Here is a 43,162-nt window from a genome sequence, read left to right as displayed (position 1 = left end):
CTTGTTGTTTCGGTCATAAGGGCGTTTCTTTCGATATCGTCTCATGACCTCAACACACAAGAAATCTGACAGGCTCCCAATCGAATCCGAGGCGTTGTGCACGTCGCGCGAACCGGGCACTCGACGCCTCTCGATACCTATCGCGAGCGCATCATGTGTGAATGCGCTCCTTCAAAGAACGGCTTTGAGGACGTCCGCTGCCCGGTTCGCGTCTGCCTGCGAGTCAACGGCCACGTACGCGACGAATTGCGTACCGATCACCGCCGCTGAGAAGCCACGGAGGTTGATCCCCGCTTCGGCTAGGTCCTCGGTCATTGCAACGGCAAGCCCCGGCTGATTGCTGCCCTGGACTCGAACACAGTGCTGCTTCCGCGCGATATTGAACCCTGCCACGGCCGCCGCCACCATTTCCCGATCTCCCTGCAGCGGTGTGACAAACACGAGGCATTCGCCAGGCCTGTCTGGACTGCGCCGTGCAATGATGAATTGCAGGTCGGCCCCGACATCGCGCAGGGTCGTCAAGATCGCGGCCAGGCCGCCGGGCTTGTCCGGAATGCTCGCCACCCAGACTTCCACTTGTTCCACGAGCAGTTCCATTGTCGCTTCTCCTAGCCCTTCTCGTTCGGTGCAAGCGGCCGCTTCCCGTATCGGCTGGTCATCAGCCGTGGCGCACCATCCATTGAATGGGTGCTCAGCGAGAAGCCGTCTTCTTGGAGCAAACGGTGGACGTGTCTCGATGCCATCGCTTTAGCGGTAGACCAGCACGGGGATCCTGCTATGGGTCAGCACCTTCAGCGAAGCGTCAGTGGCAAGTGCACCACATGATGATGCACCAGAACTGGATGCAGCCGCGCCAACCTTGAGGACTACCGAGGGCGATTACGCTTGCATTTCTGCAAAAGACCGGCCCAGTCGACGACGTCGGTCAGTCTCAAGGCTACTGATTCGAAGTCAGGACCAGCGAACATATGCGTTCGCCTGTCCCCTTCATGCAAATGATAGTGCTCCTCAGATGAAGAGAGTTGATGAAAGACAATACCTGCCTCAACTCGGACTGGTCCACGCCAATCGAGGCGTAGCTCTCATGCGCCACTCATCGGTAAGGTCGGTCACAAACCTGACTCAGATGACGTTTAGCGGGATTTTTAAATAGCGAACGCCATTCGCATCGGGCGGCGGCAACTCCCCGGCTCGGATATTGACTTGCACCGACGGCAGAAGCAGCGTGGGCATCGCCAGCGTCGCATCGCGCGCCTGGCGCATGGCCACGAACTGTTCCTCGCTCACGCCGTCATGCACGTGGATATTGCCTTCGCGCTGAGCGCGCACCGTCGTTTCCCATGCAGGCCCGCGCCCCTCGGGCGGATAGTCGTGACACATGAAGAGCCGTGTATTACTCGGCAGATCCAGCAGCTTGCGGATGGAGCGATACAACTCGTGCGCGTCGCCGCCCGGGAAATCGCAGCGAGCCGTGCCGACGTCCGGCATGAACAGCGTATCGCCGACAAAGACCGCATCACCAATCTGGTAAGCCATGTCGGCGGGTGTATGTCCTGGCACATGAATCGCCCTGCCGGTCAGGCCGCCGACGGCAAACGTCGCTCCGTCGTCGAACAGGTGGTCGAACTGCGACCCGTCGAGCCGGAACTTCGATTCCAGATTGAAGAGTTTCTTGAACACCCCCTGTACACGGCGAATGTTCTGGCCTATTGCTATCTGGCCACCCAGGCGGCGCTTCAGGTATGGCGCGGCAGACATGTGGTCGGCGTGCGCATGCGTCTCGAGAATCCACTCGACACGCAGTTCGTGCGCGCGCACAAACGCAATGACCTTATCAGCACTTGCCGTAGATGTCCGCCCCGCCTTGGGGTCGTAGTCCAGCACTGAGTCGATGATGGCGCACTCGGAGCGCCCCTCCTGAAAGACCACGTACGTCACGGTCCAGGTCGCAGGGTCGAAGAACGGCTGGATAGTCGGGTGCACGCTCGCCTCCTTGGATGCAGTGCATTCTATTCACATACATTCTATTGTTTCATATAATATTAACAAGCAAAATGTAACCGACCTATGGACCAACCCCACTCCGCCATCGACCTCGCCAGCATGCAAGTTGCAGCGGCGCAGGCCTGCGCCCTGCTCAAGGTGCTTGCCAATCCGGATCGCCTGCTGCTGATGTGCCGCCTGTCCCAAGGCGAGCTGTCTGTCGGTGAGCTGGAGGAACAGCTCGGCATCCGGCAGCCGACGTTGTCTCAACAGCTCGGTGTGCTGCGCGAGAACAGCCTGGTGGCGACGCGCCGTGACGGCAAGAGCATCTTCTATTCGGTGGCGAGCCCCCAGGCGCTTGCCGTCATGGCGGTCCTTTATGAACAGTTCTGTGCCAACCAGGAGGCGACATGCTGATTGACCTCGCTAACTTCACGCCCGGCCTGTCACTGGTCGGCGGGCTCATCATCGGTGTGGCAGCCGCCGTGCTGCTGCTGTTCAACGGCCGCATTGCCGGCATCAGTGGCATCTTCGGCGGCCTGCTCAGCCTGCCTCGAAAGGACATGGCCTGGCGCCTGACCTTCCTCGCTGGCCTGGTTGGCGCTCCTGTGATTGCGAGCCTGCTCGGCAAGCCGGCCATTGCGGATATTCAGGCAAGCTGGGGCGAAATCCTGGCCGCCGGCTTCCTGGTCGGCCTTGGCACCCGCTACGCCAGCGGCTGCACCAGCGGCCATGGTGTGTGCGGCATCTCGCGCGGCTCCATCCGCTCGCTGGTCGCCACCCTCACCTTCATGGTGGCGGGATTCCTGACTGTTTTCGTGCAACGGCACCTGATTGGAGGGTGATATGACCGCCATGACTGCACTCCTCGCAGGCTTGCTATTTGGCATTGGCCTGATGGCCTCCGGTATGGCCAACCCTGCCAAGGTGCTGGGCTTTCTTGACCTTGCAGGAACCTGGGACCCGTCCCTCGCTTTTGTGATGGCCGGTGCCATTGCCATTGGCTCGCTCGCCTTCCTCATCGCCAAACACCGCAAGCGCTCCTTCCTGGGGCTGCCTCTGCAACTGCCGGCCAGCACGACCGTAACGCTGCGGCTGGTCCTGGGCAGCGCCGCCTTCGGCGTCGGCTGGGGTCTGGCCGGCTTCTGCCCTGGCCCCGCGCTGGTTGCCCTGGGCGCTGGCTATCCGAAGGCTATTGGCTTTGTGGCAGCAATGGTTGCTGGCATGCTCGTGTTCGAGGTCGCGGAGCGCGCCAAATCAAGCATGCAACGGGCGTAGGCACGCCAGCACTGGCAGCGACGTGCCGTTGGATTGAGGCGTGGCAGAGGAACAAACAATCCGCCGCAGGGCTGGCGCCGACGGGCAAAGTGGCGCGTTGCCCGGTTCCTCCTGACTTGCCGCCCTCATAGTCAAATTCTAGGTATTCCGCCCCGGATGTGTTCCTGGCCAACCGTTTCCTGGCACACCGGAGCATTGCTGATGAGGGCATCAGCAAATGGTCTGCGCAGATTGCTCCGGCGCGCAGACCAGCACATCGATGGGACTGAACGCCCGGTACACCCATCGCTTCGTTGATCCCAATCAACTCAAATCCCTGACCGCCGCATACCTTGGACTAGGAACTGTCATGTTTTCTTAGGAGAATCTCCCATGTCCACCAACCATCGCCTCTCCACCCTTATCACTGCGGCCGTCGTGCTCGCTTGGGCGCCAGCAGCTTTCCCGGCGTCACCGGCTACCGGCACGGAGCATGAGCAGCACCATCCTGAAAAACAACAAAATATGCCTCCGGTCGTAGCCCCCGGAGTTTCCAGCGATGCAAGGCTGGACGCCCAGGTTGCCCACCTGCGTGCCATCAGAGAGCGGCTTGCGCGGGCCAAGACGCCGGAAGAGCGCCAGGCCCTCTTGGCTGAACGCCATCAGGTCATGCAAGATGCAATGGCCATCATGCAAAAGGACATGATGAAAATGGGCGGCCCTGCTCGTATGGCTCCTGGCAAAAGAGTCGCCAAGGGAAACGCCCCATCAAATCAAATGCAAATGTGCCAAGACATGGCGGGTAGTCACATGGCGTTCATGCAGGAAATGATGCAGACGATGGCCAACGACCAAGGCATGGGTCCGGGCATGGGTCCGGGCATGGGTCCGGGAATGGGTCCGGGCATGGGCCCGGGCATGGGTAGAACGATGGCGCCAGGCGGATGATTGGTCTAGCCGTAAGGCTTGGCCCTCGCGCGGACCGATCCCGTTGGACCGGCGACCTGCCAGCCCCTTGCCGTCCGGCCGTGCGCGCTTGCGACAGCAGTCCCGCTGCAGCGGCAGAACGGAGTGAGCGTCTGCGAAGCTTTCAGCGTAGCGTCGCCCGGCGCCGAAGCGTGTGGATATGCCCGAAGTGAGGATCACATCATGGACAAGCCGGTCTTTGATTACGCGGCCCGTTGGCAGCGCGCGGCGGCTTTGATGGAGCAGCAGGACGTCGACGCGCTGCTGCTGATGAAACCTGCAAATCTTGCATATTTCACTGGCGACGGTCGACCTTGCGCGCTGGCGCTGCTGACTCGCACGCTGCATTGTGTTGTTGCCGTGCCGGCTTGTGATCTAGCCAGCATTCGTCGCACTTCCGTCGCAACCGAGCTTCGCTCTTTCCAGAGCGAAGTCGAGATGTTCCACGGCTTCCGCGATGTATTAAAGGAACTCGACCTTACACAGGCAACGATTGCCATCGAGAAGAACTTTTTCGACGCCGCCTTATATGATGTCTTTGTTGCCCACATCCTACCGAAAGCCCATGTTGTATCCGCTACACCAATTGTTTCGCAACTCCGCATGTTGAAGGACGTGGCCGAAATGGCAAGCATAAAGGCTGCCGCTAAAGTAGCAGACTCGGGGATGGATGCGGTTTCGCGTGCGCTGCGGCCGGGGATTCGGGAAATCGAGATCGCCGGTGAAGCAGAATTCGCCATGCGAAAGGCTGGCGCCGAGGGATGGGCATCGGTAACGTATGTCGCCTCCGGCTGGAGAGCGGCGATGGCTCACGGTCCTGCATCCCGGAAAACCATCGCACCCGGAGAAGTCGTTCAGGTCCACCTCGCTCCAATTGTGGACGGATACACTGCAGACTTATGCAGGACGTTTCTTGTCGAGCCGATAGCTACTGACGCGGCGAAGGCATTGAGAGCCTACGTTATGGCGCAGGAGCGTGGAATTGCCGCGGCAGTCCCCGGGGCGGATCTGATGGGCATTGACGGTGCGATGGCTGCCTCGCTCGAACACGAAGGTTATGGGGACAAGTTCCTACGCCCTGTGTTCCATGGTATCGGGATCGAACATGAAGAGGCTCCCATCCCGGGCGGTCATGCAGTTGTCCATGGCGAGCAAAAAGTCGATCATGTGATGGCGGGTATGGTACTCGGCGTCGGAAACTGCGGCATCTATCGCGAAGACTACGGTGTACGGGTCGAGGACACGATTTGGGTAAGCGAAGAAGGTCCGGTTCCCCTGACATGCTATCCGAAGCTCATTCACTGAAGGCTACGGAATGCTGCGTTCGATCACGCGCTGGCCGTCCGCCAGGTTGTTCGATGGATAGCGGATCAACTGGAGGCCCTCGGGCAGGGGATCAAGCAATTCGGCCTCCTCCGCATTCCTGTGACCGATTCGCACTTCGCGCCGTGCCGCGCGGCCATTCACGACCGAGAACACGCACCATGACGCCGTGTCGCACCGGAAGATCGAACTGACCGGGATTTTGAGCGCATTCTCTGCCCGCCATAGGCGGATCCTGGCGATCACCCGAAAGCCATCTCCCAGCTGCGCAGGCGGTTCGATCACGTCAATAATCACATTGGTCCGTTTTTCCTCGATGCCGAGGACCGATATCTTGGTGAAGGCATGCGGCTCGACCCGCCGCACGATACCGCGGACCTGCGAGTCGCCGCCCCAGCCGTCAATATGCACGGGCATCCCCGCTTGCACCTTCACCGCTTCGGTGGACAGCAGTTCCGCCACGATCTCCAGGTCGTGCGGATCGCCGAGCGTCAGCAACGGCGTGCCTGCGCTCACGATCCGTTCACTGCGTTCGGGCAGTTCCAGCACCGCCCCTGCGACAGGGGCCGTCACCGCGACCATGGACGAGGACCCGCCCTTGAGCTCGCGCAATGCCAGCATGCCGGCCTCGGCCACCCGGACCTCCTCCAGTGCTGCGCTGGCCCGTGCCTGCGCCGCTGCCAGTTCATTGCCCGCGGTAATGCCAAGATTGGCGGCCTGCTCGCCCGCTTGCGCCGACAGGAAGCGCTCGCGCACCAGGCGGTCGATCCGCTGCCGCTCGCGCTGGGCTTGCGCATAGTCCTCGGCAGCGTGTCGGACCCGTTCCAGCGCCTCCCGATGCATTGCCCGCGCGGCGGCCACCCTGGCCCGCACCTCCTCCTGCTCCCGCGCACTCAGCGGCAATGGCGCCAGTTCGGCGAGGACCTGTCCGGCCTCGACCAGGTCGCCTTCGCGCAGTCCGATGCGCATCAGCCTGCCGCTGACCGGCGCCGTCACGACAAAGCGCTCCTTGCTTCGGGTCTCGCCCTCCTCGCTGGTCGTGACCTCGAGCGGGCCGCGCACGGCCTGCACCGTGTCAACCACCAACGGCGCAGGCATCAGCAGGTAGGCGGATTCGGCGATCAGCCCGATGGCGGCGAGGACGATGGCGGCCGTACCGCCCGACAGGCGCATGGCGTGCTACTCCCGCGTCTTCAGCACAGCGACCAAGTCAAGGTGCTGGAGGCGCCGCAAGGCAAGCAGGCCTGCCACGAGCGCGGCGCACGCTGCGGGCACCATGGCGAAGATGAGCGTGGTCCGCTCCAGCACAAGCGGAATCCGGAAGGCATCCCGATCGAACACCGGCACCAGCAGTGCGCAAAGGCCATAGCCTACGGCGATGCCGAACGGCAATGCCGCGGCCGTCAGCAGCGCCTGTTCGCCAATCAGGATGGTTGCGACTTCGCCCAGCGAGAAGCCCAGGACTCGCAGGCTCGCCAGCTCGTTGCCGCGCTCGGAGAGCGCAATGCGGATATTGTTGTAGACCACGCCGGCGACGATGACCGAGGCAAACCCCGCCAGGACCAGGCTCGAAATGACGAAGGTACGATCCAGCGTATTGCCGATGCTTTCCAGCACCGCACTGCGCACGATGACGGAGCTGATCGCCGGCAGGCGCTTCAGCCTCCTGTACAGCGGCTCCGCCATCCGCGTGTCGATGCGCAGATGGACGCCACTGATGGCGGGGCTTTCGCCGAGATGCCGCGACAATGCCTGGCGCTCCACATAGGCGCCAAGGCCTAGCAGGTCGTCAACGGTCGCTGTCACCGGCAGGGTGAAAACGTTGCGCCGGCCCTCCAGCAACGCCACCTCGACCCGGTCGCCGACTTGCAGGTGCAAGGCCGCTGCCAGCCTGGCGGAGATGACCACTCCATCCGCGCTGACCTGCTGGCGCCCCATGGTATGGCCGACCACCTCGTGCAGGTCCGAATCGGCGTCAAGGCCCGTGAGTTCCACCCGCTTCGCGCGGTGGCCGTGGCGTAGCCAGACCGGGGCAACCCGAAAGCTTTCAGCTCGCAGGATGCCGGGCAGCTGCACCACGTCGAAGACGGCGGCGGCGGGTTGTGGGTCGGTGAAGATCAGCGTCACGTCGTCGTGCTGTGCCCGGCCGAACTGCAATGCGAGAATCTGGTTCACCCCGTCCAGCCCGAACCTACCGACCACCATCAACCCGACGGCCAGGGCGATCCCCATCATCGAAAGCGCGGCCTTGCCCGGCCGCCGGGCAAGGTTGCGGAGGATCAGGCGCAACGGGATCGGCATCGCGCGCAGCAGGCCGATGCGATCCAGCAGGCCCGCGCGGAAACCCTCGGGCAGCTCTGGTCGCATGGCTTCGGCGGGCGGCAACCTGGTCGCGCGCCACACCGAGGCGCCGGCCCCAACCGTCGCCGCCGCTGTGCTCGCCAGCACGGCCAGCACCAGCGCGCGCGGGCTGAGCTCGGCCTGCAGTTGCGGAAAGTGGAAGTACTGGCGATACAGAGCCACCATCAGCTGCGCCAAATAGAAGCCTCCCGGTATCCCGGCTGCGATGCCGACCCCGACGGTGACAAGTCCGAACCGCAGGTACTGAAGGGCGACAGTGCGACCTGCATAACCGAACGCCTTGAGCAAGCCGATCTCGGCGCGCTGGACGGTTACGAGTCGGCTCAGCAGCGCGTACAGGAGGAATGAGGACACCGCGAGAAACATCGCCGGCACGTACGTGGCGGTGATGCCGATCTCGGCGAGCTCGTCGGTCAGGAACCGATGGGACAGCTGGTCCTCCCTGCCGTAGGCCCCGAGGCTGCCGTAGCGCGCCAGCAGGCGGTCGAGCGGGCCGATGACCTGGCGCGCATCCGCGCCTACGTCGAGCGTTAGCGCCACATCGTTGAACGCGCCCTCCATGCCGAACGCTGATGCAATCGCATCCCGACCCATCCACAGCACGCCGAAGCGGCGGTTATCCGGGAACACCATGCCCGGGCCGACTTCATAGACATATTCGGGGGATATTCCGATGCCGACCACTTCCAACTGTCGTTCGCGCCCGTTAAGGATGGCTGTGACGCGGGAGCCCACCTCCAGACCGTTCGCGGCAGCAAATGCGGCGCTGGCCACGACCTCGCCCTCCCGGGCGGGGCTCGGATAGTTTCCGTACAACAGGAAGAGCGCGTTTGCCACTGGCACGCCGGTGGCCGGCAAGGAAACCAGCCGCAGGGTGGCGGGCTCGCTGAAGCCTGGCACATCGCCGGTCACGTCGCGCACGATCCGCGTCTCAACGCCCCTGACGCCTGACAGGGCACGAATCTGGTCGGCGACACCTCCCGGCGCACGCTTGACATTGGCGAACACATCAGCAAATCGGTGGCTGGCGTAGTAGCGCTCCTGCGCGATCGCCAGTGACTGCCAGGCGCCTTGCATCCCGACCAGGACGGCGATGCCGCAGGCAACCACCAGCGCGGCGGCGATCACCTGCCCGCGCAGCCGCCATAGGTCGCGCCCCAGCATTTTCGTTCGGACGCTTACCATGACAGCTCCGAGGGGCTGGCGCGCGTGGCATGGCGCTCGATGCCGGTGATGCTCCCGCTGCTGATATGAACAACGCGGTCGGCCATCGCCGAGATCGCTGCATTGTGCGTGATGACCACGGTAATAGCGCCCAGCTCGCGGTTCACCCGTTCCAGCACCTCAAGCACCAGCTTTCCCGTGCTGTAGTCGAGCGCGCCGGTTGGCTCGTCGCACAGCAGGATGTCCGGGCGCTTGGCCACAGCGCGCGCGATGGCCACGCGCTGTTGTTCGCCGCCGGAGAGTTGCGCCGGAAAGTGATCCTTGCGCTGCACCAAACCCACCATGCCGAGCGCACGCAGCGGCTCCAACGGGTGCAGGGCGATCTCCGTGACCAGGGCGACGTTTTCCAGCGCGGTGAGACTGGGGATCAGGTTATAGAACTGGAAGACAAAGCCAATGTGCTCACGCCGGTAGCGAGTCAGGCCCGTGTCATCTGCCTCGGTAAGGTCGTGATCGCGATACACCACCGTCCCGGTACTGGGCCGATCCAGGCCGCCGAGGATATTCAGCAGCGTCGACTTCCCGCTCCCCGAGGCACCCAGCAGCACCACGAATTCGCCACCGAACAGGTCGAGGTCGATGCCAGCCAGTGCGCGGACCTGGATCTCGCCCATGTCGTAGGTCTTACTGACGTTCCGCAGCCGAAACAGCGGCTCGCGGCCGTTCGCGGTGCCGTTGCCACTGCCTGTCGGGATGACGGCGTTCATCCGCGCCTACGCTGGCATGGCCTTCGGCTTGATCAGCACCACCGGGCACGGCGCATGCGCGATCACGCGGCTCGCAACCGAGCCCATGATGGCGTCCAGGAACGCCCCGCGTCCATGCGTGCCCATGATGATGGCCTCGGCGTCGACCGACTGGGCGTATGCCACGATGCGCTCAGGGGCGAACCCTACCAAGCCGTGCCAGGCCGTTTGCACCCCAGCTGCCTGCAGGATATCAATTTCGGATTTCATGACCCTGGCGTTCTCGTCGGCATGCCAGGCCTCGATGTCTTGCTTGTTGATGTAGGACTTGACCTCACGCACACGTCCTCCCTGAACAGTTTCCGACTCGCCACGAATTGCGCAGCCGCATCGCTAAAGGCCGATCCGTCGGTCGCCAGGACAATATTCATGCATCGCACCCTCCGCATTACATGCGAAAACGTCATGGGTATGAATCCCTATTCGGCCTCTTACATGACGCGCTCACGCTTTAACCATTCCGTTCGAGCGCGACCGCCGAGGATTTGCCGGATGCGAGTTTCGCCGGACAACAGGAAACCGGAGATCTCGCGCATATGGCATACCACCGCCTACCCGAAGTTGCCCTTCCATTGGTCGAAATGGACTGTACACCATACGCGGCGGGCGTAATGTAATATCCAGCGCATCAGGAAAGGCTCCTCGGAGCCGGCGCAGCACTCTCGGCCGAGCAGCACTAGTCCGCCGGCATGGCTGCTAGAACCGGCATCGGCCAACGCTTCAGTCATCAAAGTCCCACAGTTGATGCAGATCCAGTCGTAGCCGACTGTCGGCCTCCAGCGTATCAACCACGGCCGCGCGCTCAGCCAGCATGGTGTCGGCCAACGCGCGCCGAATCATCAATAGCTCGCTCAAGCTGGTTTCACCCGCTTTGTAGGCGCGCCCCGTGCGCTCGGCAGCACTGCGCTGTAGTGCAAGCGCCTCGGACAGCGCCTTGGCGGCGGCCCGCTTGCCCTCTAGGCCACCGTATAGCACCTCGAACTCGGCACTGATCCGACGCTCCACCGCCACGCGGCGGCGGGCTGCCGCCTCCGCGTCGGCAGCGGCGGCCACTGCCACCGAACGCCGGTGCGCGGAGCCAAGCGGCATGCTGACGCTCACGCCCGCGATCCGCTCCGCACCGCCGCGCTCGATGGTAACGAACACGCCCACTGTCGGGTCAGGCTTGCGCTCCAGATCGCTGCGCCGGGCCTGCCGCTGCGCTTGTGTTTCCTCGGACAGGGCGAGGCGAAATTCATGGCTGTCCTCCACATAGCGATTGCGCAGCGACCCGGTAGGGCCATCCGGCAAGGGCTGCAGGCGAGCGTCGGCAGGCAGGCCACCGGGTATCCCAAGGCTCGGAAAGCGCGCCCGCAACTCCGCTTGCGCTGCCGCTTCCGCCGCCCGCGCGCTGGCCAGTGCCGCCGCGGTACGGGCACGCTCGGCCAGCAGGAGTTCATGGTCCATGCGCGCCGCGTCGCCCAACTGGACGCGCCGTGCGGTGATGGTTGCCAGTTCGGCGGCAAGCCTGTCATTGCCCTGCGCCGCCAGCTGTACCTGCTGCGCGCGCAGCGCTCCGAACCACAGCGACAGAATCTGCCGCGAGACTTCGTGGCGCGCATCCATCACCGCAAGCTGGCCGGACTGCGCCGTCGCGTCCGCCAGCGCGCCATCGGCGTCGGCCTTGCCCCATAGCCGCAACGGCCGTTCCAGCGCCAATTGTCCTTCGGCATACCGCTCGGACGGCTCCCGCACCTGACGGCCCTGCCCGGTCGCGCGCACCACGGCCTCGGCGGTGCCGGCACGGATGCCGGCCGCGCGGGCCAGCACGGCGTCGCGACGAGCTTCGGCCATCTGTACATCCGGCGACTGGCTGACAGCGTCGCGCACGGCGGCTTCGCCGGGCAGGATGCCGGCCTCCTCCGTTATGGCAGCCTGCGCCCTCGCGGCGCCAGTCATTGCGGCGGTTGCGGATATAACGGCGATCGAGGACGCTACGGTCATGGCAGTAGCTGCGACAAGCGTGCGTATCGTGTTTTTCTTCACGCTATTCATTGCGTCTCCCCTTGTTCCATGCGGGCGCGACTTTCCTGACGCGAACGCGCCACACCGAATCGCTCGAACAGAAGCGGCAACAGCAGCAAGGTCAGTGCGGTCGAGCTAACCAGCCCTCCCGAGACAACGATGGCCAAGGGTCGCTGGATCTCCGAGCCCGGACCGCTTGCCAGCAGCAACGGGATCATGCCCAGCGCGGTGATGCAGGCGGTCATCAAGACTGGCCGCAAGCGATCCCGCACGCCCGTACGCACGGCCTCGGCCACCGGTCGCCCTTCCTCCAGCAAGGTATTGAAATGCGAGACCAGCACCACACCATTGAGCACCGCAATGCCCAGCAACGCGATAAAGCCGACCGAGGCCGGCACTGAGAGGTATTCACCTGCCAGCCGCAGCGCGGCGATACCTCCCACTAGGGCGAAGGGAATGTTCGCGATCACCAGCACCGCCTGGCGGACCGAGCGGAAGGTCAACATAAGCAGCAGGAAGATGGCACCCAGCGCCAGCGGCACCACCAACGCGAGACGCGCGGCCGCACGTTGCTGGTTTTCGAACTGTCCGCCCCAAACTATACGCAAGCCCTTGGTCAGGCTGGCAAGGCCCGCAACCGCAGCTTGCCCCTCCTGCACGAAGCCGGTCAGGTCGCGCCCTTCCACGCTGACCTGGATTACCGCGAATCGCTCGCCGTCCTCATGATTGATCCGTACAGGGCCCTCCACGCGCTGCACCTGCGCCAGCGAGGTCAATGGCCACACTTTGCCATCGGGTGCCGTCACTTGCAGGCTGGTGAAGGTTTCAGGCATCTGACGCAGGCTCTCGCCGCCCCGCAGGATCAGCGGGGTGCGCACCGTGCCCTCCGGCACGATACCGATCCGCTCGCCCTCCACTTGCGCGCGCAGCAATGCCTGCAGCGCATCGCCGGAAAGCCCGGCGCGGCCGACAGCGGCGCGGTCCAGCACAAGCGTGAGATACTGCACGCCCTCGTTGCTGGGCGCTATCACTTCGGCGGCGCCGGGGACTTTGCGCACGCGTGCGGCGATGGCCTGCGCAGCGGTATCGATGGCACCGAGATCAGTGCCGAACACCTTGATCGCCACGTCACCGCGTGTGCCCGTCAACATTTCCGAGACACGCATCTCGATCGGCTGCGTGAAGCCGTACACCACGCCCGGGAAGCGCTCCATGACGCGGCGAATGGCAATGGCGATGTCTTCCTTGCTGCCGCGCCACTGGTCCTTGCCCTTGAGCACGAGGAAGGTGTCGGTTTCGTTCAGCCCCATCGGGTCGAGCCCGAGATCGTCCGAGCCGGAGCGTGCCACGATCGAGCGGATCTCCGGCACCTCTGCCATCAGCGCCTGCTGCACCCTCAGATCCAGGTCCACCGAGGTCCCCAGTGACACCGAGGGCGCCTTCTGCAACTGCACGATCAAGTCGCCTTCATCCATGGTGGGCATGAAGGTCTTGCCCACCGACAGATACAGCGCCACAGCCAAAACCAGAGCCACCCCCGCCGCGGCGAATACCGTGCGACGGTGCCCGGTGCTCCAGTCCTGCAGGCGAGCGAATCCGCTGGCGACCTTGCGCATCACATAAGGCGCCTCGTCGGCATGGGCGCGTAGCAGCAGCGATGCCAGCGCTGGCACCACGGTGAACGCGATCAGCACCGAAGACGCCAGTGCCAGCACGATGGTCAGTGCCACCGGCACGAAGAGCTTGCCCTCCAGGCCCTCTAACGACAATAGCGGCAGGAACACGATAGCGATGATCGAGACCCCGGCCAACATCGGCACAGCCACGCCGGCCACAGCATGGCGGATCACCGCGCCGCGCAGCGACGGATCGCTCTTGTGCCCGTACGAGCGCGCCAGTGCAGACTCAATGCCCTCCACCACTACCACCGACGCGTCCACCAGCATCCCCAGCGCAATCGCCAAGCCGCCGAGGCTCATCAGGTTGGCAGTCAGGCCCACGTAGCGCATCAGCAGAAAGGTCGCCAGCATCGATAGCGGTAATGTGGCTGCCACCACCAGCGCCGCGCGCACGCCGCCGAGGAACAGGTACAGCGTCACAACCACCAGCAGGCTGGCTTCGATCAGCGCGTGCACCACCGTACTGGCGGCACGCGTAACCAGCTCGCCGCGGTTGTAGAACACATGGGTGGACATGCCCTGGGGCAATTGCGGGTGGAGCGCGTCCAGCCGGGCCTGCACGGCGGTGACTAGCTGGCGGGCATCGGCGCCACGCAGGCCCAATACCAGGCCTTGCACCGCCTCACCGCGACCGTCCTTGCTGACCGCGCCGTTGCGCGTGGCTACGCCGAGCCTGACAGTGGCCACATCACCCACGGTTACTACAGGCATGCCGCTTCCTGAAATGGGTGAAGCAGAGGACGAAGCAACTGCAATCCGCCTCAAGTCTTCCACGCCGCGCACACCGCCTTCCACGCGCACCACCCAGTTCTCGTCGCCCTGCACCACCCGCCCGGCACCGTCATTGCGGTTGTTCGTGTCGAGTGCCTGGCGTAATTGCTCCAGCGTAACCGCTCTGGCACGTAGCCGTGCGGGGTCGGGAATCACCTCAAAGCTGCGCACCTCGCCGCCCAGTGCGTTGACATCCGCCACGCCGGGCACCGTGCGCAGCGCTGGGCGGATCACCCAGTCGAGCACCCGTCGGCGTTCTGCAAGGGAGAATGCATCGCCCTCGACCGTGAACATGAACATCTCGCCCAGCGGCGTGGTGATGGGTGCCATCCCGCCGACGGCGTTGGCCGGCAGGTCGCGCAGCAGGCCGGCGAGCCGCTCGGACACCTGCTGGCGGGCCCAGTAGGTATCCACGCCCTCCTCGAAATCGACCGTCACGTCGCTGATGCCGTACTTGGACACAGAGCGCACGATGGTCTTGCGGGGGATGCCGAGCAACTCTTGCTCGATCGGCGTGGACACGCGTTGCTCGACTTCCTCCGGCGTCATGCCGGGAATCTTCAAGATGACCTTGACCTGAGTCGGTGAGATATCCGGAAACGCATCGATTGGCAGATTCGTGTAAGCCCACGCCCCGGCCGCCGCCAGCACGCAGGCAGCGATCAGCACCAGCGCCCGCTGGCGCAGGGAGAATTCAACTAGGCTGGCCAGCATCACTGAGCCCCCGCCAACATGCCCTTGAGCGCGCCCACGCCGGCAACCGCCACGCGTGTGCCTGCCGGCAGCGCGCCACGGACGGTCGCCCCGGCCTCGTTCACGGCCTCGATCACCACAGCCTGGTAGCGGACGCCAGTCTTGGTTGCCACGAACACACCGGGCATGCCGCGCCAGTATGTCAGTGCGGTGGGGGGTACCCCCACGCGGCCTGCGCCAGTGGCGTCTGGCGTTCCGCGCAAGTGCACGATTGCATTGACGCTTTCGCCAGCCTGCAGGCTGCCGCGCTTGTCCAGCACGGCGCGCACGCGCACGGCTGCAGTGCCGTCGCTAACCGGCACTACGCCGGCCACCTGGCCGGTGGCGCCGCGCTGGCGGACTTCAACGCGCTCGCCGCCAGTCGGGGCTGGCATGTCGCGGCCAACAAGCAAGTCCAGCTCCAGCGCGGTCGGATCGACAACGTGAAACAACGGCGCCGCCCCGTCCACGCGCGTGCCGGGCATGGCATTCACCTCTGCGATCAGGCCCGCCCGGCCTGCGACCAATTGGGGCTCGCCTGAGCCACCGGAGAATACGATGCCCGTAGCAGCCATTTCGGCCTCGCGTGCGCGCACCGTGGCGGCCGCCTCCGTGGCGCGCGCTTGTGTGGCCTGCCAGCGGCTGCCTGAAATAATACCGTCGTCATGCAAGCTGCGGTCCCGCGCCAGCGCCTGCCGTGCCAGGTTTGCTTGCGAGCGCGCCTCGGTCAGCGCACGTCCGGCTTCGAACAGTTGCGGGCTGGCAAAGGTGGCCAGCGGCTGGCCGGCGCGCACCGGCTGGCCGATTGCCACTAGCACGCGCGAGACCATTCCGGGGTACGGCGCGGCCACCACGTACTGCGCATCGGGCTTGAGCACCACGCGTCCGCTGGCGCCGATTTCGAGCTGGGCTGCTGCGCTCACCGGGCTGAATCGCACACCGAGCGACTGGATCTGGGCGGCGGACAGGACCAAGGCCTGCGCGCACGCGAGGCTATGGGCAAACAGTGTCGATGCGACAAGCGTGCCAACGACAAGACTTTTAGGATGAAACATTCCTGACTCCAGTACAGGATGAAAACATTCGACGCGCCTTGACCCAGAGCGCGAGCGCGTACTGCCAGAATGGCTAGCGGGAGATCAGGAAGTAACTGCGTTGCTCCTCACGGCGACATACATTTCCACTCTAAGTGACCATGTATTTTTTTCGATTTTCATTCCGTCTCCCGCGCTAGTTGCGCCAACAAGAGGCCAGCACCTTCGCACTAACGCCTTGAACATTCCCAACTGCTATCGTTGAAGCTACATCGGACGCCGGACCCGCCCTTGATGCAGATCAACCCCCATGACATGTGCTTGCAGACGCCCACCCCTACGATTTGGCCCCGGACACCGGGTGCGTCCTGTTCATTCCATGCTGGTCACAACGCATAAAGACCAGAGAAGCACTCTCAACCGGTTTGGCGACCGCCCTGGCCACTGACGTGAACTGCGAGTCCGCCCAATGCCGCCGACCGATTGACCTCAATTTCCAACTGGTGAACTGCCGCAATGCGTCGTACGATCGACCAGCCGAGCCCGCTGCCGCTCTCGCCGCTACCAGGAACCCGAAAGAACCGCTCCCCAAGTCTGCGGGAGTCGGTCTCAGCGAGACCGGGTCCGCTGTCTTCAACAAGCAACTCAACTCGCCCGGCGTGCTGCAGCACGCTCACCCTCACCCGCGCAAAGGGCGGACTATATCTCAGCGCGTTGTCGACCAGATTACGAGCCAGGGCGACCAACAGCGCCTCGTTGCCGGGAAGGCTGCAGGGTTCGGTGGCTTCGAACTCTAGACTCTGATTCTTGCCAATCGCCCTCGGTGCCAGTTCGGCCACCACCTGCTGAACCAGTGTCCGCAGGTCGACTTCTGCCAAGGTGGGGGTTGCGTTGGCTTCCAGCCTCGACAAGGTAAGCAACTGCTCCACCAGTCGTGTAGCGCGGTCGCAACCGTCCAACGTGCGCCGAAGCGCGTCTCTTCGCAAAGCATCGTCGGTCTCGCCCAACGCTACCTGCGCTTGCACGCGGATTGCCGCAATCGGTGTACGCAGTTCATGCGCAGCGTCTGCGGTGAAGCGACGTTCCGACTCCAACAGCGTACCAATGCGCTCGAACAGGCCGTTCAGCGCATTCACCATGGGCACCATTTCGGAGGTGATGCCTTCAACCCTTACCGGGTGCAGCGCTTGCGCAGGGCGTTCCGCAAGTGCACGCCCGAGTCGCCGCATCGGTTTGACGCCCTGGTACACCGCCCACCAGACCGCCAGCGCCAGCAATGGCAGCGCCAGGGCCATCGGCCACAACGTACTGTGCAGCACAGCCCAGAGAATTGAAGCCCGCGAACTCGCTTGCTCGCCCACGTAGACCTGTACGTCCCGCTCTCCCCCATGCGTAGCGAAAACGCGCCACGTGAGGCCTGCAATCTGCACCGTCGCAAATCCCGTCTTGAAGCCCTTGTCTCGTTCGACCAGCGCCACCGCCGGCGCGTTAGCAGATCGAAGCGCGAGACGCCCTTCGTGAAAAACCTGAAATGCGACTTTGGGAGCGTATCGGTGGAGGCTGGGCGCGTCGATGCCCTCGCCGTCCCTATCTATCTCATGCATCTCATGCGTTTGCTGCACCACCAGTAACGCAGCGGCCTGAGCCAGGTGGCTATCAAGCAATTCGTCGAGTTCGTGCCGAGCGTCGAACCAGGTCATCGCCGCAGTGGCCAGCCATACAGTTACCACCACGGCGAGGACCAGCGTGACCAGCCGGCCTTGCAGCGAAGTAGGTGGCGCATTATTCATTTTTTGGAATCGCGTGGAAGGATGTAGCCAACGCCGCGCACCGTATGGATCAAAGCAGCCCCAAGCTTTCGCCGCAGATTGTGAATGTGCACTTCGATTGCATTACTTTCCACTTCTCGCCCCCAGCTATACAAATGCTGCTCGAGTTGCTCACGTGAAAGTACCTGGTCGGCATGTAGCATCAGCACATGCAGGAGGTCGAACTCGCGAGCGGACAGCGCGACAGACTCGCCCTCTAGCTGCACGGTTCTGGCGGCCGGATCGAGAACGACGTCTCTTATGCGCAGGCGCTCCTGTGGTTGGCCGTGTGCGCGGCGTATCAGCGCGCGCAACCGCGCGGCTAGTTCATGCAGATCCACCGGCTTAATGACATAGTCGTCAGCACCAATATTGAGCCCCCGGATACGATCCGGCACTGCGTCGCGCGCGGTCAGAACGAGGACAGGCACGGCGCTGCCGGCCCGCCGGACCTCAATCAGGACATCCATGCCATCTTTGAGCGGCAGACCGAGATCGAGCACTGCAGCCGCGTAGGGATGAGCGCGCAACTCGCGCTCTGCGGCTTCGCCGTCGCGCACCCAGTCCACATGAAAGCCGAGCTGCCGCAGCCCGGCTCTTAGGCCTTCTCCTATCAGCGGGTCGTCTTCGGCAAGCAGGATGCGCATGGTTAATAGTCTCTCATGGGATAGCGCTTAATCGTTATCGTGATCGGCGCCCCTCGCCGGGACCGCGGAGCGCTCGGAGAAGGAGAAGCCAGCGCCGGGCTGAACGCCGTTCCACTGCAACCACCAGAACGTCAGCACCGTCAGGAGCATCAGGACGGCGACGCTGCGCCAGGCCCTGCGAATGCCGTCATCCGGCCTACCGGGCTTGCGCCCCGTCACCATGGCACCCACCTGGTTTTCGCGATGCAACCAACTGGCAATCAACACGCCGGCGACGTGAACGCCGACAATCCCCAGCATGAAATTGGCTGCCGCTTCGTGAATGTCTTCGACCCAGTGGCCGACCATATCGTTATAGGTTAACCAGCCCGAAGCGGTGACGACGAGCCCTAGCCCCAGCAGCGCTATGATGGCAAGCGCACCGGCCGGGTTATGGCCCGCATAGTGCTCGGGCGCCCCGCACAGCAGTCCTCGGAGATAGGCCTTCACCTGCCTGGGGCCGCGGACGAAGTTTGCGAAGCGGGCATGCCGGGAGCCAAAGAGCCCCCACAGAAGGCGAAAGACCACCAAGCCTGCCATGGTGTAGCCCAGCGTTACATGCACTACCCGCCAGCGCTCACTCTCAGCGGTAAGGTAAGCCCCGGCAAAACTGAGCACCATGAGCCAGTGGAAAACGCGGACTGGAGCGTCCCAGACGAGGATCCTGCGGATTCCCTGCCCAGCTGTGTCGGGATTAACGGCGGATGCGGACGTAGTGCTCATTGAAGTCTCCTTGATCAGCGCGCGCGAGGCATGCGGTACAGTTGGCCGCAGTCTTCACCACCGGGCGAAGCCGGATCGATGAAGGGATCTCATCGTGCTTTCGGATAAACCAGCCAGTATGGGTGATAGGGTCTTCTGGTGGCATTTCGCGAGCGGCCCTGTAGATGCCAGCGCTTTCAGTGAGCCATCCCGCAAGCCCCTTTACTGTTGCAGCCTCAAGCAAGGCATCCGTGCCATAGCGGTGCGGCAGGCTATTCATCAAACGCAGCCAGGAACGAGATGGCAGCATCCCGGGTGGGTAGGGCACGTGGCAGGCCGCGCACTCCTGCTGATGGCAGTACTAAGCAATCCCATCGCAGCGGCGATGGATCGAAGAAAGGCTATGGATCTTGGCGCTATCATCATGGCAACTCCTTGATTGCTATGATGCCGCCGAATTCTTAGGGCTTTCTTAAGCCAGGCCCCTCAACAACCGCTGCGCGTTGCCCCGTCAAGGCCGCCCCCACCTAGACCCTAGACTTGACGTTGATCAAAGCGACGAGGTAGGCCACCGTCTAACCTTCCCGATTTGGCGACCCCCACGCCCGCGCGACAGACAGAAGCAATGAGGCACAGACACTCATGCTCACAACATCGATTTGCCTTGGGCGAGAATCTTGTCGAAAATCTGCTTCGTGACCTGTTCCTTCATGCCGCCGCCGCTTAGCCCATTTCCTTATACAGAACATGACTCTTCCCGCAGTGCTTGAATGGTGAGCGCGGCGTCCATGGTTCGCTGCATGCCGATCCAGATCGTCTTAGCGCCAGGCTCGCCATCGCTCTTGCGCCCAAGGAATCCATCCAAGGAAGCGACCAGCCGAATCATCTGATTGAGTGTGACCGGTGTCTTCGGGCGTGCCTTCTTGGCAAGCACGTATGCTCCCCGAATTTCGTCGGCGTCAAAGACCAGGGATGCATCCCGGTCCGGGTAAGTTCTGCCCAATCGCATCAAGCGGGCAATGCGCCTGTCATGGAACTGAGATTCTTCATTGAATGCGTAAGCCTGCTGCCATTGGTGGTGGTGATGATGATATGTCCATAGCTCACGGTCGGCATGAACGGAATGTCGGGTGCAACGGCGACCTGCGGATTCCTTGCACCGTCAACGGAGAGATTGAGCTCAATGGCGATCGAATCGATGGCCGCGCCTCCTTGCTGATTTCGTCCCGCAAGGTTCTTTCTAACGTACACAGATCGTCGGCCACTTGCGCCAATGCTGTGAGAATGCCGACCGGCTTGCCGGGCGGAATTGGCGGGTGTTGCATCCGACCACCAGCCATGATGCAAATAGCAAGGACGAAGTCAAACACATCACTTTTTCTAGTCGCTGGACGATGTACGTCCAATAATTTGTACCGATGTTGCGCTTCGATCTGAGTGGCATCTAATGGACTAGACGAGGACGACGAGCTTATGCAGTCCGTATCATCTTGACTCTGCAGACCCCGAGACGCTCTGCTGGTCAAAGGGCGTCTCGAAAAACTTCCGTCCCATGTCGAACCGGCAGCGTCGATTCCCGGCGACGATGCAACGCCGGAGGTCGCTGACGCCAGCAGCCACGGGGAAGAGTTGCCTCAGGATCCCCAAGCCGACGCAGTTCCCCGTCGAAAACGCTGAACCGGTCGGAGAAGACGTCCGGCCGCCACCGAAATCACAGCTTACCCCCTGGGTACGGCCTCCGAAGCAGGCCGCAGCAGCTCCGTGAGCACGACTCGTTCCACGCATTCCGGGACGCATCGGTCGTCTTCTGTTCCCCAAAAGCCAAGCACGGCAGCCCCTCTTCCCGGATTCGGTTCTCCAGCCGGTGAAGTCGCTGTCGGTCGTCGCGCTCGAAGTTGTTCAGGCGCATGGGGGAAGTTCGAAGGCAGTGGCAGCCGGCTCTTGGCGTCGACTGTCTTAAATAGCCGACACCACTGCGTGTTTCCCGCGGTTTCCGGTCATCGGTTGCTGGCGGGAAACGGGCTTCGCTCCTAAGCTCGAACAGGCTGCCCGGCAGCATGTTGCAAGGTCAGTCATGCAAAGAATGAAGTTGTGGCTGGACCACCCAAAGCAAAAAAAAGGAGAAAGAGAGGAGAACACCATGTCACTGAAAAGGATGGCCATGGCGACTCTGCTGGGATGGCCGATGGCAACCCTTGCGCAGTCAAGCGTCACGCTGTACGGCGTGATCGACGCCAACTTGGAATATGTCAACCACGCGGGCGTCGTGCCGACGGCCGCCAACGGATTCAACCCGGGACCGGGCAACGATGCCTACCGACTGACTTCCGGCGGACTTTCCGGCTCGCGCTGGGGCCTGCGCGGCAACGAGGACCTGGGCAGCGGCATCAAAGCTATCTTCGTGCTGGAAAGCGGCTTTGGCCTCGATACCGGCCTGTCGCAGCAAAGCGGCCGCCTGTTCGGCCGCCAGGCTTTCGTGGGCGTCCAGAGCGACCGCTTCGGGCAGGTCAGCCTCGGTCGGCAGTACACCTCGATGTTCGAGGCCCTGGCCAACTTCTCTCCAACCGCCTATGCCACGCAGTATGAGCCGGTCGTCATGCAGTCCGGCCCCAACTACCGCGAGGACAACACCATCAAGTACACCGGGAAGTTCGGGGGGCTGACGGCCCTCGCGCACTGGTCCTTCGGCGCCGGGGTGGCCCTGCCCGCCTCGGTAGGGTTCCCCATCCCGATCGGCGGCAATGGCGAAGTCCCGGGGCAGTTCCGGCGAGACACCGCCTATGGCGGGGCACTGGCTTACACGTTCGGCCCGTTCGCCGCGACGGCCGGCTATGACCAGTGGAATCCCACAATCGGCACCGGCACCGGCACCATCAAGAAGGCCGTGGTAGGCGCCAGCTATGCGTTCGGCCCCGCCAAGATCATGGGAGGCTACCGCTGGGGCCAGAACAAGAACGCGGCCGATGTCCTGATCCAGCGCGATGACTTCTACTGGATCGGGGCCAACTACCAGGTCACGCCGGCGCTCGCGCTCACGCTCGAGTACAACTACGACGACCTCAAGAACCTTTACGGCAACACGAGTGTGGCCAACCCGTGGCAGATCTCCTTCGTGGCCGACTACTCACTGTCCAAGCGCACCGATGTCTACCTGACCACGGCCTATGCTAAGAACGCCGGGTTGATGCTCGAGTCGCTCGCGACCTTCTATGCCAACAGCCTGTCGCTAGGTAACAGCTATGTCCTCGGCAACGGGCAGAGCAACATGTTCGGCGTCGCCTTAGGCGTCCGGCACAGGTTCTGAATGCGCGGGGAGACCGGCAAGGCGTCATCGAATGGAGGGGACTTCCCCGTCCCGAGGTCGCGGCGCAAGCCGCCAGCTGGTTCGGAAGTGCCATGATGGCGTGTCGAAGCCGCATCACAACCAACGAAGGGGAACACCCTTCCATCCGACTAGTACAAAGCCTTGATACTTTCAACTCCGATCTTTCGTTGCACAGATCAAGGCCGTCAGCGACAAAAAACGGGCAGCACTGGGAGCCGGCAAGCCCCAAAACTAGCGCACGAAAAGGTTATCGTCGCAACTCTGCGTTGTCATTCTCTCGCCGGCACATGCATTGCGCAATGGATGATTGGGGGAACATAGCCATGGAAACAGCTCAAACCGCAGGTCGGCTCAGCGCAGGCGAAGGCAGGTGTCAACGCTTTGCGACCGGCGCGACCGGGTATCTAATCACCTTTTTCCTCGCGGCGGCAGCTGGATCGGCGCAGGCTGCGCCACCCGATCTGCCTGGGCCGACCGATAGCGATAGCTGGCAATTTGCCATTGCGCCATACCTTTGGCTGCCCAACGTCAGTGGAGACTTTCGCTTTTCCGGATCGTCATCGACCGGCGGCGGCAATCTCGACATCGGCACGGGGCCGGACAGCTATCTCCAGAACCTACAGTTCCTGCTGATGCTGCAGGCTGAGGCCAGAAAGGGCAACTGGTCGATCTTCGGGGATGCGATCTACCTCGACTTCAATCGCCAGGACACCACACTCAAATCGGTGACGGCGGGCAATGGCGCCCGCATCATCGTGCCCCGCGACGTAGCGACCGATGTGGGCAGCAGCATGACTGGGGGGATGCTCCAGCTTGCCGCAGGCTACAAGGCGTTACGCGCGCCATGGGGCAATATTGAGCCGTTCGGAGGCCTGCGCTATCTGAACCTGAGTGCGAGCGCGCATTGGACGCTATCCGCAACGTTCACGCAGCAGGGCGCGACGCTGGCGCAGCAAGGCAGTGTCTCGCAAACGGAAAACCTCGTGGACGCGATCTTCGGTGTGCGCGGTCGCTTCAACCTGAGCAGCAATGGCAGGTGGTACGTGCCGTATTACGTCGACGTCGGGATCGGGTCTTCCAGCTACACGCTGCAAGCGTCCGCCGGGGCGGCGTATGCGGCAAAGTGGGGCGATATCCACTTATCCTACCGCTACCTGACCTATGAAGTGAAGGGAGGCGAGCTGATACAACGGCTCACCTTTAAGGGTCCCATGCTCGGAGCGGTGTTTCGGTTTTGATCCGCTCTTGCCCCCATCGTCACGCCCAGGCTGCGAATGACATAGGCCGCCCGCTTCGCCTCGGCGACATCGGCAACATCGACATCCTGATCAAAAATGCCGTGGTAACCGGATCGCGCTCTATCCCGATCCGCTGCTGTCACAGGTGTTGATGGCCTCCACCTACCCACTGGAAGTCGCCCTCGCCGCGCGCTGGAGCACGGCCCATCCGAACCTCAAGGGTGACGACGCAGTCAAGGCTGTGCAGAACGAGTCCTGGGACGTCAGCGTGAAATCGCTAGTGGCGTTTCCGCAGATCCTTGCGCCAACGGGCGACAAGCTGGACTGGACCCAGAAACTGGGGGATGCATTCCTGGCCCAGCAGAAGGAGGTGTTCAATGCCGTGCAATGCCTGCGTGTGCGCGCCCAGCAAGCCAGTCACCTCAAGTCGGGGCCGCAGCAGACCGTGACCGTGGAAACAGCAACCTCCGGCGAAGCCGCGCAGCAGACCATCGTGGGCATCGAGCCGGCGGATCCCCAGGTGATCTATGTGCCGGTGTATGACCCGGCAATCGTCTACGGCGGCTGGGGCTATGCGGGCTACCCGTACTACTACTGGCCGCCCTACGCGCCCTACTACCCCGGCGATGCCTTCGTCGGAGGCATCGCATGGGGCATCGGCCTGGGCGGGGCCATTGCCTACGCCAGCAAGTTCGAGGGAGGCCGCTGGCAGCACGACGCGCGGCACCGCCAGGGTGTTGCCTATCGCGACAATTCAACACGGGAGAGGTACGGCAGGAGCATGGCCGATGCGGCGGGCCGCAACAACTTTCGCGGGCGCGATGCTACGGGGGGCCGGGACAATGGCTTCCAGGGCGTGGGCAGTGGCGGCAGCGCCGTGCAGCGTGACGTCAATTGCGGAAGCGCGAGCCTGCGTTCAGGCTCCGGCCGCGCTGGCGGCTTCGGCGGTGGCTTTGGCGGCGGACGAGGTGGCGGTGGAAGACGTTAGGGAACCATGCCCGTTTGGAGTGGTGTCGGTCGCGTTCCTCTGGTCGGCGGGTGGGCGGCCCGGCCCTGTTTGCATTCAGGGGACACGCTTCTATGCCGGTGATTACGAGAACGCGCAGGACGCGGACATCATCGTGATCACCGCTGGCGTCGGTGTGAAGCCGGGGCAGACTCTGCAATGATGCCATCCACTGCGGGATCGCCAGTGCAATCGCGCGAATTCCAAGCGATCGTCCACGACTGGGCCCCGCCCTGATCACGACGGTCGTGCTGATCCCCCTGCTGCTGCCTGTGCCAGAGGGCAACCAGATTAGCGGACTGTCGAAGGCGGTCAGCGCATCGGCGACCGCCCCCTTGGACGAGATCGAGGTCACCTGCGACAACGAGCCATCTTTCTGACAACAATCGTTGCGAACGAGAGGACCACGATGGCCATCATCGCCATAACCCCGATCGGCATGACCTTCAGGATGACGTGGTGGCCATCCTGATCTCCCGCGGCGTGAAGAAGACGATGGGAACCTGGTGGCGCGTCGGTCTTTTGATGTGCGTGGTGGACCTGCTGATCCTCGCCGTGATCGGGAGTGTTTGGTGGAAGGTACTTGGCTTCTGGTGAACATGCAGCCGAACGACGCCCGATGAACCGCTCGTGATCATGCCATTCGACGCTCTGGCCCGACCATGCTTGGCGCCCGCTATGTCACCGACCCGGATAAGCCGCCGGACGCGTGGCACAGATTTTTGCTGGATCAGATCAAATGAAGGACATTGCAGCAAGACGCCTGCACCTATCTGCACCTAGCGTTTTCGCTCACTGTCTTGCAGCGCAAGGGTCACCACGCGTAGCGTGGCATCGTCTGGACATGCTAAGTCGGAGAATCCAAAACGTTTGGCCAGTCGCCGCATGCCGGTGTTCGACGATAAGACATATCCTTCCATGCATCGAAAGCCGCGGCTCCGAGCGATGTCGATCAGAGTGCCCAGCAGTCGGCGGGCCAAGCCAAGCCTATGCCAGTCATCGTCTACCGTTACCGCAAACTCGCAGGTATCGCTGCCCGGTGCTGCGGCGTAACGCGCACCACCCACAATAGACGACACATTGTTTTCCGTGGCAATTGCCACCAGTGCGAACTCGCGCTCAACCGAGGGATGCGTCGCTTGTTCGAGCATCGCCTCCGGCAACTGCTGCATGGCAGCCATGAATCTCGCGTAACGCGCATCTGCCGAAAGCTTGTTGAACGCCGCCAACAGGCCGGCCTTGTCATCTCCGGTAATCTCCCGCACTAGCACTTCTCGTTCATTGCACAGGGATACATTGAACGGCACAAAGTTTGTCGCTTCAGACTTGTCTTGCATGGCAACGTTGTTGTAAGGAAAGAAAGCGAGTTCGTTGAATCGATGGCGGCCGCCTAAGGCAGGCGTCACAGGCATCGAACGCCGCCTTTTTGCCTCCCGCCAAGTCAACGGGCTACTTGCTGGCGTCATGCCATGATATTGACGCCGCCATCCACATACAGCGTTTCGCCCGATAGCCGCCTGGCGTAGGTCGTAGCCAGGAAGGCGCAGGTGTATCCGACATCCATGATGTCGACCAACTCGCCAAGTGGAGCGCGTTCCACGGCGTCAGCGAGCATCAGATCGAAGCCCTTTAGTCCGGATGCAGCGCGCGTCTGCAGTGGCCCTGGCGAGATCGCATGCACGCGGATGCCGCGCGGGCCCAACTCGTACGCGAGGTACCGTGACACGGCTTCCAGGGCGGCCTTTACCGGACCCATGACGTTGTAGTTCGGCACCACCTTGTTGGCGCCGTGGTAGCTCATGGTGAACATGGTGCCACCATCGCTCATCAGGGGCGCCGCCAGCCGCGCCATGCGTACGAAGGAGTGGCAGGACACATCCATGGCCTTGGCAAAGCCTTCGGCCGAACAATTGAGCAGGCCTCCATGCAAAGCGTCTTTCGGCGCCCAGGCGATCGAATGCACCAGAATGTCGAGTCTTCCCCACTGCTCGCTGATTCGCCCAAACAACGCGTCCATTTCCGCTGGGTTCGTGACATCCAGGGGCAGAAAGATGGAAGCGTCAAGCTCCTGCGCCACCGGCTCGACAAACTGGCGCGCCTTTTCGCTGGCATAGGTAATCGCGACCTCTGCTCCCAGTTCGCGGAAGGCTTTGGCGCACCCATAAGCAATGGAGTGTTCGTTCGCGATCCCGCAGATGAGTGCGCGGGCGTTGTTGAGGATCGGTTGTTGCGGCGCTGCAGTCATGGAACTCTCTCCCGGATTCATTTTTGCCAGTGAGCCGTCAAGACCAAGCCGCTGCCTTGATGGGCTATAACGGCGGTCATCGTGTAGGCATTGCAAGGGCGTCCCTGGTATGTCTGGCAATCATCAGTTCCTCGTTGGTCGGGATGACCCAAACAGGGATACGGCTCGAGGCCAAGCTGATACGCGGTCCGTCGCTGGCATTGGCGGCGGGATCCACGCTCACGCCAAGCCATGCCGCCAGCTCGCATACACGCTCGCGGATCGGCGCGGCATGCTCGCCGACGCCTGCAGTGAAGACCAGCGCATCCAGCCCCTGCGCGGCGGCAGCCAGCGAGCCAAGCTCGCGGGCGACGCGGTAGGTGTACAACTCGATAGCAAAGCGGGCTTGCGGATCGTCGCTCGCAAGCAGCGCGCGCATATCGCTCGACACGCCAGAGACGCCGAGCAGGCCCGACTTGCGGTAAATCAGGTCCTCGATGGCCCGAGCATCCATGCCGAGTTCGCTCATCAAGTACAGAATCACGCCCGGATCGAGGCTGCCGCAGCGCGTTCCCATCGGCAGGCCATCCACCGCGGTAAAGCCCATGGTGCTGGCGACGCTGCGCCCCGCCACCAGCGCGCACATGCTGCTGCCGTTACCGAGGTGGGCCACGACCGTGCGTCCTGCTGCTGCGCCGGCATCGACGCTCGGAAGGACCCCCGCGATGTACTCGTACGACAGCCCGTGGAACCCGTAGCGCCTGACGCCTCGCGCCGTAATCGCCGCGGGCAATGCGAATGCCTGTGCCACTTCGAGCTGCGCCCGGTGGAAGGCGGTATCGAAGCAGGCGACCTGCGGCAACTCAGGGCGCCGTTCGGCAAGGATGCGGATCGGTTTGATGTTGTGGGGCTGGTGCAGAGGCGCGAGCGGGCAAAGCGTGTCCAGTTCTGCCAGCAGTGCCTCCGTCACCCTTGCCGGCTGGGTGAAGCGTACTCCCCCGTGCACAACCCGGTGCCCCACTGCGCTCAGCGTATGCCCTTCCCCATGGCCGCGCAGGAAGTCCGCCAGGAAGGCGATGGCCCCCTCGTGGCCGAGATCGGTGCCGGCGTCCCACCGCTTGGTCTCGATCTCGGCCCCCGATGCATCAGTCGCGCGGAATGCCGGCGCCGTGTAGAGCCCGTCGATGCTGCCGCGCAAGACAAGTCTTAGTGCATCGTCATGGGTGTCGTACGCACAGTACTTGATGCTCGACGAACCCGCATTCAGGACCAGAATCAGTGCGGCCATGGCATCACCCCGCAACCTGGCCGGACTCGCGGCGTGCCCTGGCCACCAGCACGGCCACCGCGCACGACGCCAGCCGGGTCGTGACGGAGTCGGCGCGGCTGGTCAGGATGATCGGCACCCGCGCGCCCAGCACGATGCCCGCGGCGTCGGCGCCGGCCAGGAAGGTCAGGCTCTTGGCGAGCATATTGCCGGCCTCCAGGTCCGGCACCAGCAAGACATTGGCACGCCCCGCCACGGGCGAATCGATCTTCTTGATCCGCGCCGCATCCAAGTTGATCGCATTGTCCAGGGCAAGCGGCCCGTCGACCACCGCGCCGGTGATCTGGTGGCGGTCGACCATCTTGCACAGCGCGGCGGCATCGATCGTCGATGGCACCTTCGGGTTGACCGTCTCCATCGCCGACAGGATCGCCACGCGCACCTCCTCGACCCGTAATGCGTGGGCCAGGTCGATCGCGTTCTGCAGGATGTCAGCCTTCTCGGCCAGCGTCGGGGCAATATTGACGGCGGCGTCGGTGATGATCAGGGCGTCCTCGTGCCCTGGCACGTCCATCACGAAGCAGTGACTGACGCGCCGGGCGGTGCGCAAGCCGCTGTCGCCCTTGACCACGGCTCCCATCAGCTCGTCGGTATGCAAGCTGCCCTTCATCAGGGCCTCGGCCTTGCCTTCGCGCACTAGCTGCACGGCCGCCGCCGCTGCCGCATGGCTATGATCGGCATCGACGATCGGGTATTCGCGGATGTCTAGACCGGCTGCGCGCGCAGCGTCCTCGATGCGCGAGCGTGGCCCGACCAGGATTGGCGCGATCAGGCCCAGCCGTGCGGCCTCCACCGCGCCTTCGAGCGAGGACTGATCGCACGGATGCACCACTGCGGTAGGCGTGGGCGGCATCGTCTTGCAGTAATCGATCAGACGTTGGTATTTCTCATGCTTGGCGTTCACGGCTCGCTCCTGCATCAGGGTCATTGGTATCGGTCGCCGGCGATGCAGGCGACCCACGGCGCGCTAGGACGCGCGCTTGAGTGGGACGGCCGTGCCGCCCACGCGTCCCGGCTTGGCGCTAAGTAGCGTGCGGATCTGCTCAAGCATTGCCGCCTGCTCGGGCGTGGGCGTGGCGCCAAGCAGGCGCTCATCCGTACGCAGCTTCTCCGCCAACGCCTGCAGCCGCTGCCGGTCGGCCTGATGCCTGAGCAGTACCGGCAGGGTCTGAAGCGCCTGCTCGGGCGCGTACCGCGCGATCAGTTCCTGCTGACCGCGGATCCTGCGCCAGGCGTCGGGCGCCAGCTCCGGCAGCAGATCCGCATAGTCCGTCACCAGTTCCTTGCGCAACTCTAGCCTGGACAGCGGCAGTGGTTCGCCCTTTCGGCTCAGCAGGCAGGCGAGCCGGGCGATGGCCTCGGCGTATCCGCCACGCCCAACTGCGGCCAGCGCCGTCTTGACTTCCGGCAGTTCCTGCGGGGCGGTAGCGGCCGATGTGCCCGCGCGGGCGGGAGGCTCGCTCCCTGACAGGAACGGGAACAGGTTGGCGTACACGTTGAAGAATGTGTACTCAGTCATGGCATCGCGCACGGCCCGGTAGGCGTCCAATCCCGCGCTGAGCATTTCCGCCCCCGCCTGTTCCTGCTGCCGCAGCGGATGGTCCGGTTCCAGCGCTTGCCGGTTGGCTTTGATCGCCTCGGCGGCGGGCTTCAACCATGCCATCCACGGATTCAGGTCCGAAAATAGCCAGTTCTGCATGCGCAGCGGATGGAATTCGCGCAGCACCCGCGCTGTCATCTCATTGGACACCGCTTGGACGTAAGGCTGCGCAAAAAGCTCGTAGGCGCGCTGCGTGAAGTCCGACAGGTTGGCGACCGTCTCGAACGGCTTCTCGTCGACGCGATCAAAGCGGTTAAGCCTGCTGGCGATCTCCTCGAGCGAGTGCTCCTCAAACTCGACCTCATAGTCCACGCCAGCGCTGCCCTTGCGCTCATGGATGACCATGCCGTAGAGCCCCGGCGGCAGCAATTCGATGCTCTTGAGCACCGAGACGATCTGCGCGTGCTCCTTCTTCGCGACCGTGCCGGAGACGAAGATGCCGAGATGGCCGACGCTGCGGTGCAACATGCCGACGATCACCTGGCCGCGAGCCTTGATCTCCTCGGTACTGCCATAGATATCCACCACCCAATTGAATGCCTGCTGTGGCGGGGTAATATTGTCGCCCATCGAGGCAAACAGCACGATAGGCGAGCGGATCTCGCGTAGATCGAACGCCTTGCCGCCGGCGTTCTTGACGTCACCGTCCCAGAGCTTGTTGCCGACGAACAGGTTGCGCGTGATCCATTCGATCTCCTCGCGGTTCATCAGGTAGTAGCCGCCCCACCAGCGCTCGAATTCCAGAAAGCGCGGCGGTTCGGTATCGGCCTTCTTGTACAGGTTGTAGTACTTGTCCCAGAGACTGTTGGCCGGATTCAGGTTCTCGAAATTCTGCACCAGCCAAGCGCCATCGAACTTGCCGTTGCCGAGGTCCGCCGTGTACGAGGCCAACCAGGTCCCACCCAGCAGTCCGCCGGAATAGCGCATCGGGTTGTCGCCTTCGCCCTCGCTCCAGGCACCACTCCAGTACGACATCGGTGCACCATTGATCACGATCGGCCCGGCGTCGTCCGGGTCCGAGGCCCCAAGCATCATCGCGGCCCACCCCCCCTGGCAATTGCCGACGATCGCTGGTTTGGCGCTGTGCGGATGCAGCGCGCGCACTTTTCTGATGAACTGTTGCTCGGCCTCGCACACGTCCAGCAGGGTCTGCCCCGGCTCGGGGTCGCGGAAGAAGATGACGAAATACACCGGATGGCCGGCACGCATCGCCACGCCCACCTGCGAGTCGTCCTTGAAACCGCCGATGCCGGGGCCATGGCCAGCGCGGGGATCGATGATGACATAAGGGCGGCGGCTATCGTCGATCGTCACGCCATCGGGCGGTGTAATTTTCAACAGGGCATAGTTGACGGGCCGTTGGAACTGGCGCCCGTCCAAAACGGTCTCGTAGCCAAAATGCAGGACCGGCTTGAGCCCCTGCATGGCATTTTCGACAAAGTTGTTGCCCCGTTGCCTAAGTGTGTCCCAGAACAGAATGGCACGCTGCATGCCGTCGATGGCATAGGCATAGCCGCTCATCGGATCCATGCCGGCCATCGGCGTGGGCGGGCCGGCGCTCGGATCCCCAACAGCCTGCTGGACGCGTCCACGATAGGCCTCCTGCGCAATCTTCAGGCGCCTTTGCAGCACCATGCCGGTCTTGAGGCCAACTTCACGCGCGTGAACCAGTTGCTTTGCTGCATCCATGTCGATCTCCGCTGGAAATTCTGTGACAGAAGAGCCAAGGGGGGCCGGGGGCGGTTCGCCGTGGCGAAATACCGAATTGGCTGCGCCCCCGACTGCGGACGCCAGGATGGGAGCCCGCATGGTCGACGGGCTTGGCTCGTCCCGGCTCCGGTGCTGCTACTTGCCCGCGGCCGGCTGCACCGACACCGCAACGGCCTCGGTATAGACTGCTTCGACCCGATCGCCCTTCTTGATGCCCTTAAGACGGTCTGGATCCCCCACCACGAGGTCCACCGTGCGCCCTTTCGGCCCCTTCAGGGTCACAGTCTTGGCGCTGGTATTGACCGCTACAACGTCCGCCGTGACGGTCACTTCCCGGCCGACTGTGCCACCTGGCTTTGCTCCCGGCGCAGCACGGTCCGAGGTCTCGCGCTCGTGCATTGCGAGCGGCCCCTTATCCTTCTTGAGGCTCATGGTCAGGGCTTCTTTGTACTCTATCGTGACGGTATCGCCGACCTTGAGCTGTTCGAAATTCCTCGCCTCCGGTCCCACGACTAGGTCCGTGGTCTTGCCGTCGGCGGATTTGAGCGAAACCGTTCGCGTCGGCGCATCGATCTTGACGATCTTGGCGGTGAGCTTTGCCGTGCCGGTCGCTGTCGCCTGTCCGGGTGACTGCGTGATATCCACGCGGGTTTCGGTTTGCCCCCACGCAGAAGCGCTAGCCGCTACCAACACCGCAGCGGCCAGCAATGACATGCGTTTCATGGTGTATCCCCTGATCAGACTTGCGTTGCACTCATTCAGAGTGTCCTATGCGCCCCTCGCTTCAGTTGAAGCGCTCTCTCATTACGAGGGCCGTGATCTTGTGACTTTTCCAAAACATATCGTGAATACGCCCCCGTAGCTTGTCCAGGGTGTCATTGTCGAGGGTATCGAAGGTCAGCCGCACGGCAGGCCTGGTGCCGTCGCCTTCCATGTGTTCGATGCTGGTGTATTCCGGGAATCCGTACTTCACCAGGAAGGCGCCGATTTCCTCATCAGTGGTTTTGGCGTCGAGGTTCCCAAGCAAAAGAATAGACATAACTCACCTTCGGTTTAGGCCAAATATCGGAAAATGCCGTCGACATCATCGCTCGACGGCAGGCAGGCAAGCAGCGTGCGTGTCACGGCGTCACCTCGGTCCAGCCCGGCCCCGGGTCGAATGACCGGATCGCCACGGCCTTGGCTGCGCTATCCGGTCCAAGATCACGCTCAAAGACTCGCCCATCGTGGCTGACCATGAAGCTCTTGATGCCGGTGTCGCCGTAGCGAACCGGCCACGCGATCACCGCAAATCCACCGAAGAGCTTGCCATTCACGAGATAGTCATACTTGCCACCCGGAGCATGGCTTCCCTGCGAGGTAAGCAGCTTGTAGCGATAACCGTAGTAGCCTCCCTGGCCCCTGCTACGCATGCCGGCCTCAAGGAATGCTGGTCCCAGCGGGCTTTGCGCCTCGCCGGGCTTGGTTGGCCAGTACAGGCCGTCGTGCTTGCCGGGCGAGCTGACGAGCTTCGCCGCGTACACCGACATACCCTGCGTCTTCTGGGCCATCTGCGCGAACTCATTCTGCGCATCGCAAACGGCCAGCAAGGTCTGCATCACCGCCAGTTCGTTGCTGCCGATGCGGCGCAACTGCATTTCGGCAACGCCGGCGCGGGTATCGAAATGCCATCCCTTGGCCGTTTTCACCAGTGGAATCGGCAAGGTCCAGCCGTCATTGCCGGCCGCAATCCGAGCGCTGTTGCCCCCTTCGGGGCGAATGGCATGCGATTGGCTCCAGGCCTCAAGGAAGCGGTAGCGAATCTCTGCGCCAACCGGAGGGATCAGTTCGTGATAATTGGCACCAAGCAGGGACTTCATCGCATCGTCGTCGCTGGTGGCAACCGCCTCGCCAAATGCGTTCATAGCAGCCTCGGGCGAGCTGAAGTTTTTCTGCGCATGAGCTGGGGCGATCCCCAAGGTCAATAGCGCCAGCACCATGGCGATGGCGCTGCCCCAGGCGCAAGACCGGGACCGAGGAAGTCGTTGTATCGAGTCCATGATCGCATCCCCCAAGATTAGCGCCTACCGCCACCACGCCCACCACCACCGCCTCCGCCACGGCCGCCGCCTCCGCCTGCGAATCCGCCGCCGCCGTGACCACCGCCGCCTCCTCTGGCCGCACCGCTTTGGCGGTGTCCAGAAGACTGCATGCTGGATCGGCCCCGGTCAAAGTCACGTTGGGCCGCGGCGCCACCCCCGCCTACGCCCTGGAACGCGTTCTCCCGACCGCCGCCCGCGCCGCCGCCACGCCCGCTCCCGGCACGATTCGACACGCCGCCGCGGTCTCCGGCACCACTGCGGTCGCCGCGCCCTCCGCGATCGGCCACAGACGCCCGGTCCGCCCCCCCACGCCCTCCGCGATCGGCCGCAGACCTCCGATCCGCCCCCCCACGCCCTCCGCGATCGGCCGCAGACGCCCGGTCCGAGCTGCCCCGACCGCCATCGCGACCACGGTAATCATTGCGCCTGTCGGAACCGGCCGAACTCCTGCCACCAAACTTCTCACGCGAAGCGTTATCCCGGTACGCCACGCCTTTCCGATGCGAGGCATCGTGCTGCCATCGTCCACCCCCCTGCACCTTGGTGCGGTCAAAGTTCCGGTCGATATTGGCAGCCTTGTTGACGTTGATGTTCACGTCGCCGCCACCCCAGTTGCAGTTGCCGAAGATGGCCCCGGCAGCGGCCAAGCCGACGCCCCATGCAAAGCCAGTGGCCAGCGCTGCACCCGGATAGTAGGCAGGATATGGTGGCCAGTAGTAAGGTGGATAGGCGGGAGAGCTCCAGGCGCCGTAGACAACGGTCGGATTGTAGGCCGGCACGTAAATGACCTCCGGGTTCGCGGGCTCAATCCGCACAACAGTCTGGCTGGGCTGCCCCTGGACCGGAGCCGGAGGCGACTCCACGATCACGTTCTGTTGCTCGTTCGACTTGAGGTTCCCCGATTGCTGCGCTCGCGACCGCAGCCGCTGCACCGCCGCCAGCACATCCTTCTCCTGGGCGAGGAAGGCATCGCCCAGCTTTTGCGTCCAGTCGAGCTTGTCGTTCATCGGCTCAAGCGCCTGGGGAAACGCCACTAGCGACTTCACGCTGACATCCCAGGGCTGGCTCTCGACCGCCTTCAGGGCGGCATCGCCTTTCACTTTCGGATTGGCCTTGACCCAGCGTGCAGCCTGCACGATCTCGAGCGGATACGTGGAGGCCATCAGGACCTGGGACAGCACCGAATCGGGGTAGAGGGCGATGGGCGCGACCAGTGCCTCGAGTTCTTCAGGCTTGAAGGGAGCCGGCTGGTCCGACGCAGCTTGCGCATACGCGTTAAAGGCGATCAGCGTCAGACTGGCGAGCAGCCATGCTCCGAAATGACGGAACAAATGTATAAGCCAACGGTTCATCCCCCATCCTCCCAGCGGCCGTTTGCCGGTTACCCCCGCGGACCTGCAGACCCCATTGGCACAATCGTTCATGAACACGGAAATTTCTGGCTAACGAACCGGTGAACGCTGGCGCCTGGATGAAGTAAGCCTGATAAGTTGGTGGCTGATGTTGCTCAGGCGGATCCCGGCACAGGGCTCGACAAGTTCCTGTTTCCTACGAAGCCTGGACCACAGTTCCAAAGGGAAGCCGGCCGCAAACATTGTGTACCGTACGCACTTTGCGCCCAATCTAGCCGCAACCGTCACGCAAGCTGACATGAAATTTTTCAGAAGGAGAAATAAGAAAAATATGCGTGATCCATCGTCGACTGGGGTTGCCCCGTTTCATCGGACACCCATTACGCGGTAGGAATGCCCATTACTGAGCACCCCCCGCACAGATCCCGGCACGCCCAATTCGGGCACCGGGCTCCTACCTCGGGTGTTTGACGGCGAAACGCTGATCGGGCCATGGATGGAGGATTCGAGGTTGCAGGAGCCAAGCATCGCCCCACGCCTTGAGGTAGCGCCAGGCCGTCGTCGGCGAAAGCGTGACGCCGTATTCGCGCCTAATCAGACTCGCGACGCACTCGCGTGTCCAGAGGTAGAACGGCAGCGGCCTTTCTCGCGTTCGGGCAAACGATGCGCCGTGGCGGTGATCTCATCGGGTCTTGGCGAGCCCATCATTATGAAAAGCCCGGCCTAAAGCCTGTCCGGAATGGTGCGCGACGGTGCTCCCGGGGTCGCTCGCTGGCCAAGGCAAAGGATTTAGAGGGCATGCGCGACCGCAATTGCCGTCGGTCAGTGTGGCATGGCCATCTCGTACTCTTCGAGACGCCCGCACCGCTGCTGATCGCTGCCGTCAGGCATGGCGGCAGCCCGCATGGCCGGACCGCGCTTCCGCCCGCCTCGCCCCGGTCGCCGCGGCGATGACCTGGGCACCTGGCTTGGGGGTCACGGCAGTAGCCGGCCGGTACAAGCCGTAGGTCAGTACGCCGTTCTCCGCCACTTCGAACCGAGAGGCGGGCGACATGAGTCGGCGCATAAGGTAGCCCAAAGCGAACTAGCGGACGCGGTGACCATGGGTCGCGCAGAGCTGCGAGGCGCGCTGCGGTACTATGAAGCGTTGCCATTGGGTAAAGGCTAAGGGCCAAATGTTCGCAGCTGGATTGCGTCACATTGAGTCGTTTAACCGCGGTCGTCGAATATCTCCGAGCCCGAACAACTCACACGCGACAACCTATGGGAGTAGAGCCATGGTCGCAGTCAAACACGAGGATCTTTCTATGGCCTTCGACTTCGTTAGCTACGCGGCGCCGATGGAGCACAACGCGTATGTCTCGCTCGATACTGGCAGAGTCTATTGGACCTCTGAGTCCAATGACGCGTTCGACGAGGATATTCCTGACGACCTTGAAACTTCCGACCGATACCTTGCGATACCACATAAGAACGATCTCGATCTTGGAAGAACTCTCGCCTTACGCTTTGTCGCACAAGAGCTGCCTGCGTGTTACGACCAGGTCGAAGGATTTTTCCAACGGCAAGGGGCTTACTCGCGCTTCAAGGATTTGCTGCGGCGCGAGGGCGTTCTCGAGGTCTGGTATACGTTTGAAGCCGACTCTGTCGAAAGAGCGCTGAGACAATGGTGTGCCGAGAACGGTCTTGAGATTCTTGAAGCGTGACGGGCCGGTTAATCAGGCCAAAAAACGTTTGGCCGCACAGGTTCTCCTTCGGGAATTCAGGCGCCGCCGTGCCAGAGCAATCACCTACCTAGCGCATAGTCCGATCGGAACACTCCGGTCGCAAATCGTCGACTATCGGCCAGTTACGACCATTCGGCAGACGACCTACCTATGGCCGCCTGTGAGCGAGACGAAAAGACATCGAGGGGATTCAGAGCGAGGCACTCGAAGCAGAATGAAAGGCCGCGTCGGTCAGACACCCACGCTGCTGGTGTTTGGATCGCCACTAGTCGGTCGACGTTAACGTGAGTCAGAGCTGCGAGACGGGCAAGCACCAGTTCATCAACCAGTGGAAACAGCAGCCATCCACAGCGGGGCAAGTAGGGGAATGCCCCAGGTTGCTACGATCCATTGACCGGCTTCTGGCGGTCGACGTCTATGCGCCGCTACTGTGCGAAGAATCGCCGCCGCGGTGCTGGGAGTTGCACCATGACCCAGCCGAACCCATCTCCTTATACATACATGGACGCCCCCGAGATTGCCAGGGCTTCAAGATCGATGGCTCGAAGGTGGAGATTGCAGCTATACATCCGGCCTCATATGCGGGAGTTGGCCGCCGGCCGCCATGCCGAAGTCTTCCCTGGCGCCCACTGCGTCAGCGACGGCAAATGGGTCACTTTCTACAAGGACGGGGAAGAAATCTGGGCGTGCAATGCCGTGTATGCCGCTGCGCATTTCGACTCTTCTAACGAGTCGAACGCTTGCGCGTCGACGGCCGACTGAGGTGCCGGCGGCGCTCGCACCCTGCCCTTCTCTCCCAATCAAACATACCACCCCAGCAACCAGCAAAATTTCGGTGTACGGGCGTTATGTTAGAAATTCAGCGGTAATGCGCCCTTCTGTTCCTTCTTTCCCGTCCCCATTTCTGATGAGTCTTCACCCGCGGCCCACCGCTACAACCTTCCACTTCGCCATTACTCTTTTGCGCTGAGGGAACGGCCGTCTAGATAGCGCTCTGCACCCGCCCCCCCCATCCGAGTGGTGTCGATTGAAGATAAAGCGGGATGCGTTGGTCTATAACGTTCCCCTCCGAAACTGGCAAGGCCAACTCGACACATTCGAGGAAAACGCGTTGTTGCATAAATCCGGGGTGGGTTGGGCTGACGTTTACGCGCGACGGCTGGAAAGCTGCCTCTGTTAACTTCTGACGAAGCGGCGTAGTGTCTTGGATTTTTTCCGGGACGATGCGCAAGGACAACCGACAGCAAACCGAGCCCAAAAGGGTCTACCGCGTCAAGAACTGGGCGCAGTACAACAAGGGGCTGATAGCCCGAGGAGACGTGACGATGTGGTCGAAGAGAGCTTGCTCGTGCCACCGGCTAAAGCCCAGTCACCCAAACCTGGCCACCCGTTTGTCTATACGGATGCGCTGATTCAGGGTCTGCTCGGTCTGAAGCAGGTGTTCCACCTGCCGCTGCGCGCGCTGCAAGGCTTCGCGCAGAGCTTGCGCACCCTGGCCTTCCCAACGTTGCCAGTGCCGAACTACACGACCTTGAGCCGCCGCGCGCAGAATCTGAACGTCGTGCTGCCCGCCTCGCGTACAGGCGAGCCGCTGCATCTGGTGATCGACAGCACTGGGCTGAAGCTTTACGGCGAAGGCGAGTGGAAGGTTCGCAAGCACGGTTGGTCCAAGCGCCGGACTTGGCGCAAGGTCCATCTCGCCATGGACGCGAACACGGGCCAAATCAGTGCTGCACTGATGACCCACCAGGACGTTGGCGATGGCGAAGTGTTGGCCGACCTGCTCGACCAGATCCCGGCTGATACACCGATCGATACCATCGGAGGCGACGGCGCTTACGACAGCAAGCCGTGCCACGCGGAAATTGCCGCGCGAGGTGCACAGCCCTCGATCCCACCACGCTATGGCGCGAAGCCTTGGTCCGAAAGTACGCCGGGCGCAGCCTGGCGTAACGAGACCATCGATGTCATCGAGAAGAGAAGTCGAGGCGAATGGAAGGCCGCCAGCGGCTATCACCGGCGCTCGCTGGCCGAGACCCTGATGTACCGCCTCAAGACGCTGACGGGACACAGTCTGTGGGCACGCGAAATCGGGTCGCAGGCCGCCGAAGTGGCCATCCGTGCGGGCGTGCTCAACCGCATGGTCGCGCTCGCTCGCCCGCAATCCGTCCGTATCGCCGAGTTCAGCCTCACCGAGGAGCCCCTGTTTTCAATCTCGATTTGTGCAACAACGCCGATCAAAGGGAAAGCGTGGATTCGAAGCCTGTTGGGTTCGCCGAATGTCGCACGTGAAAGTCAGAATACGAGCGTTGCTGTAGCCAAGACGGTGGCAGTGCTGTCCAGCCGGTTCTTGCTGGTGACCGTTGGTACCCAGCGCACGCTGAAAGAAAGCGGCGCCTTGCCGCCAAGCTTGGTGTCGTACGTGACAATCGGCCCGATCGTGAAGTCGTGGCCGCGGAAGCCATTGAGGCGGTCGGCCGTGGGCCCGGTGTCGTTGCCCAGTTGCTGAACCGTGCCCATGACGATCCCTGCCCCCCAGGCGCCAAACTTCTTCAGCCCCATGACGTCAAGCGTGAACAGCGGCGCATTCTGGTAATCAGTGGCGCTGTTGCGCGTGTAGAACTGGAACGCCGCCACGGCGTTAAACTCCAGCCCGTATTGCGGCATCGAGTGCGTGAATGCGACCTGCGGCACGAAAGTCCAGGTGTTCAGGCTCGGATTGGCCAGGGCGTTCTTGTCGTATTGCCCAGTGGGGGCCCAGACATTGAAGCTCAAGGCCATGTGGCTGGTCTGCGAGAAGTGGAAGCCGGCGATGATCGGGCTGAAATAGATATCGTAAAGATTCGACGCCCGATCCGAGGTGCCACGCGAGAAACTGGCACCGCCGGCGGTGACGCCCGCGTTGGCGTGCACCGAAGTCCAGACATAGGGCAGCGTGAAGCTCGAGGCAAAATTCCAGGCGCCGGGGCCCGTATCCCACACCTTCATGAGTGTAGCCAGCGTAAACGCGATCTTCGCGTCAATGCCCAACGTGGTACGGCCACCGATCGGCACCTGGCGACCGCGGCTGATCGATCCGTCCATATAGAGCTGCTGGAGATTGGCAATCCATACCGGCTGGTCCGGGATTACGGCGACATTGGAAAACACGCTGGTGCCCGCCACTGGTCGGCCCAAAGCGCCCTCTGTGGCATGTCCGGCCAGCGGCGCCATCAGGCCGCCTGCGGCAACGACGGCCAGGATGGTGGTACTTGCTCGCCTCATGGTGTGTCTCCTTGTTAAGGGAGGCGCCACGCTTACAGTCGGTGCGAACGCCGCATTGTGAGGAATCACCAAGACGGGGCTCTCCCTCCCGAAACAGCACCGAGGCGTTCCTCAGATCTGGAATGCCCCCTTCGTCCCGGAATCTTCCACTGCAACAATTGACACGCTCTGCTTAATTGACAGGCTGAGCCTGCGGAAAACTCCATGCGCCACGGAGAATCTCGGCGTGCGGCCGATACAGGCGCACGGTGTAGTTCCACCCGGGCACGATCGGCAGGCAGTTGGACACCTGTCCGTTACACCCGCCGAACTGGATTGGAATCGACCCGTCACCGTTCTTTTTCGCTGTGATGTTGTTGACGGTGTAGGCATTGGCCGGGTTCTTCTGGAAGTAACCTTCGGCGTTGTAAACGCTGACCGACCAGAATCCATCCACGGGCACATCTTTGACGTTCGCCCGGTACACGGTCTTGCCATCGTTCTTTTCCGGTGTGATGTTCAGGTAGATGGCGTCCTTGTCCGGGTTGCCGCCCCAGCCAGCCGCCGTGCCCATTAGATGGCGCACAAGATCGACCTCGCCCTTCTTGCCGAACGACTTCTTGAAGTCCGGTGTCGTCGCCGACAGCGTCAGCAGCGCGTCGCGCACCTTCTTCTGGCTGGCCTGGTCCCAGTTGGGCAACTCCAGCTTGCCCGTCGCCTTCTGGCTGACCTTGATGGCGTCTTGCAGCGCATGGACCCGCTTCAGGTCATCCGGATCGTTCGGATCCACCAGCGTGCGGATGGCCGCCACCACGTAGCGCGTACCGACGTTCTCGCGCGTCAGCGTATGCGTGCCGGCACCGTAGAACACATTGGGCACGTAGTGGTCCTCGCTGATGACCTGCAGCGACATGAAGCGCTTGCCCGGATCCGGCATGGCAATTGTCACGGGGCCGGCATTGAGATCGAACACGCCGGAGGAATACAGCGTGTCACGGTTCAGGCGGATCACGGTCTGCTCATCGATCGAAGCGGGCTCGCGCCGGTGCTGCAGCTTGCCCACGCCGCCCTGCTTTGCCACCCCGGCGATATACATGTCGGACTCCGCCCGCACGAAGTTGTCTACCGTGACCGGCACGGGTCCACCTGCCGCCTGGGCAGCGGAGGCCTGGCCATGGATAGTGCCGACGCCAGCGAGTGCGAAGCCCATCAAGGCGTTGGCAATCATTGCATTTTTCATAGTTCCCCTCTTCGTATCGGAATTTCAAAGTCACGCTGGCGCCATGCAGCCTGTGCCGGATTCTTACTCGGCCGCCACCATGGGCGGCTGGCGCCATTGGCCAGACAGCATCTCCTGTTTCGGCAGGTACACGCGCAAGATCGCATAGAATGGCCCGTCAGGCGCCGGCAGCCAGTTGCTCGCCTTATCCTTGCCTGGGCTGTCCTTCTGCACATACAGGGTCAGCCCGCCATCGCGATCGCGTTTGAGCTGGCCGAGCATCGAAGAGTTAATCAGATAACGGTTCAGAGGGTTAGCCACCAGCAGTTTGCTCTTGCCGTCATACATCGTCAGCGACCAGAACGCATTGGCCGGCGGCAGCTTGTCCTTGTCGAAATGCAGCGTATAACGCGTGGCGGCAGCATTTAGCGGCCTGCCTGCGGCGTCCAGAAAGTAGCCGGGATAAATCGCCTCTTCCGCCGAGTTACCGAATATCCCCAGTGCCGCCGCTGCATAGCGGTACATGTAGTTGTTCTTCAGGTGCTCGCGTGTGCCAAACAAGTCACCGCTGGTGAGCTTCCTTGTGTCCAGTTGCGTCTTCTTGAATTCCACGAAATGGGACTTGCCATCAGCCATGCCGGCTGCCAGGGTCTTCTGTATCTCCGGCGATAGCGAGCGCTCGTCGAACGGCAAGCCGCGGCCCACGCCGATCTTTGCGAATCGCGCCATCACATCCTGCTCGCTCGGCATCGTCGGCGCGAACTGCAGCATGAAGTTCAGGTAGCGGAAGAAGGCCAGCGAATCCGTCGCGTCCGCAGCAGGCTTCGGCCAGTCGATGGGGGCGGCTGCCGCCGGTGCCGGCTTGCCGAGGAACGCACTCAGTGTCCTCACCTTGTAGCCCTTCTGGATGGCACGCACCCGGCGCAGATCCTTGGCATTGAAGAGTTGCGTGCGATATATAGCGTAGGCAATGCTGGACTCGCTACGGATCACGGCTTTCACGCTGGCCGGCTTCTCACCGTTCCAGTCAGGTCCCGCAATCATGTAGTTGCCGCCCTGGTCGCCAGTGGTGCGGGTGCTAAGATAGGCGAAGTTGTGCGTATAAAGATCGATCAACTGGACGGAGTAGTAACGCTTGTTCTCGATGGGCGGCAACGTCAATACCAGCGGCTCTGCGCGTAGGTCCATCCAGACGAATGAGTATGGGGTGTCCGAATTCGGCGTGATGATCGCGGTGTCTTTCGGCGTGAAGACGTTGGCCGTGTTGCCTACCTGGTTGAACGGCGCCTTGAAGTTCGGACCGCCCTGGTCGACTGCCTGGGCGTAGAGGGTCTTGTACGCTTCGACGACCGGGTAGCCGTAGAGGTAGGCTTCGCGCGCGATGGAGCGAACTTCCGCCTCATTGAGCGCGCTCGCGCCCTCCTCATGAGCGGCTTGGTCCGCCGCAAGTCCATTCTTCATGGACTGGCATCCAGACAACGCAAAGACTGGCAGGAAAGCGGCCACCAACAGATGCTTGATCGACATCACGGCTCCCATAAATTACATAGAAGGTTACATGCCAAAAGTGAATCGCACGTAGACTACTTCGACGTGTCGAGATTCGCAATTATGCTGCGCATAAGGCGTTGTTGCATAAATCGAGATTGAAAACAGGGGCTTCTCGGTGAGGCTGAACTCAGGCGATACGGACGGATTGCGGGCGAGCGAGCGCCACCATGCGGTTGAGCACGCCCGCACGGATGGCCACTTCGGTGGGAGGTGTCAGGAATTCTGTGTGCTGAGGTCGGTTAAATAGATCTCAGCGTAGGGCGTTGATGAAGCGGTCACCGAA

General features: G+C 62.6%; 36 protein-coding genes and 7 pseudogenes. 13 read left to right on the top strand and 30 right to left on the bottom strand.

Features of this window, described 5'->3' with window-relative positions:
• Positions 1-171: 171 nt before the first annotated feature.
• Both AC3WL8_RS35175 and AC3WL8_RS35170 read right to left on the bottom strand, forming a co-directional pair.
• Entirely contained in the window at positions 172-597 is a 426-nt protein-coding gene (locus AC3WL8_RS35175; protein ID WP_013959515.1) for an ACT domain-containing protein, read from the bottom strand.
• 525 nt (positions 598-1,122) lie between these two features.
• Positions 1,123-1,983: an MBL fold metallo-hydrolase gene (locus AC3WL8_RS35170; protein ID WP_492379839.1), complete on the bottom strand. Its 861-nt coding sequence runs from the start codon at positions 1,981-1,983 to the stop codon at positions 1,123-1,125.
• Positions 1,984-2,067: 84 nt separating this feature from the next.
• Between AC3WL8_RS35170 and AC3WL8_RS35165 the strand changes: the two genes are divergently transcribed.
• The 5 genes from AC3WL8_RS35165 to AC3WL8_RS35145 all read left to right on the top strand — a co-directional run bounded on the left by AC3WL8_RS35165 (position 2,068) and on the right by AC3WL8_RS35145 (position 5,511).
• Entirely contained in the window at positions 2,068-2,400 is a 333-nt protein-coding gene (locus AC3WL8_RS35165) for an ArsR/SmtB family transcription factor (protein ID WP_013959517.1), read from the top strand.
• Positions 2,394-2,828, top strand: coding sequence for a YeeE/YedE family protein (locus AC3WL8_RS35160; protein ID WP_035825887.1), 435 nt, complete (start codon positions 2,394-2,396; stop codon positions 2,826-2,828). Before AC3WL8_RS35165 ends, AC3WL8_RS35160 begins: the two co-directional genes overlap by 7 nt.
• A 1-nt stretch (position 2,829) precedes the next feature.
• The gene (locus tag AC3WL8_RS35155) at positions 2,830-3,261 is read left to right on the top strand and encodes a DUF6691 family protein (protein ID WP_492379838.1); all 432 of its coding nucleotides are present in this window, start codon (positions 2,830-2,832) and stop codon (positions 3,259-3,261) included.
• A gap of 372 nt (positions 3,262-3,633) precedes the next feature.
• Positions 3,634-4,188, top strand: coding sequence for a hypothetical protein (locus tag AC3WL8_RS35150; protein ID WP_492379837.1), 555 nt, complete (start codon positions 3,634-3,636; stop codon positions 4,186-4,188).
• Positions 4,189-4,389: 201 nt separating this feature from the next.
• A complete protein-coding gene (locus AC3WL8_RS35145) occupies positions 4,390-5,511 on the top strand; it encodes a M24 family metallopeptidase (protein ID WP_492379836.1) in 1,122 nt (373 codons plus the stop codon).
• A 3-nt stretch (positions 5,512-5,514) separates the two neighbouring features.
• Here AC3WL8_RS35145 and AC3WL8_RS35140 read toward each other — a convergent pair whose 3' ends face one another.
• From AC3WL8_RS35140 to AC3WL8_RS35125, 4 genes and pseudogenes are all read right to left on the bottom strand, one after another.
• Positions 5,515-6,702 (bottom strand): efflux RND transporter periplasmic adaptor subunit, encoded by a 1,188-nt coding sequence (locus tag AC3WL8_RS35140; RefSeq protein WP_492379835.1) that lies wholly within the window; start codon positions 6,700-6,702, stop codon positions 5,515-5,517.
• 6 nt (positions 6,703-6,708) lie between these two features.
• Positions 6,709-9,054, bottom strand: coding sequence for an ABC transporter permease (locus AC3WL8_RS35135; RefSeq protein ID WP_492379834.1), 2,346 nt, complete (start codon positions 9,052-9,054; stop codon positions 6,709-6,711).
• A gap of 14 nt (positions 9,055-9,068) precedes the next feature.
• A complete protein-coding gene (locus AC3WL8_RS35130) occupies positions 9,069-9,821 on the bottom strand; it encodes an ABC transporter ATP-binding protein (RefSeq protein WP_492379833.1) in 753 nt (250 codons plus the stop codon).
• A gap of 6 nt (positions 9,822-9,827) precedes the next feature.
• Positions 9,828-10,231: pseudogene (locus tag AC3WL8_RS35125) on the bottom strand (universal stress protein).
• A 90-nt stretch (positions 10,232-10,321) separates the two neighbouring features.
• On the opposite strand from AC3WL8_RS35125, the pseudogene AC3WL8_RS35120 reads away from it, so the two are divergent.
• A pseudogene (locus tag AC3WL8_RS35120) lies at positions 10,322-10,381 on the top strand (PEP/pyruvate-binding domain-containing protein); the annotation flags it as partial.
• A 199-nt stretch (positions 10,382-10,580) separates the two neighbouring features.
• Here AC3WL8_RS35120 and AC3WL8_RS35115 read toward each other — a convergent pair.
• From AC3WL8_RS35115 to AC3WL8_RS35070, 10 genes and pseudogenes are all read right to left on the bottom strand, one after another.
• On the bottom strand, positions 10,581-11,843 hold the full coding sequence (locus tag AC3WL8_RS35115) for a TolC family protein (protein WP_492379843.1): 1,263 nt from the start codon (positions 11,841-11,843) through the stop codon (positions 10,581-10,583).
• 47 nt (positions 11,844-11,890) lie between these two features.
• Positions 11,891-15,028 carry an efflux RND transporter permease subunit gene (locus AC3WL8_RS35110; protein WP_492379832.1) on the bottom strand — a complete coding sequence of 1,046 codons (3,138 nt, stop codon included), beginning with the start codon at positions 15,026-15,028 and terminating at the stop codon, positions 11,891-11,893.
• Complete coding sequence (locus AC3WL8_RS35105; RefSeq protein WP_211982852.1) at positions 15,028-16,101, bottom strand: efflux RND transporter periplasmic adaptor subunit; 1,074 nt, start codon at positions 16,099-16,101, stop codon at positions 15,028-15,030. Before AC3WL8_RS35105 ends, AC3WL8_RS35110 begins: the two co-directional genes overlap by 1 nt.
• A gap of 395 nt (positions 16,102-16,496) precedes the next feature.
• Complete coding sequence (locus tag AC3WL8_RS35100; RefSeq protein WP_492379831.1) at positions 16,497-17,870, bottom strand: ATP-binding protein; 1,374 nt, start codon at positions 17,868-17,870, stop codon at positions 16,497-16,499.
• Positions 17,867-18,535, bottom strand: coding sequence for a winged helix-turn-helix domain-containing protein (locus AC3WL8_RS35095; protein ID WP_153955596.1), 669 nt, complete (start codon positions 18,533-18,535; stop codon positions 17,867-17,869). Before AC3WL8_RS35095 ends, AC3WL8_RS35100 begins: the two co-directional genes overlap by 4 nt.
• A gap of 27 nt (positions 18,536-18,562) precedes the next feature.
• Positions 18,563-19,297 carry a cytochrome b/b6 domain-containing protein gene (locus tag AC3WL8_RS35090; RefSeq protein WP_492379830.1) on the bottom strand — a complete coding sequence of 245 codons (735 nt, stop codon included), beginning with the start codon at positions 19,295-19,297 and terminating at the stop codon, positions 18,563-18,565.
• Positions 19,269-19,616, bottom strand: a pseudogene (locus tag AC3WL8_RS35085) (diheme cytochrome c); the annotation flags it as partial. The pseudogene AC3WL8_RS35085 and the gene AC3WL8_RS35090, both read right to left, overlap by 29 nt.
• Positions 19,617-19,922: 306 nt before the next feature.
• Positions 19,923-20,012 (bottom strand): annotated as a pseudogene (locus AC3WL8_RS35080) (DUF2501 domain-containing protein); the annotation flags it as partial.
• Positions 20,013-20,300 (bottom strand): annotated as a pseudogene (locus AC3WL8_RS35075) (IS4 family transposase); the annotation flags it as partial.
• Positions 20,285-20,527: a hypothetical protein gene (locus tag AC3WL8_RS35070; protein ID WP_492379829.1), complete on the bottom strand. Its 243-nt coding sequence runs from the start codon at positions 20,525-20,527 to the stop codon at positions 20,285-20,287. The gene AC3WL8_RS35070 and the pseudogene AC3WL8_RS35075, both read right to left, overlap by 16 nt.
• Positions 20,528-21,416: 889 nt before the next feature.
• On the opposite strand from AC3WL8_RS35070, the gene AC3WL8_RS35065 reads away from it, so the two are divergent.
• From AC3WL8_RS35065 to AC3WL8_RS35055, 3 genes are all read left to right on the top strand, one after another.
• Positions 21,417-22,580 carry a porin gene (locus AC3WL8_RS35065; protein ID WP_492379828.1) on the top strand — a complete coding sequence of 388 codons (1,164 nt, stop codon included), beginning with the start codon at positions 21,417-21,419 and terminating at the stop codon, positions 22,578-22,580.
• 344 nt (positions 22,581-22,924) lie between these two features.
• Positions 22,925-23,839, top strand: a complete 915-nt coding sequence (locus AC3WL8_RS35060) for a hypothetical protein (protein ID WP_492379827.1) — start codon at positions 22,925-22,927, stop codon at positions 23,837-23,839.
• Between the two features lie 151 nt (positions 23,840-23,990).
• Complete coding sequence (locus tag AC3WL8_RS35055; RefSeq protein WP_492379826.1) at positions 23,991-24,827, top strand: DUF3300 domain-containing protein; 837 nt, start codon at positions 23,991-23,993, stop codon at positions 24,825-24,827.
• A gap of 202 nt (positions 24,828-25,029) precedes the next feature.
• On the opposite strand, the pseudogene AC3WL8_RS35050 reads toward AC3WL8_RS35055, so the two are convergent.
• Positions 25,030-25,301 (bottom strand): annotated as a pseudogene (locus AC3WL8_RS35050) (hypothetical protein); the annotation flags it as partial.
• Between the two features lie 3 nt (positions 25,302-25,304).
• Between AC3WL8_RS35050 and AC3WL8_RS35045 the strand changes: the two are divergent.
• On the top strand, positions 25,305-25,442 hold the full coding sequence (locus AC3WL8_RS35045; protein WP_153955601.1) for an anion permease: 138 nt from the start codon (positions 25,305-25,307) through the stop codon (positions 25,440-25,442).
• 182 nt (positions 25,443-25,624) lie between these two features.
• Here AC3WL8_RS35045 and AC3WL8_RS35040 read toward each other — a convergent pair whose 3' ends face one another.
• The 10 genes from AC3WL8_RS35040 to AC3WL8_RS34995 form a co-directional block, all read right to left on the bottom strand.
• The gene (locus AC3WL8_RS35040) at positions 25,625-26,182 is read right to left on the bottom strand and encodes a GNAT family N-acetyltransferase (RefSeq protein ID WP_492379842.1); all 558 of its coding nucleotides are present in this window, start codon (positions 26,180-26,182) and stop codon (positions 25,625-25,627) included.
• 125 nt (positions 26,183-26,307) lie between these two features.
• Positions 26,308-27,090 (bottom strand): enoyl-ACP reductase FabI, encoded by a 783-nt coding sequence (fabI, locus tag AC3WL8_RS35035; RefSeq protein WP_492379825.1) that lies wholly within the window; start codon positions 27,088-27,090, stop codon positions 26,308-26,310.
• A gap of 76 nt (positions 27,091-27,166) precedes the next feature.
• Complete coding sequence (locus AC3WL8_RS35030) at positions 27,167-28,357, bottom strand: acetate/propionate family kinase (RefSeq protein WP_013959530.1); 1,191 nt, start codon at positions 28,355-28,357, stop codon at positions 27,167-27,169.
• Between the two features lie 4 nt (positions 28,358-28,361).
• The gene (locus tag AC3WL8_RS35025; protein ID WP_193351107.1) at positions 28,362-29,324 is read right to left on the bottom strand and encodes a phosphate acetyltransferase; all 963 of its coding nucleotides are present in this window, start codon (positions 29,322-29,324) and stop codon (positions 28,362-28,364) included.
• 39 nt (positions 29,325-29,363) lie between these two features.
• Positions 29,364-31,685: a DUF3141 domain-containing protein gene (locus AC3WL8_RS35020; protein ID WP_492379824.1), complete on the bottom strand. Its 2,322-nt coding sequence runs from the start codon at positions 31,683-31,685 to the stop codon at positions 29,364-29,366.
• 156 nt (positions 31,686-31,841) lie between these two features.
• The gene (locus AC3WL8_RS35015) at positions 31,842-32,429 is read right to left on the bottom strand and encodes a DUF1344 domain-containing protein (protein ID WP_013959533.1); all 588 of its coding nucleotides are present in this window, start codon (positions 32,427-32,429) and stop codon (positions 31,842-31,844) included.
• 61 nt (positions 32,430-32,490) lie between these two features.
• Positions 32,491-32,745, bottom strand: coding sequence for an RNA-binding protein (locus AC3WL8_RS35010; protein ID WP_153955604.1), 255 nt, complete (start codon positions 32,743-32,745; stop codon positions 32,491-32,493).
• 82 nt (positions 32,746-32,827) lie between these two features.
• Positions 32,828-33,745, bottom strand: coding sequence for a DUF2950 domain-containing protein (locus AC3WL8_RS35005; protein ID WP_492379823.1), 918 nt, complete (start codon positions 33,743-33,745; stop codon positions 32,828-32,830).
• Between the two features lie 17 nt (positions 33,746-33,762).
• A complete protein-coding gene (locus AC3WL8_RS35000; RefSeq protein WP_492379822.1) occupies positions 33,763-35,139 on the bottom strand; it encodes a DUF3300 domain-containing protein in 1,377 nt (458 codons plus the stop codon).
• A gap of 454 nt (positions 35,140-35,593) precedes the next feature.
• Positions 35,594-35,776: a winged helix-turn-helix domain-containing protein gene (locus AC3WL8_RS34995; protein ID WP_492379841.1), complete on the bottom strand. Its 183-nt coding sequence runs from the start codon at positions 35,774-35,776 to the stop codon at positions 35,594-35,596.
• A 640-nt stretch (positions 35,777-36,416) separates the two neighbouring features.
• Here AC3WL8_RS34995 and AC3WL8_RS34990 point away from each other — a divergent pair.
• The 3 genes and pseudogenes from AC3WL8_RS34990 to AC3WL8_RS34980 all read left to right on the top strand — a co-directional run.
• Positions 36,417-36,845, top strand: a complete 429-nt coding sequence (locus AC3WL8_RS34990; protein ID WP_153955607.1) for a hypothetical protein — start codon at positions 36,417-36,419, stop codon at positions 36,843-36,845.
• Between the two features lie 489 nt (positions 36,846-37,334).
• Positions 37,335-37,628 carry a hypothetical protein gene (locus AC3WL8_RS34985; protein ID WP_492379821.1) on the top strand — a complete coding sequence of 98 codons (294 nt, stop codon included), beginning with the start codon at positions 37,335-37,337 and terminating at the stop codon, positions 37,626-37,628.
• Positions 37,629-38,089: 461 nt separating this feature from the next.
• Positions 38,090-39,045 (top strand): annotated as a pseudogene (locus AC3WL8_RS34980) (IS5 family transposase); the annotation flags it as partial.
• 116 nt (positions 39,046-39,161) lie between these two features.
• Here the strand turns inward: AC3WL8_RS34980 and AC3WL8_RS34975 are convergent.
• The 3 genes from AC3WL8_RS34975 to AC3WL8_RS34965 form a co-directional block, all read right to left on the bottom strand.
• The gene (locus AC3WL8_RS34975) at positions 39,162-40,130 is read right to left on the bottom strand and encodes a SphA family protein (protein WP_492379840.1); all 969 of its coding nucleotides are present in this window, start codon (positions 40,128-40,130) and stop codon (positions 39,162-39,164) included.
• A 172-nt stretch (positions 40,131-40,302) separates the two neighbouring features.
• Complete coding sequence (locus AC3WL8_RS34970) at positions 40,303-41,337, bottom strand: DUF1254 domain-containing protein (RefSeq protein WP_153955609.1); 1,035 nt, start codon at positions 41,335-41,337, stop codon at positions 40,303-40,305.
• 75 nt (positions 41,338-41,412) lie between these two features.
• Positions 41,413-42,855, bottom strand: a complete 1,443-nt coding sequence (locus tag AC3WL8_RS34965; RefSeq protein WP_492379820.1) for a DUF1254 domain-containing protein — start codon at positions 42,853-42,855, stop codon at positions 41,413-41,415.
• Positions 42,856-43,162: the final 307 nt, after the last annotated feature.

The sequence above is a fragment of the Cupriavidus sp. FW305-F7 genome (assembly GCF_058782875.1).
The sequence above is the reverse complement of the archived record's forward strand: the minus strand, read 5'-3'. Positions and strand labels throughout refer to the sequence as shown.

What these genes read in the sequence shown, in the direction of transcription:
- AC3WL8_RS35110 (WP_492379832.1), bottom strand. Translation starts at nt 15,028, where the DNA reads ATGCTGGCCAGCCTAGTTGAATTCTCCCTGCGCCAGCGGGCGCTGGTG.
- AC3WL8_RS35155 (WP_492379838.1), top strand. Translation starts at nt 2,830, where the DNA reads ATGACCGCCATGACTGCACTCCTCGCAGGCTTGCTATTTGGCATTGGC.
- AC3WL8_RS35065 (WP_492379828.1), top strand. Translation starts at nt 21,417, where the DNA reads ATGTCACTGAAAAGGATGGCCATGGCGACTCTGCTGGGATGGCCGATG.
- AC3WL8_RS35150 (WP_492379837.1), top strand. Translation starts at nt 3,634, where the DNA reads ATGTCCACCAACCATCGCCTCTCCACCCTTATCACTGCGGCCGTCGTG.
- AC3WL8_RS34985 (WP_492379821.1), top strand. Translation starts at nt 37,335, where the DNA reads ATGACCCAGCCGAACCCATCTCCTTATACATACATGGACGCCCCCGAG.
- AC3WL8_RS35025 (WP_193351107.1), bottom strand. Translation starts at nt 29,324, where the DNA reads ATGACCCTGATGCAGGAGCGAGCCGTGAACGCCAAGCATGAGAAATAC.
- AC3WL8_RS35105 (WP_211982852.1), bottom strand. Translation starts at nt 16,101, where the DNA reads ATGTTTCATCCTAAAAGTCTTGTCGTTGGCACGCTTGTCGCATCGACA.
- fabI (WP_492379825.1), bottom strand. Translation starts at nt 27,090, where the DNA reads ATGACTGCAGCGCCGCAACAACCGATCCTCAACAACGCCCGCGCACTC.
- AC3WL8_RS34975 (WP_492379840.1), bottom strand. Translation starts at nt 40,130, where the DNA reads ATGAGGCGAGCAAGTACCACCATCCTGGCCGTCGTTGCCGCAGGCGGC.
- AC3WL8_RS35100 (WP_492379831.1), bottom strand. Translation starts at nt 17,870, where the DNA reads ATGAATAATGCGCCACCTACTTCGCTGCAAGGCCGGCTGGTCACGCTG.
- AC3WL8_RS35160 (WP_035825887.1), top strand. Translation starts at nt 2,394, where the DNA reads ATGCTGATTGACCTCGCTAACTTCACGCCCGGCCTGTCACTGGTCGGC.
- AC3WL8_RS35055 (WP_492379826.1), top strand. Translation starts at nt 23,991, where the DNA reads ATGGCCTCCACCTACCCACTGGAAGTCGCCCTCGCCGCGCGCTGGAGC.
- AC3WL8_RS35040 (WP_492379842.1), bottom strand. Translation starts at nt 26,182, where the DNA reads ATGCAAGACAAGTCTGAAGCGACAAACTTTGTGCCGTTCAATGTATCC.
- AC3WL8_RS34990 (WP_153955607.1), top strand. Translation starts at nt 36,417, where the DNA reads ATGGTCGCAGTCAAACACGAGGATCTTTCTATGGCCTTCGACTTCGTT.
- AC3WL8_RS35010 (WP_153955604.1), bottom strand. Translation starts at nt 32,745, where the DNA reads ATGTCTATTCTTTTGCTTGGGAACCTCGACGCCAAAACCACTGATGAG.
- AC3WL8_RS35115 (WP_492379843.1), bottom strand. Translation starts at nt 11,843, where the DNA reads ATGACCGTAGCGTCCTCGATCGCCGTTATATCCGCAACCGCCGCAATG.
- AC3WL8_RS35020 (WP_492379824.1), bottom strand. Translation starts at nt 31,685, where the DNA reads ATGGATGCAGCAAAGCAACTGGTTCACGCGCGTGAAGTTGGCCTCAAG.
- AC3WL8_RS34965 (WP_492379820.1), bottom strand. Translation starts at nt 42,855, where the DNA reads ATGTCGATCAAGCATCTGTTGGTGGCCGCTTTCCTGCCAGTCTTTGCG.
- AC3WL8_RS35005 (WP_492379823.1), bottom strand. Translation starts at nt 33,745, where the DNA reads ATGGACTCGATACAACGACTTCCTCGGTCCCGGTCTTGCGCCTGGGGC.
- AC3WL8_RS35140 (WP_492379835.1), bottom strand. Translation starts at nt 6,702, where the DNA reads ATGCGCCTGTCGGGCGGTACGGCCGCCATCGTCCTCGCCGCCATCGGG.
- AC3WL8_RS35000 (WP_492379822.1), bottom strand. Translation starts at nt 35,139, where the DNA reads ATGAACCGTTGGCTTATACATTTGTTCCGTCATTTCGGAGCATGGCTG.
- AC3WL8_RS35135 (WP_492379834.1), bottom strand. Translation starts at nt 9,054, where the DNA reads ATGCTGGGGCGCGACCTATGGCGGCTGCGCGGGCAGGTGATCGCCGCC.
- AC3WL8_RS35015 (WP_013959533.1), bottom strand. Translation starts at nt 32,429, where the DNA reads ATGAAACGCATGTCATTGCTGGCCGCTGCGGTGTTGGTAGCGGCTAGC.
- AC3WL8_RS35130 (WP_492379833.1), bottom strand. Translation starts at nt 9,821, where the DNA reads ATGAACGCCGTCATCCCGACAGGCAGTGGCAACGGCACCGCGAACGGC.
- AC3WL8_RS35030 (WP_013959530.1), bottom strand. Translation starts at nt 28,357, where the DNA reads ATGGCCGCACTGATTCTGGTCCTGAATGCGGGTTCGTCGAGCATCAAG.
- AC3WL8_RS34970 (WP_153955609.1), bottom strand. Translation starts at nt 41,337, where the DNA reads ATGATTGCCAACGCCTTGATGGGCTTCGCACTCGCTGGCGTCGGCACT.
- AC3WL8_RS35145 (WP_492379836.1), top strand. Translation starts at nt 4,390, where the DNA reads ATGGACAAGCCGGTCTTTGATTACGCGGCCCGTTGGCAGCGCGCGGCG.
- AC3WL8_RS35165 (WP_013959517.1), top strand. Translation starts at nt 2,068, where the DNA reads ATGGACCAACCCCACTCCGCCATCGACCTCGCCAGCATGCAAGTTGCA.
- AC3WL8_RS35095 (WP_153955596.1), bottom strand. Translation starts at nt 18,535, where the DNA reads ATGCGCATCCTGCTTGCCGAAGACGACCCGCTGATAGGAGAAGGCCTA.
- AC3WL8_RS35175 (WP_013959515.1), bottom strand. Translation starts at nt 597, where the DNA reads ATGGAACTGCTCGTGGAACAAGTGGAAGTCTGGGTGGCGAGCATTCCG.
- AC3WL8_RS35090 (WP_492379830.1), bottom strand. Translation starts at nt 19,297, where the DNA reads ATGAGCACTACGTCCGCATCCGCCGTTAATCCCGACACAGCTGGGCAG.
- AC3WL8_RS35060 (WP_492379827.1), top strand. Translation starts at nt 22,925, where the DNA reads ATGGAAACAGCTCAAACCGCAGGTCGGCTCAGCGCAGGCGAAGGCAGG.